Source organism: Paenibacillus sp. JNUCC 34, assembly GCF_058269055.1.
In genome coordinates this window covers 825,515-882,500 of sequence record NZ_CM177770.1, presented here as the reverse complement: position 1 = coordinate 882,500, position 56,986 = coordinate 825,515, and the positions used below count along the sequence as shown (strand labels likewise).

56 protein-coding genes, 2 pseudogenes and 1 riboswitch (2 of these 59 cut by a window edge) are annotated in these 56,986 nt (G+C 46.8%); of the genes and pseudogenes, 9 read left to right on the top strand and 49 right to left on the bottom strand.

Features of this window, described 5'->3' with window-relative positions; translation table 11 throughout:
* On the bottom strand, positions 1-318 hold the start of the coding sequence (locus tag AC2TF5_RS03920; protein ID WP_491300955.1) for a hypothetical protein. 561 nt of this gene lie to the left of the window's left edge; the window shows 318 of its 879 coding nt (coding positions 1-318); it begins with the start codon at positions 316-318; its stop codon lies off the left edge, out of view.
* Positions 319-438: 120 nt separating this feature from the next.
* Here AC2TF5_RS03920 and AC2TF5_RS03915 point away from each other — a divergent pair, with 120 nt between their 5' ends.
* Positions 439-873, top strand: a complete 435-nt coding sequence (locus AC2TF5_RS03915) for a YgzB family protein (protein WP_241930728.1) — start codon at positions 439-441, stop codon at positions 871-873.
* Between the two features lie 107 nt (positions 874-980).
* Here AC2TF5_RS03915 and AC2TF5_RS03910 read toward each other — a convergent pair whose 3' ends face one another.
* The 19 genes from AC2TF5_RS03910 to uptA all read right to left on the bottom strand — a co-directional run bounded on the left by AC2TF5_RS03910 (position 981) and on the right by uptA (position 16,191).
* A complete protein-coding gene (locus AC2TF5_RS03910) occupies positions 981-2,693 on the bottom strand; it encodes a glycosyl hydrolase family 18 protein (RefSeq protein WP_491300954.1) in 1,713 nt (570 codons plus the stop codon).
* A gap of 100 nt (positions 2,694-2,793) precedes the next feature.
* Positions 2,794-3,213: a peroxide-responsive transcriptional repressor PerR gene (perR, locus tag AC2TF5_RS03905; protein ID WP_491300953.1), complete on the bottom strand. Its 420-nt coding sequence runs from the start codon at positions 3,211-3,213 to the stop codon at positions 2,794-2,796.
* 84 nt (positions 3,214-3,297) lie between these two features.
* On the bottom strand, positions 3,298-5,187 hold the full coding sequence (locus AC2TF5_RS03900; RefSeq protein ID WP_491300952.1) for a DUF4097 family beta strand repeat-containing protein: 1,890 nt from the start codon (positions 5,185-5,187) through the stop codon (positions 3,298-3,300).
* 189 nt (positions 5,188-5,376) lie between these two features.
* The gene (locus AC2TF5_RS03895) at positions 5,377-6,090 is read right to left on the bottom strand and encodes an MgtC/SapB family protein (RefSeq protein ID WP_491300951.1); all 714 of its coding nucleotides are present in this window, start codon (positions 6,088-6,090) and stop codon (positions 5,377-5,379) included.
* A 52-nt stretch (positions 6,091-6,142) separates the two neighbouring features.
* A complete protein-coding gene (locus AC2TF5_RS03890; RefSeq protein WP_491300950.1) occupies positions 6,143-6,601 on the bottom strand; it encodes a GNAT family N-acetyltransferase in 459 nt (152 codons plus the stop codon).
* Between the two features lie 225 nt (positions 6,602-6,826).
* The gene (gatB, locus tag AC2TF5_RS03885) at positions 6,827-8,266 is read right to left on the bottom strand and encodes an Asp-tRNA(Asn)/Glu-tRNA(Gln) amidotransferase subunit GatB (RefSeq protein ID WP_491300949.1); all 1,440 of its coding nucleotides are present in this window, start codon (positions 8,264-8,266) and stop codon (positions 6,827-6,829) included.
* Positions 8,267-8,295: 29 nt separating this feature from the next.
* Positions 8,296-9,750 (bottom strand): Asp-tRNA(Asn)/Glu-tRNA(Gln) amidotransferase subunit GatA, encoded by a 1,455-nt coding sequence (gene gatA / locus AC2TF5_RS03880; protein ID WP_491300948.1) that lies wholly within the window; start codon positions 9,748-9,750, stop codon positions 8,296-8,298.
* A gap of 23 nt (positions 9,751-9,773) precedes the next feature.
* Entirely contained in the window at positions 9,774-10,061 is a 288-nt protein-coding gene (gatC, locus tag AC2TF5_RS03875) for an Asp-tRNA(Asn)/Glu-tRNA(Gln) amidotransferase subunit GatC (protein ID WP_491300947.1), read from the bottom strand.
* A 140-nt stretch (positions 10,062-10,201) separates the two neighbouring features.
* The gene (locus AC2TF5_RS03870) at positions 10,202-10,585 is read right to left on the bottom strand and encodes an ATPase (protein ID WP_491300946.1); all 384 of its coding nucleotides are present in this window, start codon (positions 10,583-10,585) and stop codon (positions 10,202-10,204) included.
* Positions 10,586-10,730: 145 nt separating this feature from the next.
* Positions 10,731-11,501 (bottom strand): ABC transporter permease, encoded by a 771-nt coding sequence (locus AC2TF5_RS03865; protein ID WP_491300945.1) that lies wholly within the window; start codon positions 11,499-11,501, stop codon positions 10,731-10,733.
* Positions 11,498-12,421 carry an ABC transporter ATP-binding protein gene (locus AC2TF5_RS03860; protein ID WP_241930737.1) on the bottom strand — a complete coding sequence of 308 codons (924 nt, stop codon included), beginning with the start codon at positions 12,419-12,421 and terminating at the stop codon, positions 11,498-11,500. The genes AC2TF5_RS03865 and AC2TF5_RS03860 overlap by 4 nt, the downstream gene beginning before the upstream one ends.
* Entirely contained in the window at positions 12,418-12,636 is a 219-nt protein-coding gene (locus AC2TF5_RS03855; RefSeq protein ID WP_491300944.1) for a PLDc N-terminal domain-containing protein, read from the bottom strand. The genes AC2TF5_RS03860 and AC2TF5_RS03855 overlap by 4 nt, the downstream gene beginning before the upstream one ends.
* A gap of 33 nt (positions 12,637-12,669) precedes the next feature.
* Positions 12,670-12,876, bottom strand: a complete 207-nt coding sequence (locus AC2TF5_RS03850) for a hypothetical protein (protein ID WP_491300943.1) — start codon at positions 12,874-12,876, stop codon at positions 12,670-12,672.
* Positions 12,869-13,201 carry a YxlC family protein gene (locus tag AC2TF5_RS03845; protein ID WP_208917780.1) on the bottom strand — a complete coding sequence of 111 codons (333 nt, stop codon included), beginning with the start codon at positions 13,199-13,201 and terminating at the stop codon, positions 12,869-12,871. The genes AC2TF5_RS03850 and AC2TF5_RS03845 overlap by 8 nt, the downstream gene beginning before the upstream one ends.
* The gene (gene sigY / locus AC2TF5_RS03840; protein ID WP_491300942.1) at positions 13,194-13,730 is read right to left on the bottom strand and encodes an RNA polymerase sigma factor SigY; all 537 of its coding nucleotides are present in this window, start codon (positions 13,728-13,730) and stop codon (positions 13,194-13,196) included. Before sigY ends, AC2TF5_RS03845 begins: the two co-directional genes overlap by 8 nt.
* Positions 13,731-13,999: 269 nt before the next feature.
* Positions 14,000-14,191, bottom strand: a complete 192-nt coding sequence (locus AC2TF5_RS03835; protein WP_491300941.1) for a hypothetical protein — start codon at positions 14,189-14,191, stop codon at positions 14,000-14,002.
* A 189-nt stretch (positions 14,192-14,380) separates the two neighbouring features.
* On the bottom strand, positions 14,381-15,007 hold the full coding sequence (locus tag AC2TF5_RS03830) for an MBL fold metallo-hydrolase (RefSeq protein WP_491300940.1): 627 nt from the start codon (positions 15,005-15,007) through the stop codon (positions 14,381-14,383).
* 6 nt (positions 15,008-15,013) lie between these two features.
* Positions 15,014-15,580 (bottom strand): thioredoxin family protein, encoded by a 567-nt coding sequence (locus AC2TF5_RS03825; protein WP_491300939.1) that lies wholly within the window; start codon positions 15,578-15,580, stop codon positions 15,014-15,016.
* Positions 15,581-15,582: 2 nt separating this feature from the next.
* Positions 15,583-16,191, bottom strand: a complete 609-nt coding sequence (gene uptA / locus AC2TF5_RS03820; RefSeq protein ID WP_491300938.1) for an undecaprenyl phosphate transporter UptA — start codon at positions 16,189-16,191, stop codon at positions 15,583-15,585.
* 150 nt (positions 16,192-16,341) lie between these two features.
* On the opposite strand from uptA, the gene AC2TF5_RS03815 reads away from it, so the two are divergent.
* Complete coding sequence (locus AC2TF5_RS03815; RefSeq protein WP_491300937.1) at positions 16,342-16,656, top strand: hypothetical protein; 315 nt, start codon at positions 16,342-16,344, stop codon at positions 16,654-16,656.
* Positions 16,657-16,669: 13 nt separating this feature from the next.
* Here the strand turns inward: AC2TF5_RS03815 and AC2TF5_RS03810 are convergent, their stop codons facing one another.
* From AC2TF5_RS03810 to yyaC, 5 genes are all read right to left on the bottom strand, one after another.
* Positions 16,670-19,009, bottom strand: coding sequence for an O-antigen ligase family protein (locus AC2TF5_RS03810; RefSeq protein ID WP_491300936.1), 2,340 nt, complete (start codon positions 19,007-19,009; stop codon positions 16,670-16,672).
* A gap of 391 nt (positions 19,010-19,400) precedes the next feature.
* Positions 19,401-20,576: a class I SAM-dependent methyltransferase gene (locus tag AC2TF5_RS03805; protein WP_491302800.1), complete on the bottom strand. Its 1,176-nt coding sequence runs from the start codon at positions 20,574-20,576 to the stop codon at positions 19,401-19,403.
* Between the two features lie 112 nt (positions 20,577-20,688).
* Positions 20,689-21,354, bottom strand: a complete 666-nt coding sequence (locus AC2TF5_RS03800) for a DUF6483 family protein (RefSeq protein ID WP_491300935.1) — start codon at positions 21,352-21,354, stop codon at positions 20,689-20,691.
* Positions 21,355-21,515: 161 nt separating this feature from the next.
* Positions 21,516-22,307 (bottom strand): alpha/beta fold hydrolase, encoded by a 792-nt coding sequence (locus tag AC2TF5_RS03795; protein ID WP_491300934.1) that lies wholly within the window; start codon positions 22,305-22,307, stop codon positions 21,516-21,518.
* Positions 22,308-22,364: 57 nt separating this feature from the next.
* Positions 22,365-22,904, bottom strand: a complete 540-nt coding sequence (gene yyaC / locus AC2TF5_RS03790) for a spore protease YyaC (protein WP_491300933.1) — start codon at positions 22,902-22,904, stop codon at positions 22,365-22,367.
* Positions 22,905-23,084: 180 nt separating this feature from the next.
* Here yyaC and AC2TF5_RS03785 point away from each other — a divergent pair, with 180 nt between their 5' ends.
* On the top strand, positions 23,085-23,309 hold the full coding sequence (locus AC2TF5_RS03785) for a DUF1128 domain-containing protein (protein ID WP_208917768.1): 225 nt from the start codon (positions 23,085-23,087) through the stop codon (positions 23,307-23,309).
* A gap of 122 nt (positions 23,310-23,431) precedes the next feature.
* Here the strand turns inward: AC2TF5_RS03785 and AC2TF5_RS03780 are convergent, their stop codons facing one another.
* The 8 genes and pseudogenes from AC2TF5_RS03780 to AC2TF5_RS03745 all read right to left on the bottom strand — a co-directional run bounded on the left by AC2TF5_RS03780 (position 23,432) and on the right by AC2TF5_RS03745 (position 30,650).
* On the bottom strand, positions 23,432-24,436 hold the full coding sequence (locus AC2TF5_RS03780; protein ID WP_491300932.1) for an asparaginase: 1,005 nt from the start codon (positions 24,434-24,436) through the stop codon (positions 23,432-23,434).
* A gap of 223 nt (positions 24,437-24,659) precedes the next feature.
* Entirely contained in the window at positions 24,660-25,430 is a 771-nt protein-coding gene (locus AC2TF5_RS03775) for a sigma-70 family RNA polymerase sigma factor (RefSeq protein ID WP_491300931.1), read from the bottom strand.
* Positions 25,427-25,879: an anti-sigma B factor RsbW gene (rsbW, locus tag AC2TF5_RS03770; protein WP_491300930.1), complete on the bottom strand. Its 453-nt coding sequence runs from the start codon at positions 25,877-25,879 to the stop codon at positions 25,427-25,429. The genes AC2TF5_RS03775 and rsbW overlap by 4 nt, the downstream gene beginning before the upstream one ends.
* A gap of 21 nt (positions 25,880-25,900) precedes the next feature.
* On the bottom strand, positions 25,901-26,239 hold the full coding sequence (locus tag AC2TF5_RS03765) for an STAS domain-containing protein (RefSeq protein WP_491300929.1): 339 nt from the start codon (positions 26,237-26,239) through the stop codon (positions 25,901-25,903).
* Between the two features lie 166 nt (positions 26,240-26,405).
* Positions 26,406-27,629: pseudogene (locus AC2TF5_RS03760) on the bottom strand (ATP-binding response regulator); the annotation flags it as partial.
* 186 nt (positions 27,630-27,815) lie between these two features.
* The gene (locus AC2TF5_RS03755) at positions 27,816-29,000 is read right to left on the bottom strand and encodes a PP2C family protein-serine/threonine phosphatase (protein ID WP_491300928.1); all 1,185 of its coding nucleotides are present in this window, start codon (positions 28,998-29,000) and stop codon (positions 27,816-27,818) included.
* A 397-nt stretch (positions 29,001-29,397) separates the two neighbouring features.
* Positions 29,398-29,508, bottom strand: a pseudogene (locus AC2TF5_RS03750) (DUF948 domain-containing protein); the annotation flags it as partial.
* A gap of 566 nt (positions 29,509-30,074) precedes the next feature.
* A complete protein-coding gene (locus AC2TF5_RS03745) occupies positions 30,075-30,650 on the bottom strand; it encodes a hypothetical protein (protein ID WP_491300927.1) in 576 nt (191 codons plus the stop codon).
* 233 nt (positions 30,651-30,883) lie between these two features.
* On the opposite strand from AC2TF5_RS03745, the gene AC2TF5_RS03740 reads away from it, so the two are divergent.
* Entirely contained in the window at positions 30,884-31,279 is a 396-nt protein-coding gene (locus tag AC2TF5_RS03740) for a hypothetical protein (protein WP_491300926.1), read from the top strand.
* Positions 31,280-31,334: 55 nt separating this feature from the next.
* Here the strand turns inward: AC2TF5_RS03740 and AC2TF5_RS03735 are convergent, their stop codons facing one another.
* The gene (locus AC2TF5_RS03735; RefSeq protein ID WP_491300925.1) at positions 31,335-32,204 is read right to left on the bottom strand and encodes a cation diffusion facilitator family transporter; all 870 of its coding nucleotides are present in this window, start codon (positions 32,202-32,204) and stop codon (positions 31,335-31,337) included.
* Positions 32,205-32,459: 255 nt separating this feature from the next.
* On the opposite strand from AC2TF5_RS03735, the gene AC2TF5_RS03730 reads away from it, so the two are divergent.
* A complete protein-coding gene (locus AC2TF5_RS03730) occupies positions 32,460-32,645 on the top strand; it encodes a hypothetical protein (protein ID WP_208917752.1) in 186 nt (61 codons plus the stop codon).
* A gap of 95 nt (positions 32,646-32,740) precedes the next feature.
* Here AC2TF5_RS03730 and AC2TF5_RS03725 read toward each other — a convergent pair whose 3' ends face one another.
* The 5 genes from AC2TF5_RS03725 to AC2TF5_RS03705 form a co-directional block, all read right to left on the bottom strand.
* Positions 32,741-34,366 (bottom strand): ABC-F family ATP-binding cassette domain-containing protein, encoded by a 1,626-nt coding sequence (locus AC2TF5_RS03725; protein WP_491300924.1) that lies wholly within the window; start codon positions 34,364-34,366, stop codon positions 32,741-32,743.
* Between the two features lie 207 nt (positions 34,367-34,573).
* Positions 34,574-35,581 carry an MBL fold metallo-hydrolase gene (locus tag AC2TF5_RS03720; protein ID WP_491300923.1) on the bottom strand — a complete coding sequence of 336 codons (1,008 nt, stop codon included), beginning with the start codon at positions 35,579-35,581 and terminating at the stop codon, positions 34,574-34,576.
* Between the two features lie 108 nt (positions 35,582-35,689).
* Positions 35,690-35,791 (bottom strand): cytochrome bd oxidase small subunit CydS family protein, encoded by a 102-nt coding sequence (cydS, locus tag AC2TF5_RS03715; protein ID WP_491300922.1) that lies wholly within the window; start codon positions 35,789-35,791, stop codon positions 35,690-35,692.
* 5 nt (positions 35,792-35,796) lie between these two features.
* Positions 35,797-36,828 (bottom strand): cytochrome d ubiquinol oxidase subunit II, encoded by a 1,032-nt coding sequence (locus tag AC2TF5_RS03710; RefSeq protein ID WP_491300921.1) that lies wholly within the window; start codon positions 36,826-36,828, stop codon positions 35,797-35,799.
* Positions 36,825-38,177, bottom strand: coding sequence for a cytochrome ubiquinol oxidase subunit I (locus tag AC2TF5_RS03705; RefSeq protein ID WP_491300920.1), 1,353 nt, complete (start codon positions 38,175-38,177; stop codon positions 36,825-36,827). Before AC2TF5_RS03705 ends, AC2TF5_RS03710 begins: the two co-directional genes overlap by 4 nt.
* A gap of 356 nt (positions 38,178-38,533) precedes the next feature.
* On the opposite strand from AC2TF5_RS03705, the gene AC2TF5_RS03700 reads away from it, so the two are divergent.
* Both AC2TF5_RS03700 and AC2TF5_RS03695 read left to right on the top strand, forming a co-directional pair.
* The gene (locus tag AC2TF5_RS03700; RefSeq protein WP_491300919.1) at positions 38,534-39,667 is read left to right on the top strand and encodes a virulence factor; all 1,134 of its coding nucleotides are present in this window, start codon (positions 38,534-38,536) and stop codon (positions 39,665-39,667) included.
* Between the two features lie 93 nt (positions 39,668-39,760).
* Positions 39,761-39,952, top strand: a riboswitch (Lysine riboswitch).
* 107 nt (positions 39,953-40,059) lie between these two features.
* Positions 40,060-41,508, top strand: coding sequence for an amino acid permease (locus tag AC2TF5_RS03695; protein ID WP_491300918.1), 1,449 nt, complete (start codon positions 40,060-40,062; stop codon positions 41,506-41,508).
* A 57-nt stretch (positions 41,509-41,565) separates the two neighbouring features.
* On the opposite strand, the gene AC2TF5_RS03690 is transcribed toward AC2TF5_RS03695, so the two are convergent.
* The 4 genes from AC2TF5_RS03690 to xylA all read right to left on the bottom strand — a co-directional run bounded on the left by AC2TF5_RS03690 (position 41,566) and on the right by xylA (position 48,429).
* Positions 41,566-42,708, bottom strand: coding sequence for a transglutaminase domain-containing protein (locus AC2TF5_RS03690; protein ID WP_491300917.1), 1,143 nt, complete (start codon positions 42,706-42,708; stop codon positions 41,566-41,568).
* Between the two features lie 143 nt (positions 42,709-42,851).
* Positions 42,852-45,194: a YcdB/YcdC domain-containing protein gene (locus tag AC2TF5_RS03685; RefSeq protein WP_491300916.1), complete on the bottom strand. Its 2,343-nt coding sequence runs from the start codon at positions 45,192-45,194 to the stop codon at positions 42,852-42,854.
* A gap of 296 nt (positions 45,195-45,490) precedes the next feature.
* Entirely contained in the window at positions 45,491-46,987 is a 1,497-nt protein-coding gene (gene xylB, locus AC2TF5_RS03680; protein ID WP_491302799.1) for a xylulokinase, read from the bottom strand.
* A gap of 125 nt (positions 46,988-47,112) precedes the next feature.
* Positions 47,113-48,429 carry a xylose isomerase gene (gene xylA, locus AC2TF5_RS03675; protein ID WP_491300915.1) on the bottom strand — a complete coding sequence of 439 codons (1,317 nt, stop codon included), beginning with the start codon at positions 48,427-48,429 and terminating at the stop codon, positions 47,113-47,115.
* Between the two features lie 240 nt (positions 48,430-48,669).
* On the opposite strand from xylA, the gene AC2TF5_RS03670 reads away from it, so the two are divergent.
* Together AC2TF5_RS03670 and AC2TF5_RS03665 are read left to right on the top strand one after the other, a co-directional pair.
* Positions 48,670-49,842: an ROK family protein gene (locus AC2TF5_RS03670; RefSeq protein ID WP_491300914.1), complete on the top strand. Its 1,173-nt coding sequence runs from the start codon at positions 48,670-48,672 to the stop codon at positions 49,840-49,842.
* A gap of 141 nt (positions 49,843-49,983) precedes the next feature.
* A complete protein-coding gene (locus AC2TF5_RS03665) occupies positions 49,984-50,181 on the top strand; it encodes a hypothetical protein (protein WP_491300913.1) in 198 nt (65 codons plus the stop codon).
* A 186-nt stretch (positions 50,182-50,367) separates the two neighbouring features.
* Here the strand turns inward: AC2TF5_RS03665 and AC2TF5_RS03660 are convergent, their stop codons facing one another.
* The 6 genes from AC2TF5_RS03660 to AC2TF5_RS03635 form a co-directional block, all read right to left on the bottom strand.
* Positions 50,368-50,610, bottom strand: coding sequence for a glutaredoxin family protein (locus AC2TF5_RS03660; protein ID WP_208917740.1), 243 nt, complete (start codon positions 50,608-50,610; stop codon positions 50,368-50,370).
* A gap of 56 nt (positions 50,611-50,666) precedes the next feature.
* A complete protein-coding gene (gene trxB, locus AC2TF5_RS03655) occupies positions 50,667-51,608 on the bottom strand; it encodes a thioredoxin-disulfide reductase (protein ID WP_491300912.1) in 942 nt (313 codons plus the stop codon).
* A 129-nt stretch (positions 51,609-51,737) separates the two neighbouring features.
* Positions 51,738-52,748, bottom strand: a complete 1,011-nt coding sequence (locus AC2TF5_RS03650; protein WP_491300911.1) for a leucine-rich repeat domain-containing protein — start codon at positions 52,746-52,748, stop codon at positions 51,738-51,740.
* A 139-nt stretch (positions 52,749-52,887) separates the two neighbouring features.
* Positions 52,888-54,912, bottom strand: coding sequence for a heavy metal translocating P-type ATPase (locus AC2TF5_RS03645; protein WP_491300910.1), 2,025 nt, complete (start codon positions 54,910-54,912; stop codon positions 52,888-52,890).
* 364 nt (positions 54,913-55,276) lie between these two features.
* Positions 55,277-56,401, bottom strand: coding sequence for a PEP-utilizing enzyme, TIM barrel domain protein (locus AC2TF5_RS03640; RefSeq protein WP_491300909.1), 1,125 nt, complete (start codon positions 56,399-56,401; stop codon positions 55,277-55,279).
* A 280-nt stretch (positions 56,402-56,681) separates the two neighbouring features.
* Positions 56,682-56,986, bottom strand: partial view of a homocysteine synthase gene (locus AC2TF5_RS03635; protein WP_491300908.1) — the end only. It continues 988 nt past the right edge of the window; the window shows 305 of its 1,293 coding nt (coding positions 989-1,293); its start codon lies off the right edge, out of view; it ends in the stop codon at positions 56,682-56,684.

Sequence of the window (56,986 nt, the reverse complement as noted above, 5' to 3'; positions counted from 1 at the left end):
AGCTAATCGCCCTTCGGTGTCGCTTATAATATCCCCATCCAAGAAACATTTTAATAACACATTATCTTGTCCGGATAAAAGACTCTGCTGCAATTCGTCGATTCCAACACTCAGCACCTGACAATGTACTCCGCGCAGAATAGTATGCTGAACCGCAGGTTTGTCGAACTCACCTTCATAAACAACAACAACATTGATATCAAAATCATGAACCAGCGAACCGTGAAACGTATTATCCAAGTTACGATAAGCGATTGCCCCCACTGCTTCCTCGTCAACCGAATTGCTATAATAAAAAGAAAAGTTGGTTAGTTCCACGATTCCCTCCATACATTCCTTGGCGAATTTAGGTCAATTCAGTTATAATGTAATTCTACATGTCCATGTAAGTTCCTTCTTTTATAGAATAACTATTTGAATGACAGGAGCACTTAATCCATGATCTTTAAAACCGCAAAGATTAACGCTTTTCGCACCTGGGGTCTGCTGCTGACTATGATCGGCATGGGACTGATGGTGCTAGGGACAGCCGGTATCGTCTTTTGGGGACAAGCCGGTAAAGTGGTAGCTGGTATAGGTCTTGTGCTAGGTCTGATTACGATGATGGGCAGCCTCGGCATTTACTTCTGGGCAGGCATGCTTTCTACAAGCGCTGTACAAATCCAGTGCCCAGATTGCGCGAAGCAGACGAAAATGCTAGGAAAAACCGACCGCTGTATGTTTTGTAGAACGATGCTCACGCTGGATCCTAACATAGCAAATGTAACAGCAGAGGAGCTTGAAGCTCAGCATGCTACAGCTAAATCGTCCGATGCATCCGAAACTACAGTGATTGGCACTGAATCTGGCAACGGCAGCACACAGAAAGTTTAAGAACAAAACACCTTGATGGCAACTAACAGTAATTCTGAAATAACAAAGAACCGACTCACCAAATGGTGGCCGGTTCTTTTTATATACACTTATAATGATTAATGAGTTCACTTATGAATTCCATTTAAAACTTCCCATGCTTCCGGAACAGCAAGATTTCGGTTCCAAGAGGCCAGCCCACCCAGTTGCAATGATTTTGCCAGTTCTACTCGGGCTTTGAGCGAGGTCTCATCCTCAATCCAAATCTTCTTTAATGTTTTTCCTACTTTATACTCTACATAATTCTGTCCCGTAGCCTCGTCGAACCGAGGTTTTAGCTTCTTCTCTTGAATTAAATTCCGGATCTTGTCCATACCGAAGGCTTTCGAGGATACCTTCCCCCCTCCGTTCTCGCCCTCTTCCGTCCATATTCGTGTATATAATGGAACAGCGAGAATCAGCTGGGAAGACGGTACATCATCTTCTTCAATTATTCGCTGTATTGTACCTTCTGACCAAGACAGTGAAGAAACCGATCCTGCTTTTGGACTGGAAGCCCAATGCTCGTCGTAAGACATCACAATCATATAATCCACAGCCTGAGCAAGCTCACGGCGATCTAGGAAGGCGGACCACATCTCACTACTGGACTTTGGAGTCACATCAATAGATATAATTAATCCTTTAGCATGTGCAAGAGGCTTCATTTCCCTCATAAACTGCACCAGATTTTCTTTATCTTTGGTATATACATTTTCAAAATCGATATTGATTCCGTCCAGCTTGTACTTCTCGGCATATTGCAGCATTTGATCGATAACACGGGATCGGCGGTCAAATGTGGCTAGAACCGATGTGGTGATATCTGGATCAAAGCTGTTGCTTAGGAGTCCCCAGACCTCCATGTTTTGTCCATGAGCCCATGTTACATAGTCCGGGTCCGCCTTCGACTCAACTTCCCCTTCCCCATCCACAATGCTGAACCAAGTGGGACTAACTACATTAATACCAGGAAGCTTACCTATCGCTTTCGGATCGGGTTTTCTTGAATAAACAGCTTCCCACACCAAATTAACCGGCTTCCCCTTCCAATCCGTATCCGCCCTTGAGGAAGGAACAGCTACATCTGCAATCTTTTTCTCACCATCCAGCTCGGTTTCGTCTATCTTCACATAACCCGTAAAACCATTATCCGTCTGTACATAATACCAACCCTGCTCTTGGCTCCACACACGGATCCGCTCTCCCTCAGGCATATCCATGAGAATCGGAGCTTTGATGGTAGGACTCTCCCGCAGAGCAACTGTTTCTCCGCTCTTGTCTGGCTGTGCTTTTGCAAGCGATATTTGGTCTCCGGCATTCATAAGAATAACCGCGCCTGTTTCCGCATCTTGATGTACAGCAATACCGTAAGCCTCTTTCAGAGGAGCGATCGGAACATAGACCACTCCATTGGTTTGTTCAGAAACTTCGGAAAAAGATACGGTTTTGCCATTCTTTTTCCCCTCCTTGCTGTCCATCTTCATTTGTACAACGGACGAAGCGGTCGTTATAATGACTGATTTCGTTGCTTTTTCGTACCGTATATGCGAATCAACTGTTTCTTGCAATACAGGCAGAGGCAGCTTCAAATCCTCTCCTGAACCTATGGCCGAATAATCCATCAGGTTGCCCTTTACAAATATAGGTTGATTTATGCCACGCCAGTCTGGCTCTGTATGGCTTGAGTTCGGAAGCAAATCTGTTACCACCCACCAAAGTCCAGCCGCGATCAGAATTACGCCAAAAAATAACGACTTCCTCCCGCTGCGGCGCCTTCTGGGTCTCCTTCTACCTGTCAATGAATGTTCCCTCCAATACTTTACCCAATACTTAGATACTACATTAAAAACAAAAACGTGTGGAATCTGTCATTCCGCACGTTTTATTGAGAACAGATATTTATTTACAGGACTTGCAGATCCCATACAGTTCCATTCGAAGTCCTTTAACCTGAAATCCCGTGCTCTTCTCAGCCTGATGTTCCACATCCGCTAAAGAAGGGTAACTGAAATCCTCTATTTTGCCGCATTTTTCGCATATCACATGATAATGGTCAGAAACATTGGCATCAAATCGACTGGAGTTATCACCGTAGGTAAGTTCACGTACCATGCCCGCTTCGATAAACATTTTTAAGTTGTTATATACTGTAGCTACACTCATACTTGGAAATTTCGGTTCCAGAGCGCGATATATATCATCAGCCGTCGGATGAGCCATCGATTCCACTAGGTAGGCTAAAATCGCATGACGTTGCGGTGTAATGCGGACACCAGTAGTTTTCAATTGTTCCAGTGCGTGCTGCACGGACGTTGCCATGTATGTCCACCGCCTTAAGTTAGATTCTCAAAAGAAAGCTGATACGCAGCTTTTTTTCATTGTACGGCTACCTTCTGAATTTTGTCAATGCGGAAGCGGAGTCAATCCCCGTTCAGTATGTCCTTTTTCCGCTGTGGGATAAGTCTTATAAATATTAAGATCACTATTCCCTTCAATTTTTATACTGTACTCACCGGTTCCCGCCGTACCTATAATCGACTTTTGCTCCACCCTGAGACTAGGTAGTTCCGTCTGAATGCTTCCGTAACTAATAACACCTTCCAGTTCATAGTCCCCTTCTTCAGGAATTCTTACATTCATCACACCGACGGCACTGTAAACACTCCAATCTCCGCCGATGGTTCCTGAACGCACATCAATACTTCCGTTGAGTGATTCGGCTGTTAGATTCTCTTCTGCACCATAAACCATAATATTTCCATTTCGGGTCTTTACATCGATCTCCTTAGCAAACCTCTTAACAATAATATTACCTACTTGCGTGGTTAGGGAGCCATTTCCTGAAACGTCATATGCCTTCACACCTCCACGATTGGTGGACAACTTAATGTTACCGGTAATCCCGCGCACATTAATATCACCGTTTAGCGTTTTTCCGGTAACGTCACCATAAACACGGCTTAAAGTTATTTGCCCATTTCCGCTCTCCATCGATATATTGTCAATTGCCTCTACATTCAGCAAGGACAAATCACCGTTCATCGTCCGGATCTCCAAGTTAAACCGCCGATCATCAGGGATTGCAATTTCCATGTTCATTTTTGGTTGTCTTTTTCCGGATTGACCATAGGCCTTTCCCTTAGCCCGAATAACAATGGTATTACCTTCGTCCGCTTCAACCGTTGACTGTTCTGCAATCGCTTCGGCCAGCCCTTTCTCCTCCTGATCTACCCAAACCTCTGTATTTACAACAATATGCTCGACATCGGACCGGTACATCGTTATATCTCCGTTCAAGTGATCCACAATAATCTTTCCGGTGTTGAGCGCTACCGGAATTTCCAACGTTTTTTTCTGAAACTTGTTGTCTGCCGCCTCACTATAATCCACTCCAGCGGCCGTCAAATTGAGACTAACCCGGTTCCAAAGATGCAGAAAGTGCTCCTGTTGTGATACAACGAAAACAGAGGCTACAAGACATACAGTTAGGATAACTCCCCGAAAATCAGGACGGAAACGAAAATTACCCTGGCGTCCTAGAGCACGGGATATTGTGTATCGAAGCAAATATTCGATTCCCCATATGATGAAAAGTAACGGCCACCATTTTAGCAGCAAAAAAATATGATCTGTCCCATTCCATTCATCTGCGAGCAAAAGGGCTCCTGTAAAGATGAGCAGCACGGTAGCTGTATATCGTCCGACTCTGATTTTGTGCTTCATCGCGATCACAATACCACATATCATGAGCAGCACAGCTGAAATCATTGTACCGTAATCACGAATTCCGATTTGCAGCCACTGTGGTTTTTGATGAAACAGAATAAGAAGCACCCCACCGCCAACGAGCATCAATCCAAATGAAAGTCCCCGTTCTCCATGAAACGGATTTCTTCCTCTCGTCACTTCAGCATCATGAATTGATAAGGTCCCGACTTCCCCACGGCGACGCCGGGACAGTATATAATCCGCTGCCTGAAGAACATCAAAAACATTATAGAAATATCCGAGAGGAATCAGCAGACCTAACAAAATAAGCAAAGGTACATTAATCTGCATACCAATGGAGGAGAAGTACAGCAAGGCCGATATATCAAGCATCAGCAGCATGATAAATGTAATACCCTTGCGATACAAACCAAGGTAGACATGTCCCATCCCCGGAAAGAGTGCGGCAAGCAGCAGAGCAGGGAATTTCCGCCTTCTTCGCAGAAGCCCAGGATGCCTTTCCACGGTCATCCTTCTGCCCGGCTTCTTTTTGTTCATTGGTGTTTGATGTTCTGGCACACTCATGAATCTTCTCCTTTCCGCTCATTGGCAAGCATTCTTTTCTTGATAGTACCCCATTCTGAATCATGAGTAACTGTAAAAAACTAGTTACTCTATACAAAACAAATCATTCAGTCCTATCAAAGTTCATTATTAGTTATGCCAAAAAACGCCACTGCCCTTGTTAATCAGGGGGTGGCGTTTCTCTGTGATCTATTCCGCGGTCACCATCGTCACTCCGCCCATATCACGGACCTGCTTCGTCAGTTCTACGGGATCGAAATTCCGGTCCGTCAGTACCTGAAGCGAAATTTCCACACCTAGAACAGCCGGCTGAATCTCGCCATAAGGGATTGCGCTTCTTTCGTTCACAATCAGTTTCTTAATAATGAAGCCCTCATTTTTAAGCATGGCTGATATACCATCAAGAAGTCCTGGGGCATTCGCTGCGTGTATCGTAATTAAGTGCAGTTTACTGCCCCGGATATAGCGCTGCTCCAATTTATTAAATACGATCAGATTAAGTAGAATAAGTAATGTGGAGACGATAGCCGCAAAATAAAAACCCGCTCCTATAGCCAGCCCAATAGCACCAACCACCCAAATAGACGCAGCCGTGGTAAGGCCGGTTATTGATTTACCGGTAAACAAAATCGTTCCCGCTCCGAGGAAACCAATTCCTGTAATAACAGCTGTAGCCAGACGCGCCGGGTCAATCCGAACATTCACTTCGTCTATAAAATCAGCAAAACCATAAATCGAGAGCAGCATAATGAGCGTTGAGCCCAGACATACTAAGATATGTGTCCGCAAACCCGCCGCATGATTGGAGCGTTCGCGTTCCCATCCAATCAATCCACCCATCAGCATGGAGAGCAGCAGACGCAGCAGGATGTTTAAATTATCAATAACCCAAGGATTACTCAAAAATAATGCCTCCTTTTCCCCGATGTAAACTCTCCTCTTCTGAACAGAAGCTTTACTTCAATAAAAGATGAAACTCCGTTAATTCTACCCCAGGCGCCACCTCAAAGGCGTCTTTTGGCTGAAATCCGAACCTCTCATACAAACGAACGGCTGGGGTGTTCTTCGTACCAGACGATACAATAAAGAGTGGGGCATCACAATACGTGTCCAGTACATGCTGAATAAGACCTCCGGCAATCCCTTTTCGGAAGTGGCCAGGGTGCACCATCATTCTTGAAATGGTTACCTGATCTTTTTCAAGTTCCACCGCGATAGCACCCATTAATTCTCCATCATCACTTACATTTCCATAAAAAACTTCTCCAGAGGAAGAAATGGTTTCGAATGTGTCCAGCAGCGGCGGCAGATCTGTAAATCCGATCAATTCTGCCTCTAATGGATAAGCCATATGCTGTAAAGCCCATATTTGCTGAACCGTGTCACGATGCTCCAGTGATAAAGTACGTATCATTTCCTCTCTCCTCCTGCAATCTGGACTCCTTTTGAAGTAGGGCAGTACTTAATATATAGTCCCGTTGAAGACAAATCATAACAACAAGCAGAATCGACATCGCCATCCAGTACAAGATAGCAGTCCTTCTCTAAGAATAAAAGGGCTTTAAAATCCGCAATCATCTTTGTTCAGAAAAAAGAACTCGCCTGATGACAGGCAAGCTCCTTTTTCACAATAAAATCATCAGCTGTTCAGCACATCAGCCAACAGCTTATTGACGAGTGCCGGATTCGCTTTACCTTTACTTTCTTTCATAACTTGACCGACCAGGAAGCCAATGGCTTTCTGCTTACCGGCTTTATAATCCTCTACCGACTGTGGATTAGATGACACCACCTGCTCAACAATGGTCTTGATGGCACCTTCATCACTGATCTGAACAAGTCCTTGTTCTTCCACGATCTGCCCAGGGAGTTTCCCCGTCTCGAGCATCGCTTTAAAGACAGTCTTCGCAATCTTGCTGCTGATTGTCCCTTTCTCAATCAGACCGATCATTTCGCCCAGACCCTGTCCGGTGATTTTCACCTGCGCCAGCTCAAGGTTGTTAGCATTGAGGTAACCCATCAGTTCACCCATGATCCAGTTGGATACGGCTTTTGCGTCCTGTGTGTAGTTCAAGCTATCCTCAAAAAAATCAGCCAAAGGTTTAGAAGAAGTAATAACTCCTGCATCATAATCAGGCAGCCCGTATTCCGATGTATACCGAGCCTTACGGGCATCCGGCAATTCCGGAATGGTCGCACGGATCTCTTCCTTCCACTCTTCGCTAATGTGTACAGTCACCAGATCCGGATCCGGGAAATAGCGGTAGTCATGGGCCTGCTCCTTGCCGCGCATCGACAGCGTTTTGCCCTGTGCTTCGTCCCAGCGGCGAGTTTCCTGAACGATGATTCCACCTTCGTCGAGAGTCTCGGCCTGACGATATTGTTCATATTCCAATCCGCGCTGAACGCCGCGGAATGAGTTCATATTCTTAAGCTCGGCCTTCGTCCCCAATTCTTTCTGTCCCCATGGACGCAGACTGATATTGGCGTCACAGCGCAGCGAGCCTTCCTCCATTTTGACATCAGATACGTCACAGTACTGCATAATCGCGCGTATCTTCTCAAGATAAGCTTTTGCTTCTTCCGGTGAAGTGATCTCCGGTTCAGATACGATCTCCACAAGCGGGGTTCCCACCCGGTTGAAATCGACAAGCGATGCATATCCTCCGTCGACATGCGTCAACTTGCCCGCATCTTCCTCCAAATGGAGGCGTGTGATGCCGATCCGTTTTGTTTTGCCGTCCACTTCGATATCAACCCAGCCGTTCAAGCCAATAGGCTGATCGTACTGCGAGATCTGGTAAGCTTTTGGTGAATCCGGATAAAAGTAGTTCTTACGGTCAAACTTGCTGATATCTCCGATCGTGCAGTTGAGTGCCATCGCCGCTTTCATGGCATATTCGACAGCCTGTCGGTTCAGTACCGGCAGTACACCGGGATGCCCCAGACAGATCGGACAAGTATGTGTGTTTGGCGGGGCGCCGAATTCCGTGGAGCAACCGCAAAAGATTTTGGAATTCGTATGCAGCTCAACGTGCACCTCCAGCCCAATCACCGTTTCATATTTAGATGTAGACATGTCTCGTTCCCTCCTTCTCTGCCGTCACTTTACAGCGCAGGCCGCTGTTTGTGGTGTTCTGTATTTTGTTCATAGGCGTGTGCAACACGCAGTACGGTGGACTCGTCAAAGGCTTTACCGATCACCTGCATTCCTACAGGCATTCCTCCTGCAAAACCACAAGGCACACTAATAGCCGGAACGCCGGCGAGACTGACCGGAATCGTCAAAATATCATTTAAATACATCGTCAACGGATCATCAACCTGCGCGCCAAGCTTAAAGGCCGTTGTAGGTGCTGTTGGTCCGATGATGACGTCATATTTCTCAAACACTTGGTCGAAATCCTGTTTAATCAGGGTACGAGCTTTTTGGGCCTTCAAATAATACGCATCGTAATAGCCTGAGCTGAGCGCATATGTTCCGAGCATAATCCGGCGCTTGACCTCATCACCAAAACCCTGACTGCGGGATTCATGGTACAGATCCAGTAAATTGCCCGTATCCGCACGCTGACCGTAACGAACTCCATCGAAACGGGCCAAGTTTGAAGAAGCTTCTGAAGAAGCGAGCAAATAATAGGTCGCTACAGCGTATTCTGTGTGAGGCAGGGATACCTCTTCCCAAACAGCGCCCATTTCTTCAAGGACCTTCAGTGCATTAAGCACGCTCTCTTTCACTTCAGCATCAACGCCTTCACCCAAGTACTCCTTAGGTACGGCAATCCGCAGGCCGGAGATATCTCCGGTCAGAGCGCTTGAATAATCCGGAATGTCGACTTTTGCAGAGGTTGAATCCATAGAGTCATACCCCGCAATTGCCTGAAGCACATAAGCGGAGTCTTCCACATTTTTAGTGATAGGTCCGATCTGATCAAGTGACGATGCAAAAGCGACCAAACCGAAACGCGATACAAGGCCATAGGTTGGTTTCAAACCAACAACACCGCAATAAGAAGCAGGCTGGCGGATCGATCCGCCGGTATCCGATCCCAACGTAAAGTAAGCTTCGCCCGCAGCAACCGCAGCTGCAGATCCGCCGCTTGAGCCTCCGGGCACCCGCTCTAGATTCCACGGGTTACGAACTGGATAAAAGCTCGAATTCTCGTTGGATCCGCCCATGGCGAATTCGTCCATGTTCAGCTTGCCGATCGTTACCGTATCAGCCGCACGTAACTTAGAAGTTACTGTTGCATCGTAAACCGGATTAAAGTTGGATAGGAACTGGCTTGCACACGTCGTGCGGATCCCCTCTGTCACAATGTTATCCTTAATGCCAACCGGCAGGCCGAACAGTGGACCGCGGGCTTCTCCCGAGGCCAGCTTGTCATCAAGCTGCTTGGCTGCAGAACGTGCTCCGTCCTCATTCAGGGTAATATAAGCTTTCACACGGTCTTCGCGTTCTTGTATATTTTGAAACGCCTGATCCACCAAATCGCTAACCGACAGTTCCTTCTCTTGCAGCTTGTTATGTATCTCCGATAATTTATAATCAAACAGACTCAAGTTGAGCATCCTCCCTTCAGGTTCTATTCCAATACCGCCGGTACTTTAAACTGTCCATCTTCCTCATCCGGCGCATTGAGAAGAACCTTCTCAATCGGGAGGCTTTCACGGACCTTGTCTTCACGCATCACATTGTTGAGATGCAGAACATGAGTTGTTGGCTCCACACCATCGGTGTCCAATTCATTTAACTTCTCTGCATATTGTAAAATCGCGTTCAGCTGACCGGTGAACATCTGCTCTTCCTCCGGCGTCAAATTCAGGCGGGCCAGCTTGGCCACATGCTGAACGTCTTTCGTTGTAATACTCATGAAATTCACTCCTCTTTCTTCCCCTTTCAAAGTAAAGGGATAAAGTCTGCGGATAACTTTTCTCATTATATTGTAGAAGCATGGACAATTCAATCATCAGGGGGGAGGTTCAAAAAAGAGCCGGCTCTAGGCCGACTCTCTTAAATCCAAGCTCGAAGATTTACTTGTTTGATAAAGTCTGCCTGTGACAGAGTTTCTTGGGTTTCTTCCTCTTCCTCTTCAGCTGATTCCAACTCGCCGTTCATCACTTGATAAAACAACTTTTCATTATATGTCGACAGAGCGAAATCGATGAGCGCTTCCCGCTCGATCCGCTCGGCTTCCTGCTTCAACACGACGGATTCCAGTTCGATATCCTCAGCTGGAACGAAAAAATTACGGTTGAGAAACGGAATCCTAATCACGTAATCGAACACGTTGTCCGGATTTCGGTCGTATGCAATTATATAAGCATGCTCACCGATCGGAAGATTCTGCTCAAAGGTGTCCTCGACGATTGTAATCTTTTCCCCTAAACGCAGCATCGTCTTACCTCCTGAGATGTCATTCTTTTATCTCAATAGTCTACTAAAAAGTGATAGAAAAGTCCATGTTGTTATAAAAGAATATACAACCCGAAAGACCCAGATGGTAAGACAGATCAGTCCCAAGTCTAAAAAATAAGCTTAACTATCCGGGAAGAGTGTTTCTTCTGAGCAGGAAAGCAGCTACAGCTATCGACAACAGCATAATCATAATGGAAAATGCTGCTGGCACATAAGCGGATCCCGCTCCTCCGATTAGCCACTCGGCCGCGATGCTGCTAAGACGTCCAGGACTCCATTTCATCTGAGATGGGAATAATCCGGAAAGGAGCGATAAAAGAGCTGCCACCGCCAAGCTGATAAACGCTGCTGCCGGTCCTTTCAAGACAGCGCCAAGCGGAAGAACGAGACTGAGTATCCCGCCAAGCCATAGTGTATACAGTCCGCCTGAAGCTGCGATGCGGCTCCATTCCAGCGGACCGATCAACTCGGCAGTATAATAAGCCGATCCGGCTATACCAAGTCCGAAGGAGATCACAAGCAATGTCATCAATGCTCCCCATTTGGCGGTAATCATAGCTGCTGGAGATATGGAACGGGCCAGCAGCAGCTCCCCGGTCCCAGAAATTCGTTCGCCGGCTACGGTATTCATACCAGCCAGTACAAGCACAAGCAGACCGATCAAGCTGTACTGACTGAGTGTCTGTACCACAACTTCACTTGGCGCTGGCATCTTAAACAAGGCCAAGGCTTCTTCCGGCATATTTGCCGACATCGACAGTATTTCGGGCATATAATAAGTAGAAACCGGCTGCATGATGCCGAGGAGCAGGAATACAACTGGAACCCAGATGAATTTATAACTGCGAATAATTTCGAGCATCTCTTTCTTATAACATATCCATAAACCTCTCACCCGCTCACCACCTTCATGAACATATCCTCTAGTGATGACGTTCCCGCTTCAAAACGCACAAGAGGGAGAGCCTTCGTTGAAATCTCTTCCATCAACGTACTTCTAGCAGCTGTTACATCATCCACAGTCAGTTTCGCCCAATCTCTACCGATCTCGGCATCTGTCACAAAGCTTCTTGTTGTAAGAGATTTCAGCCACTGTGTTCCATTACCTTCAGGCTCAATGGCGACATAAATAACCGGCTGACGGTATTTGGCACGCAACTCATTCAATGATCCCTGTTCCGCAATCATACCGTCAACCATGAACACCATCTCATCACAGATTTCTTCAGCATCATGCAGAACATGGGTGGAAAATAAGATGGTTATCTTGTCGCCACTCAGTTCACGGATCATATCCATCACTTCCCTGCGACCAAGCGGATCGAGAGCTGAGACCGGTTCATCGAGCAAAAGAAGTTCCGGCTCATGTACGAGAGCCTGTGCAAGTCCGAGCCGCTGCTTCATTCCACCGGAATAACCAGATATCCGCCGCTTGGCAGCATCTTTCAAACCTACTAGCGCAAGGACCTCATCCGTCCTCTCCGATGCCTTTCTTCCTCGGAGACCTGATATTTCCGCGCTGAAAATGATATACTCTCGTCCTGTCATCCATCCGTAAAATTTAGGATATTGCGGTAAATAACCGATCCGGTTCCGCCAGCTGTCCGTCTGCTGGTTTCCCGCATATTCTACCGATCCGCTGCTCGGCTCCATCAAACCAGCCAACATACGAAGCGTCGTCGTTTTACCAGCTCCATTCGGTCCAAGGAGTGCTGTGCATGAGCCCCGCTCAATTTGAAATGATATTCCCTTCACTGGCGAAATGCTTCCGAAATTCTTTTTCAAATTTCGTACTTTTAACAGACTGCCGTTCATGTATTCTTCCTCCCAGCAACAAAATACGCAACACTTCCGAAAATACTAATCAACAAAATAATAAACACCCACATCAGCTTGCTTCCCCTTATATCTTCCGGCTCCGCTTTGTACAATGATATTAATGCCGTCACCGCAAGAATGATCTGAAGTCCAATAAGAGGCCATATCAATCCCCAATTGATATCCATGTTAAATCCCCAGTTGATATCCATGTTAAATCCTCCTTTTTTCAGATCATGAGATCTCTATTTCTTTCGTCTTGGCCTAATGACAATGAACCAGTAAAGAATAAGCGGCAGCGGCATTGTCGTGGACCCCCATATTCCCCAGAACCAGGCCATTTTTCCCAGCCCACGTTTCCTTGCATCCGTAAAAAGGCATAGCCCCTGTGAAAGAACAAGGATTGTCATTCCAACCAGAACCCATACAGGTACCTCACTTACATCATTCATGAAAATCCCTGCTTCCTCTGGAAGTAAGCGATACCGTTAAGATCACAGCACCAATCAGCATACTACTTCCGTGGATCAACAACAGCACAACAGGATCCCACCATGCTGCAACAAAAATAGCGCTGACGATAAATAAAGCTACCAACAGAAAAATAAAAAACTCTTTTCTCCATCTCCGCTTCTGATTCGCCAGTGTATGGACAGCCAATTCATTAAAATCAGCTAACGAAGGTGTAGGCTCATCAAAAGCAGAGTCCATACGGTTCAGTTCTACCTTCAAGTTCGCAATAAATTGTTCATCTTCTTGATCCGGTATTTTAGACATCCGAGTTCATCTCCTTCCGCAATGATTTGATGCCGTAGGCTGTTCGTGATTTTATCGTTCCCGCGGGAACACCTAGCATATCCCCAATCTCCTCATAGCTGTAACCGTAATAATGCTTTAGTAAAATGGCTATCCGATGGTCATCAGATAAACGAGATAGTGACTCCATCAGATCGTTCCACTCTTCGTCGCGGTTTTTAAGCTGCCAGCGCATCCTTCGGATTCCCTGTTCCCGTTCATTCAGTAGCCACTTTTGTTCCCGCTTCCGCCGCCTAACTTTATCCACATAAATACGGGTAGCAATCGTAATCATCCATGAGGAAAAGGAAGATGAGCCATTGTAACGTCCTATATTTTCCATACAGCGGATAATCGTATCCTGTGCTGTATCCTCAGCAACGGACGGATTCATGGTGACTTTAAGCAAATATTTATATAAAAAGGAATAATGCTGCTGAAACAGCTGCGCCATAGCTGTGGTGTCGCCCTTTTTCGCCAGACGGATTACTTCCTCATCTTCACCTTTCATACGATCTTGATCACCTCTTTCGCATTCCTATGGTAATACGATTAGCTCCCTGAAATCGTTCAATACGTCCGTTGAAAAAATGATAACAGAGATCAAAATAAAATAGCAAAATGCTAAGCGCATATCCAACTAAGCTCACCAAGAGTACAAAAAGAAAGCAGGCTACCCGAGGATAAATCCCTTAGATGGCCTGCTTTTTCTGTTACTAGTAGCTGTTTCAACAATGTTCAAAAATCATATCTGGGACAATCCCGTTTGCTGTATGTATTTCACTTATTCTGACGAAACTTCTCCAATCTATCCTGCCATGGCTGAGACCCAGACTCATTCCCCCGGAATAATCTGTGCCATACCACAGATTTCGTCAACTGAATGTCAGGACTGTTTACAGCTGAGCTTTCATTTTCGACATGCCTTACAGCACTAATCTCCATAAGCTGCAGTAACCTATTATCCTTCATTCCTAATCCCCCTAATGGTAGACCTCACCCCAAAAATGGCCACAAAAATAAAAGAACGCAAACCGGGATTATAATTCCACAGTCTGCGTGCTTCGCAAAGGTAACATTTAGTTAACATTATTGTATCAATCTTGTCTTACCTTGTCCAGACAATTCTCTCGAATTTTGTCGTTTTCAGTTCATATAACATCAGTTGACGTATGGATTTTGTTGTTTCTCGAATCCTATCGTCGTGCGGGGGCCGTGGCCTGGATACACAATTACATCATCTGGAAATTTGTAGAGTGTATTCTGGATGGAATCCAGCAGATCTCGCTCTCTTCCACCAGGTAAGTCTGTACGCCCTACTCCCATACGGAACAGAACATCACCGGAAAACAGATGATTTCCATTTAGAAAGCTGACGCTTCCCGGCGAGTGTCCCGGTGTATGGTACACCGTAAAGGTGTGACCGATCAGGTTCAGCTTCTGTCCGGCAGCCAGATCATATTCTGCAGGATCTGTGGATAACGGTGGGCTTACTTGCGGCCACATTAATGAACCGTTCAGCTTCGGACTGCCCAGCCAGTCCCTTTCTAGATCGTGAAGATAAACCGGACAACCCTTCAGCTTCCGAATTTCCTCAACACCGGCCATGTGATCAAAATGAGCGTGGGTCAGCAAAATCGCTTCAATCTCGATATTCGCGATCCGTTTGAGCAGCGGTCCCGGATTCATACCTGGATCAATGATCACAGCTTTGCCTTCCTCCGAGCCAGTCAAAAGATATGCGTTCGTCTGCAGGGGTCCAAGGTTAAATGTTTCAATATTCAGCATATCTTCTTAAAACCCTGAAATCAGCTCGCGCAGTTCAGCTATGATAACCGCATGAGCTTCATTTCCTTCCCCATAAGCCTTAATCATATCTTGACGGACAGCCCCAAGCTTCTCTTGGTAGTCCGGAGCCTCACGATCACTGTTGTCCTTCTTGAATTCAATCATAAACCGCTGCACATGCTCAGGCCGGGGACCCCACTGACCAAGTACATGTCCTCCGGTATCCGCAAAAATGACAACGGGAACAGAACGTCCTCCCATAGTAAGAAACTGATCCATCACATCCAGATGCTGCTCCATAACGAGTACTTCCGTCTCCATCCCAGCCGTTTCAAGCGCCCGGAAAACAACCGGCACATTACGAACGACATCACCGCACCAATCGGCTGCAATAATGAGCACACGAAGATCATCCCTGAAATTCAGACTTTCAAAAAATTCCCGGTCCTCTTCAATGCTCCAGAAGAATTGATCATAGCCTGCTTGAAAATCTTCCTTGTTCTTCTCCATACCTTCCATAAACTGCTTTGGTGAAATGCCGGTACCGAATTTGTGAGCCAGATTAACTGCCATGCTTAAGACCTCCTTTTTTTTGATTTATACCACTTAATCACAAAATAAATTATAATTAATACCAAGGCGCCGAGCAGGAACTCACGTACAAACGGAGATGCTTTTTCGTTAATATTCTCCCATTGGTCACCCAGCACTAGCCCCAGGTATAAAAATAACGCTGTCCAAGGGATGACTGCAAGTGTTGTCAGTAACGTAAAGCGCCATACATTCATTTTGGAGATACCCGCTGGAATGGATATCGCATGCCGAACGACAGGAACAAAGCGCGCTGTAAATATAACACCTGTACCGTATTTCTTAAACCACTCTTCGGAATAATCGATATGTTTCTTCTTAATTAATATATACTTCCCGTATTTCTCCAAAACAGGCCTGCCGCCGTAGCGTCCGATCCAGTAAACAAACAGCTGTGCAACAACTCCCCCAACGGTACCGAATATCATAGCCCCGAAGAAGTTGATTTCTCCAATGGAAACCAGATATCCACCGTATGCGAGCACAATTTCGCTAGGGATGACTTCCATCATTAGACCAAGCATAATACCGAAGTAACCCAAGCTCTGGATCCAATCAAACAAACGGCCAACTATATCGTAAACAAAATCCACGATTTCCCCCTCTTCCTAAAGCACATTTATCCTTAATATTAGCCTATTCTAACATACCTCTGGACATGCGTTCTAGTCCGCCCAATTGATCTGAAGCATGTGACTTCCGCCCGGACTTTCACATATGGTGAAGTAAAAGGAGTGAGCAACATGCATTCATCGCACGCGAAGCAGGTTGGCGGCCGCCCTCCGACACCGAGAGGTATACGCCGTGCCTGCAGCAAGGAATTGTATCGTACAACAAAGCGACTGAAGCAATATATTTCGCCGGAGCTGCTGAAGCAGGGGGAAGATCTTTATTACCGAAAAGTGATAGGCAATCTGATCTGGATCCACGATAACTATAGTAATAAAAAGGTTCTATGTGACTGGTGGGAAAAAGAGGTGTGCGGTGAGCTTGCCGAGCTCTGGGAAATGCCTGAAAAACCGCTCGCCTCCGCCTTTAGGGATGCTTTTGGCGGATAACTAGCGGTCTTTATCATCTCGCATTGGGCGTGATAAGTACGAGAACGTCCTTCATGACGTTGACGTTTATTCGAAGATTGGATTCCGCAATCCGTTGCTTCAACTTCCTTCCTTCCTGTTCGGCTTGAATCGTCATTCTGAAATCCCTGTCATTTCTGACAAGAGGATTTCTTACCATCGCCTCGACCGATTGTCGATACAAATCGTAAATCTCCAAAGCGGAATAAGTTGTGCGTACAGCGGCTCTGTTGTTCCCGAAAGCCCACTGGTTCTGGGCCAATTGAGCCAGGGAAAGAATCGCCTGGGTCTGCTTCACCGTATGATAACGATCTCTCTCTATACTGATCTTATACCATACAGCGGCCTGTCTGGAATTTCCGCTCATCGCGTGTAATTCGGCCATCTGCCAAGTAAGTGCCGGATGTCCCGGTGAGCGGGCGAGACTTCGATTCAGCAGGTTAATCGCCTCCTCCGCAGGCAGCAGCTCGGCGAGCTGTGCAGCTGCTTCTGTTGAAGCAGGGTTCCAACGCATCGAAGTCTCCAGAAGCTGCTTGCGTTCTTCCCGATTAACTGTGTATAGCGCCTGTTCGTAATAGCGGTTTCCCATCCAATAGGATGAAGCAAGAGCCGTCCATGCCGTTAGACATACCATACCTGTTATACAGAGAACATGGTGCAAACGAAATTTTGGAATGAAGGAGATCAGATGGCAACGGGATGTGCGGAATACTTCCGTCGTGCGTTTCAAGACTGCTGCTTGTGAGGCATCTCTGCCGGTCTGCCCCGCTCCCATGGCTGCCAGCCAAAGTATAAGAAGCCACACCAGTCCAAAACTCCAATCAAAGTCAATGATACTGTGAATCATCAGAACGGAAAAAGGAGGCACCAGAGACGGACAAGTTGTTCTTAATCGAATTGCCGACATCAGCAATAAAATAAATACCATAAGTGAACCAATCACTCCGGTATTTAGCAGCAAATCGATGTATCCGCTGTGCACTTCAGCCCCGACGTAAGGCTGTGACTGAATGGAGCGGTATGAAAGTCGCCATGTGTCACCACCACGTCCAAGCCAAGGCGCTGATGAGAACAATCCCCATGCATCCTGGTACATCAATTGACGGGCACTCATCGTCTCTGCTCCGCCGAGGCGGGTCTTTACACGCGATAGAACCGTTGCAAAAGCGATGACATAAAGAGCGGATGACATGATTAATACAACCGGCTGACGATAGCCAGTGACAGATGCCGGGACGGAGACGATACTGGATGCAACGCTGAAGGGATGATTAAAGGACGTCCTGACGGTGGTGACTGGTGCAGTGCCCCGGGCGGTGTCGGTGGATGGACTATCGGCGGTGATAGGTGCCGGAACGGGGTCTGAGCCTTGGATGATGACAGCTGGCAGGCTAACAGCTTTGTCATGAGGCGGGCCGACGATGGTGTCGGGAGCAGAGGCTGGGCCGGGAGAGCTGCGCAGCCCCCGCCACAGCAGCAGGCCGGCAAGCACGCTGCCGGCCCAAAGCCCGGCCAGCCATAGCAGGCCGGGCAGCACTACCGGAGCCAGCTGGGCTTCAGCCAGCTGGCGGTAGAGCAGTGCCGCGCCTGCGACGGGCGCGGCACTTGCCGCCAAGAGCGGCGCTACCCAGCGCCGCTCTGCGGCCAGACCGGCCGCGCACGCTAGTAGCGCCGCAAGCCAGGCGCCGCGCGACTCCGTCAGGAGCAGCGCGGCGGTGTAGGGCGCGAGCGGCAGCAATGCTGCCGCGGCGCGAAGCGGGCTTGCCCGCCCCCCGAGCGCGGCGGGCAGTGCGAACAGCCGCTCGAGCAAAAATGCGGCCATCACCACCCCGAACGTGTTCGGGTATTGCAGCAGCCCCCCCAGCCTCGCGCCAGTAGCACTAGCCTCAAGATTAGCCGAACGAAAGAACGCGTGCGGCAAATCCAACAGTCCATATACGGCCAGCAGAGCGCTGCCGCATAGAATCATCCCCGTCATATGCCACACCAAACGCAGCATCCTCTTTCCTTCTCGGTCCCCGCCAATCATCCAGAGAGCAATCCCAACCGACCCGAACAGTCCCCAGCGTATGATCTCATTCCCTGTACCCTCTGCGGATATCAAACCGTTCATCCCATGCCATATATAGATGATTAGTATTCCACCAGCGCACACCAGAAGGGGAACGAGCAGACTATTGTGTTGAGTCGGGAAGTGGAGCTTATTACCGGCCAGCACATATCCAGCAGTCAGCACCATGCAGGCTATTCCCCACATGATACTTACTCCATATAAATCCTCATCAAAAAATAGACCTGCTCTCAGGCTGGCCATCCCCATCACTAGTATCAGCATTATTATTCCACAGCGTCGAACAAGGAGGTTCGTCATTACCCTTTCGCCCTTTCCGCGGGTTATTCGAATGAAGCAGATAAGAATTCTGTTCGGCTTCTTACCGTTTTCTGATCCCAAACACCCATTAAGGAAAGTGGGATACCTCTCCATTGTGGTCGAGCAGCAAACATTGTATTCCCTAAGCATCTATTTGTGCAAACCACCGTACTTGTCAGGCGAATCTACCAAAGGCGAGGTGTGGCGTTGCTTAACAGAGGGCGACTACAAAAAATAGGCCAGCCAGAAATCTCTGGCTAACCTGATCATACAAAAAAACGGCTCGCACCTTTGGAGCTTACACTCCAAGGCCGGACCGCTTAGCCTATCAGTATTGTACGTGAACTTATTCCTATCAAGACTTCGGTAGCAAATCCCGGCATGCATTTTCCAAATACGGCGAGGCATTAAGGAAGTCTCTAAACGCCGTATATTCCTGCCACAGTTTATTTTTGTCTCCGGCTGTTCCCTTGACCGCACGAATCAAAATGTTTTTCGGAGTATGCTCCAAATCAATGAACTCCAGCAGTTGAGTACGATACCCCATCAAATCAAGCAGCTTGGCACGGATACCATCTGTTGCGAGCGCCGAGAAGCGTTCCTTCAAAATTCCATGTGACAGGAGCGGCTCCATCACAGGACTGTCCACCTGGGAGAACAACTCATGCTGACAGCAAGGTACCGATAAAATAACAGATGCACCCCAGCGGACTGCTTTTTCCAAGGCGGCATCCGTTGCCGTGTCACAGGCATGAAGCGTTACTACCATATCAACCTGCTCTAATTCATCATAATCCGCAATGTCGCCGACAAGAAACCGCAGTTGCGAATAATTCAGCTTTTTCGCCAGCAAACTGCAGTGTTCGATAACGTCCGCCTTTAGATCCAATCCGACGATTTTCAGCGATCTTCGCGCGTTGACCGCCAAATAATGATAAAGTGCAAACGTAAGATACGATTTACCACAGCCAAAATCAACAATGGTGAGCGGCCGATCTTCAGGCAGATGAGGGAGCACATCTTCTACCATTTCTAGAAAACGATTGATCTGCTTAAACTTATCGTACTTCCGAGCAAAAACTTTACCCTCATCGTTCATTATACCGAGCTCCACCAAAAATGGGACAGGTGTTCCTTCTTCAAGCACATACGTTTTTTTACGATTGTGGGCCAAGTCACTTTGAGTTTTAGTTGGTGACTTGGTCAGAATGGATACCTTGTACTTTTTGGATATAAGCACTTGGTAGTCTGCTTCCGGTGTACAGATAATCGCTTGACGGAACGTCTCTTCCAAAAGCTTGATCAGAGCAGCCTCCGCTTCATCGGAGGGCAAGTTCTGATGTGTCACCTTGTTTCCAGAAAAATAGGCAAACTGATAATAAAGCTTGTTTTTCAATTCGACGGGTTTAACCGTCACCTTCGTATAAGAAACCCCTTCCCGCTTACGCAGCTGGCTGAGGGTGGCCGTAATCAATGATGTGTTATCAATGATTTGGTGAATAAGTTTACGCAGTGCATCCAAAAGGTACATCTCACTTTCATGTTGTATTTGCAGCCCGTTAAACCACATTATTTATGATAACATCTCCGGTCAATGCTGCCCAATCAGGTGGCTTGAATGCAGTGAACCATCAATAGGGGTTCTAGGACTTCGTCACATGAGAATAACGCAGTTTCAGTTCTTCAAGTCCTTCCTGAACTTCCGTTATAGGAAGCCTTCCTCGTTCCAACTCATCCTTATCTACGGCCAGAAGACGTTCATAAAAAAGCCTTCCCTCCCGATAATCTGCCGCTTCTCGTTGCAGAAGCCGGTATAGACTGTCCTCCGCTGCCGCATATTCACCTTCTCTTTCCGTATAAGTAAATAAAAGGCGTTCCGTCTCGTCAGGCAAACCATGGGGGCGTACACGTTCCAGAAGCTCATTGATCCTGCGCGGCATGTCCAGCAAATGTCGATCTCCACCATGCATAGAAGCGGACAAGTATAAATGAAGAGCCTTCACCAACAGAGTATTCCCATCCTCCAGTCGATCCATATCCAGATAAATATCAGCTTCTTCCTCCAACAGCCTTGCCGCACTTTGCAGCTTATCGGCCTCAACGACCTCACCGCTGCGGAACAGCTGAACGATATCTTCTGCTGACAATGATTTCAACAATTTGGAATTGAGACGGAATTGGCGGCTCAGCATTTCGTTAATTTCCAAAAGAGCCTCGTTATGCTTTTTCTGCTGCTTTAAGCCAAATACTTTGGATATCATCTGCGTCATTTCCTCCACAAGACGGAGGAGATAATCTTTCCGATACATTCCGCTTCCCCATTTCTTGACTAATCTGTTATTTCAATCTAGATAGATTGTAAAAGATCGCCCATCATATTACCAGTACCAGCAATTCCCCTTCATTGTCGTGAAAAAGCCGGAGGCTCTTCTCCTCCGGCTATAGCTCTTTAATCCGTGCTTATTGATGTTTAAGACGAATGAACATGATCTAAAAATGAATGAATGACTTTCCCTAGCTCCTCAGGTTCTTCCATCATACTCATGTGACCCGCTTCTTTAATTACACTCTGGGTTATGTTCGAGTGGTCTATTGTAAAGACACGCTCTGACGGTATGAGGCCGTCTTTCTCTCCTGCAACAAGCAGAACAGGAAGTGCTGTTGAAGAAAGTACATCCCTCCGGTCAGGCCGCACACGCATCGCAAGCGCTGCGCCGATAGCTCCTTGCGGTGGCGTTAAATATCCGATTTCTTTCGCTTTCTGAATACATTCCGGTTTTCTGTTCTCCATTCCAGGTGCAAACAAACCTGGAATGAGTCCGTCCACAAAGTTTGTAATTCCTTCTCCCTGAATGACGCTTACTGCCTTCACTCTTTTCTCCTTGGCTTCATCCGAATCCGGGTAACCTGTAGAGTGAATCAGGCCACACGCATTCAACCGCGAAGTGTATCGCTGAACAAATGACAACGTAATGTATCCACCAAGAGAATGTCCAAGCAATGTGGCCTTCTGAATATCCAGCTCATCCATCAGCAGCAGTACGTCATCAGCCATCTGTTCAATGGTATAAGGTCCCACAGGTGCGTCAGAGCGACCATGACCTCGAAGATCCGGTGCAATGACCCGGTAACCGTTCAGATATGGCAATACCTGTTCCCAGTAAGAAGAGCTTCCGCAATAACCATGAAGCAAAATAACCGGCTCTCCGCGTCCCTGTTCCAGATAGCATATCGTATTGCCGTTGCATTTTACTTTTTCCATTACGAAACCCTTCTTTCTATAGATAAGCACTTCGTTAACCCGGCTGAAACGCCTGCCTCAAGTACTAAGGCCAAAGGCGGATGCGGCCGCATGTGCGATCTTTTCAGCCATTGTCATAACCAGATGAAGAGAAGTAACCTGCAAAGTCCAGTAAGGCTTAGGTCCCTGTACATTAACAACCGCAGCTATACTGTAGTGACCAACCGAAGGAAGTGGTTTTCCCACAGACTGAGCTGGATGGAGCGGACCTGCAGATCCAAAGAAAAAGCTAACGGAGGAAGGCTGTCCCAAGCAAGCATCAATCGCGATTACAGTACTTCCTTCCGGAATGTCCTGCAGCCTTGTCTCTAGATTACAAGCGTCACAAGGGTCAGGAAGTGTACCGATAACGTGCGGAAATCCATATTCTAGCAGTCTGCTTCCTGTCAGTGGTCCTAGCGCATCACCTGTTGAACGATCTGTCCCGATACATAAAAATGTGACTTGGTCCATTGAATGCTGCTGAGATATGTCCGTAAAAAAACTTTGCAGCTGCTCTCCCGACAATTTGGTTTTCGTCACAGGCGGAGCCTGCTGAAAACCCACATAATCGCCCATTGCCTTCCCCCTTCACGGTATATGTATTTGCTGCGAATCTCACTATAATCTGTGAACCTATAGTTTCCCTGATTTTACCCTAACCGGAGCACGATGGCAAAAACATTGGTTCGTCTTGCAGCAACATGGTACAATACAGGGACGTAAACCCGTTATCAAGTGAGAGGAATGGTGCCAATCATGGATCTAAATGAGAAATCTCAGGAAAACATTGAGTATATGATCGAACAAATCAAATTAAAGCTACGCATGGCTTCAGCGGCCGCTATGCAGGCCTCGGCCTTCTCCAAGGATCAATATGAAGATATACGTGATTTGTATGATATGGTTATGAGCAAGAACACACTGAGCATATCCGAGGTTGAAGCGCTCGTATCCGAGTTGGGACGCCTGCGCGGAAATTGATCACGTCTTTGTACATTACTTAAAAGCCCCCATACGACTCTTCTACTACAGAGAGTCGTGTGGGGGCTTTTAGTATCATTTATTAAGGCATATCAATAACGTTAAATTCTGTTTCTCTTCGATTAAACGTAATTTAAAGTGAATGCTGTTTCCGCTCGGCCTACCTTTTTACCCCCATCATTGTACAGATCTTTCGTAAAAGCTTTTCTTAAAGAATCAATTGTGGCCCGGTTGTCGTAACCAAGTTGATCAAGGATAGACTCTACAATGTATCCCCATTCTTCTTCGGATCCATCCAATATTTTGAAGGTAATGCCGAGTCTCTCCTTTTTCAGGCCAAAACAGTAAACTCCTTTGAAGCCGCCTTTGGCAACGATATTTTGATCCTGAAGCAGCAGAGTATCCACTCTTCCGCTCCCCGCCACCATAAAGGGATGGGAATTCATCGTCTGTGCAATCTTTTCAACCGCGCGTCGAGTCGGTTCGTCCTCTATCCGGTCAGGACAAGCCAGTTTCATATAAGCAGTAGCCAATGCTTGCAAGGGTAATGCAAATACCGGAAGACCACAGCCGTCTGTACCGAGTATGATTTCATCTTTCGACAGACCGCACATATACGCTATGGTGCTCAGAATTTCCTGCTGTACAGGATGATTGGGGTCCTCGTACCCTGCAAGGGGAAGTCCCTTCATCTGACTGTAAGCAAGCAGACCCAAATGTTTTCCTGAACAGTTATGATAAAGCTTATTTTTATTTCCTCCACTGCGGATTAGAGAGTCTCTCGTTTCACCATCGAGCGGATAACTCGAGGCACATACAAGTCGGCTTTCTCCGATTCCCGTCTTGTCCATTAAAGAGATTAGCGTCTCCTGGTGTTCATGTTCACCCCGGTGAGATGCAGTCATAATGGCAATTTCCTGATCCGTTAGATGATAACGGTCTGCTAAATGCGCACGAATGGCCGGAATAGCCTGCAAGGGTTTCGCAGAAGAACGGGTGAATGTGACATAACGCGGGTCGCCGGCAAAAGCCTTAACCTTTCCCTCATCGTTTACGATACATATATGTCCACTGTGTGTGCACTCCATGACGTCTGCACGATATTCCTTAACCAGAACAGTTTCCATGATGTTTCTCTCCTTCTGTACTAATCCATATATTATTGCCTATAACATAAGACAAGATTTAAGTCTAAAACGTAGCTTAATAATTATAGTACAAAAAGGAGCACATATCAGCAGGCAATTATACTCTTATCTCCATTAAAAAAGCACGCATATCCTTCCCCCAGGAATAGCGTGCCCTTATGTAGACCAGTCCTCACACCCGATACAGAGAAGCTTGTCCATATCAATACGATGAATTAGACATGATTTGTTTCAATTTTTCCGTTGCTCTCTTCTGGATACGGGATACACTCATCTGTGAGACACCGAGCTTCTGCGCAATGGCACGCTGGGATTGTCCGTCCTGAAATGCCAAGAGCAGCACTTTCTGCTCCTGCTCCTTCAACTGACTTAATGCCTGCTGTAAATCCATTCGCTTCTCAACAGAATCAAAGTCGTTCACATCAGAACTGATCAGTTCACCGAGTGTAGCACCCGTTTCTTCTTGAGATAATGGAGAATCCAATGATACATAATGATAGCATTCACGGCCGGCAAGAACTTCTACCGTTTCCTCAACTGTCAGATCCAAGTAGTCCGCAATCTCTTTAATATCAGGCGATCGTTCCAGCTTCACCATCAATTCATCGATAGCTTGCTGAACAAGTGCGCCCTTTTCTTTAATCCGACGAGGAACCTGAATATACCAAGATTTATCGCGTAAAAAGTTCTTCATATGACCGATCATACTCTTCATGGCGTACGGCTCAAATGGAATTCCTAGACTGAGATCATACTGCTGAAGCAGCCGAATCAGAGCCATCTGCCCCACCTGATATAAATCTTCGTAAAGGTCCGGACGATTACGGGCAATTTTACCCGCAGCCATTTTAACCATCGGTTCATATTTTTGAATTAAGACGGTAGCGATTTCGTTATCCTTCGTCTGTTGATATTCCCTAATCAGACGAATCGCTTCATCCCTGGACTCTGGGGGAGTCACTTTTTCGTTCATACCGGCTCCTCACTTTTCGCAAGCCGTTTGGTAAGAATAACTTGTGTTCCCTTCCCTTTCTGGTTTGTGACACTCACTTCATCCATGAGCGCCTCCATCAAGTAAAAACCAAGGCCCCCAATCTGGATTTCACTGAGCTCCTTATCATGGAGGGTCTCACGACTGTCTAAATTACCATCACTTTCGAAACTCTCCCCTTCGTCTCTAACTGTGATGGATAAAGATTCACTAGTGACATCAAACACGACTTCCACCATTCCGCCATCTTGTCCGTAAGCATATAAAATCGAGTTATTGCAAGCTTCTGATACAGCTACCTTCATATCTTCAATCTCTTCATAAGTGAAGCCCATTTTCGAAGCTATTCCGTATAAGTTCAATCGAACGATATCAACATATTCCGCACTGGCAGGTAAATTAAGAGTTATTTTCTGTCCTTCAGCATTCATTCTTTTCTTTCCTTTCCTTTCCTATTCGGAATTCTCTTGGGGGGCAAAGAACTTCGCAATACCAGTCATGTCAAACAGCTTCTGGATTTGCTGAGGAACTTCCTCAACGGCAAAGCGGGCTTCCATACCATGTCTTGCTTTTAAAATAGACAACAGAATTCCGATACCCGTACTGTCTATATATGTCATTCCCTTCAAATTGACGATCAAATCCATTTGGGAATTGCTCACAAGAGGTTCCATCACCATTCGAAAATCAGGTGCAACGGACAAGTCAAGTTCGCCGCTTAAAAACACGGTGCATACACTGTCGTTCATGTGAGTCTTAGCATTAAACTTATCATTATTGTTTGTATTCATAGACACACTCTCTCCCAAAATTTGTTTTCCTTACAAATAACCCGTTATTCTATGTGTTGAAACAACTCAGCAAACCAGATTCATCAGTAATATTGGGACAATTGGGCATGGTGGATGTTCATTATCGACTTTTGCCTATGGGATAGGGATGGATCTCGAAAGGTAGCTTATCCCGACCTAGCAGCTGATCTTCCTCTTCATGCTTATGAACCTTAATGGTAAAGACAAACGTTGCTCCCATCTCTTCAGTGGATTCGACCCGGATTTCCCCTCCCATCATCTGCACCAGTGACCTACAGATGGCCAGGCCGAGCCCAGTCCCCCCATACTTACGGGTCATGGAAGAATCCAGCTGCGTGAATGGTTTAAAGAGCCTGTCCATCTTGTCCGCTGAAATGCCTATTCCTGAATCTTTTACGATAAATTCAAGAGTTAAGGTTTTGTCCTCTCGCTCAATCAGTGAAATAACCAAATATACCCCGCCTTGGTTAGTGAACTTAACCGCATTGGAAACAAGGTTCATCAGCACCTGACGCAGACGCCCTATATCGCCATAAACTATGCGCGGGATCTGATCTTCTATGAAATAGAGAAGCTCCAGATTTTTTTTGTTGGCCTCAGCCGAAAAGAGACCAACCACTTCCTGCACGCACAATCTCAGCTCAAACGGATGCTCTTCCAGCTCCATTTTTCCTGACTCCATTTTGGTAAAGTCCAATATATCGTTAATAATCGAGACCAACGCATCAGCGCTGTTGCGAATGATATCTGCATATTCCCTTTGTTCATCCTGAAGATCACTTTCCATCAACAGATCAATCATACCGATAACTCCATTCATAGGTGTACGAATCTCATGGCTCATCATCGCCAGAAACTCCGTCTTGGCTTGGGCCGCAATTTCTGCTGCTTCCTTGGCCTGTACCAGCTCATGATTGATTTTCTCCAGTTCCTGCGTCTTCTGGTGAAGCAGCATGGATTGGGTTTTCAGCCTTTTATTTGTCAGGAATATATCCACAAATCCCTCGATCTTAGATTTCAAAATTTGGGGGATGAAGGGCTTTACCATATAATCAATAGCTCCGGCAGAGTACCCTTTAAACAGATGTTCCACTTCCTTGCTGTTAGCCGAAATAAATATGATAGGAATATCTTTTGTCTTGTCTCTCGCCTTTATGAGCCGCGCCGTTTCAATTCCGTCCATGCCCGGCATCTGAACATCCAGTACAATCACGGCGAACTCATATTTCAAGAGACATTTTAACGCTGCTTCCGCGGAAGTTGCTTTGACAAGCGTATACTGTTCACTGCCGAGCACCGCTTCCAGTGCAAGCAAATTCTCAGGGCGATCATCTACAAGCAAAATATGAATCGGATCGTGAACCCCCATGGAATCCTCCTAAAAATACTATTTAATCTTTACCGACTTTCTCCCTTTAACATTTTTATATCCATTATTCATTACCCAAAAGTATCACTTACGAATACAGCCACACGCGCATACTTCCATGTTATAGCCTTCAAGCACACTTGAGAGGGCGAACACATTCCGATATCATCATCCACGAGCATAAATTTAAGCTTGATCCGTCCCCCCCACTCCTTCTTCTTTAAGTGTTACCCATACGAGGCATTTATCATCTTCACGCTCCCCGGCAGGATTATCTATAAAAAATTGCTCTTTCATTTCATCTTCTCTCCACTCGCTAGAGCCGCCTAGATGCTGCTTCAAATAATCAAGCTTATCCTCATGGCTGCCCTCAACTAGTTCCAGAATACCGTCGGTATACATCGCAAGATGAGCGTTACCTTCATAATAGAAGCTGCGCGGTTCCATGCCATCAATGCGGTCAAACAGTCCTACCGGGTAGCAGCCCTGATCCAGCGTCATCACCAAACCATCTTGCTGAAAGAATAGCGCCGGCGGATGGCCCGCATTAACGTAATCGACCCGTTTCATGCGTGTATCCACGACCAGATAAATTGCAGTAAAATAATATTGAATCAATTGATCACCAAGATGGAGCTGATTAAACCTGCGGTTTAATTCCTGTATAACCTTCTCAGGTTCCACATAAGTGGTAACTGTGTCTTTCAAAACCGAGGCAATGAACATACAGAAAAGAGACGAGGAAATTCCATGTCCCATCATATCAAGCAGTATAATGCCATATCGGCCGTCACCCAGTGGATACCACGCATACAAATCACCGGCCAACTCGGCTGATGGCTGGTACAGGGCGTGAACCTCAAAGAGCTCCTCTTCAATGGGAGAACTCAGCACAGCATTCTGAACCATGGCTGCCAGCTTTAATTCATCCTGGATTCGCTGTTCTCTCTCCTTATGCCAATCCTTCTCATGCTTCAAGCGAAGCGCCAAGCGAATTCTCGCCATAAGCTCCACTTTATTAATAGGCTTGGTTACATAGTCGACAGCTCCGGCATCAAGCGCTTCGGCCAACTTTTTGGAATCGCCGACGGCTGTCACCATAATGATCGGAATATCTTTTAAATGATCATACTGCTGTACGATCCGGCAGGCTTCAATTCCGTCCATCTCCGGCATCATCATATCGAGCAGTATTAAATCTATATCAACGCGCTTTGGACGAAGGTCCGTGGTACGTTCTCTGATGCCGAGGCCGTCCAGCATTTCCAGAGCTGAAGACGCCGTTACAATATCACGATATTGTTCTTTCTTTAAGATTTCTCGGATAATTATGACGTTAGTCGGATTGTCATCAACAATTAGTATTCTCATAACTCTCTCCTTAACGTTACTCTCAATGCGCAGAAATCCTTTTTTTAAACTATTATACTATACTCCACTCCATGAATATTTCACCTATTTAAAAACATAGATAAGGAATGAGGCGGTATTCGTCCCATTCCTTATCTATGTGTTAAGACCTATTTCCCGTCCCGGAAATCTTTCGAAGGGTTGTAGCTCTAGATTATTTAACCTTATTTCAAACAATTGAAACAGGTTATTCGCTGAAATCAAAAAACAAATCTACACCGATAATATCTCCGGAACTTCGATCTATAAAAACTTTAATGGCTTGATGATCCTATACGTACACATCTCCATCCTCGGCCTTGAAATCAGGCTCACCGAGAGAAGTTGAGATATGACCAGTTGTCGGGAATATGGACAGGATGTCCACAGTTATATTATTCGTGTTGCGGATCGTCTGCTTCACTTCAAAGCTTAATTCGTTGATGGGCTTTTGATTTTCCTGAAGCGTCTGAGTCATCTTATCCAAAGAATCTGTCCGGCACGAAACAAAGTACAGAATGATCGATTCGTTCCAGCTCTCCGCTTTAAAAAGGTTAGAATAAACAACTGGGCGCCCCAGTTATCCGTTATCTGTTATCCGTTATAAGTTGCCACATGTACGAATCGTCTTCATCCAACAGGCTTCAGTAAGTGTTGTATAAAGTGCAACTTTATTCCGAGATATAGCATCGAAGGAAGGGTTGTTGTATTCAATACAATAATAGGGATAGGGAATCATTTATTTACCCCATTCCAGAAAGGATTGTTGTAGAATCTACAACAATATCAGTAGGTTCGGGCATTCTGCTCATTCAATGTTGTATAACATACAACATTACTTATCCCATCATGTTTGATCATTGTAGCCGCCATTCAGACGTTAGACGTATCAATAAATTCATCAAAAGTGTTTACATGGGCTGACTTTCGCTTTCAAGAAGTACACTTAGACCATTAAAGCAAGTATGCCACCCAAGGATGAGTCCTCGGATGGCATACTTTGTTTTTGAGATAAATCTACTTTAAGAACATTTCTACTTTTAGAATTTTATACATTCACCATAACGACGGAATGGAGAGCCAATCGATCTTAAACGTCAGCTTCATGCCTTCTTCCAAAAAATCAACTTCCTTAACCGTAACAATGTCAGGCAGATCGTCCTTCAATGATACTTCAATGGGCTCCAACTTAAAGATGGACAACGGAATGTCCGCACTACGGATTTTCGTGAATTGATGCTCCAGTATAAGCTTGCTTCCGTTCGAAGTCATATGGAATTGCAAAGTGGCTCCAAAAGGCAATACGCCCCACTTCCCGTTCACTTCTGCCTTCATCATTTCGCCATTCATTTGGAAATCGGCACCTGTTATATCCACGCCGACATCATGTGTGCTCAAATATTTGATCAGGTTTTTCTTGCTCATCTGCGCTACTTCGTCTTTATTCAAAACCATCTGCGGTTGGCGCGTTTCCAACATGCTCATGATTTTGTCTTTCACATCGATTGAACGATAATTTAAATCCAAGCTTTTTGTCGGCGTCACATACCAGATCCCTGCTCCAACAACGACGATAATAAGCATTAATAGCCCAAGCAGGATCCGGCCGCCTTTCTTTTTGCGGCGACTCATTCGGCTTCCCTCCTCCGAGTATGTATCGCATGAATCGATCATGAATACTCGTCCAAAAGTATATCTGAATCCGTCCTCCTTGTCACGCAACTCACAAGCAACAGCTTATTTAAAATTTTACTATTATTGTTAATTTTAAAAATATTCCTTCTTAATTGGTTCATTTTACCTTTATAATGGTTATATCGTTAATGTCGTTACATATTACATCCAAATTCAGGAGGAGACAAACTATGAAAAAAATTCTAAGCGTTACAGCAGTACTCAGCCTTGCTCTATCAATGGCGGCGGTAGCAGCAGCCGATCCGGTTGAAACTGTAGAAACAACTCAATCTACCACTACGACTACAACGACTCTGGAAGTTGAGGTTACCGCAACAACTTCAACTTATTTTCAATTTAAAGAGCCCACCATTAAAGCGGAAGATTTTCCGCTAATTCCTATGAAGCTCATTCAGCTCACCAAGAAAACTTACTTCTATGATATGCCAAACGGAACCATCCAAGGTGTTCTGGCACCTCAAATAATCGATTCAACTAGGACCAGCACGCAAGTGGTTGCGGACGGTGAGTGGGTTGAAGTTTACACCTGGATCGGTAAATATTGGATCTTCATGGGCGATAATTAATCCCAATAAGGGGCTGCAATCACTGCAGTCCTTTTTTTATTTGTACGATAAGGCCCTATAGGTCCTTCGGCTCCACATGAACATGAACGTTCATAATGTTATGAAATTTCACCATTCGCTCTTCAATGGTGTCGCTGATTTGGTGTCCCTCAATAACGCTTAATTGCGGGTCAACCTCAACGACAACATCGACCAGCACATGATTACCATGAATTCTGGCTTTCACATCTTTGATTCCTTCAACACCGGGAGTGCGTGCTATGGTCCTCCGGAGATCCAATAGCCGCTGCTCATCAAATCCATCTGTCAGGCTATGCGTACAATCACGGAAGATTCCCCACGCGGTTTTGCAGATCAGCAATCCAACTCCGAGTGCCGCAACCGTATCCAGCCAAGGAAGCCCGAATTGGGCTCCAATAATACCTACAGCCGCGCCTATACTGACCATTGCATCTGAAAGGTTGTCCTTCGCCGCAGCCATCAGAGCTTGGCTGTTAATCTGAGTTGCCAGTCTGACATTATATTTGTAAACGATAAACATAGCGACAGCACACACCCCTGCCACACCGGCTGCCCATAGGTTTGGTGTATCCTTACTTCCCTCAAAAAAGGAACCGATCGCTTCAACCAGCACTTGTATTCCGACCACAGCCATAATGAATGAGGCGATTAGTGCCGCTACCGTCTCGGCTCTGAAATGCCCATAGGCATGATCCGAATCAGGAGGCTTCCGTGATATTTTCAGACCGATCAGTACAGCAACCGAGGCCACAATGTCCGTTAGGTTGTTAAAACCGTCAGCTAACAATGCACTCGAAGCGAATAGATAACCGCTGATTAATTTGAACGCAGATAGTATCAGGTAAGCCGCAATGCTGATCCACGCTCCGCGCTCTCCCTTTTTTATATCCTCATATACATTCACCGTGCATGTCTCTCCTTCGCTGCTTCTCCTTCTTACTAAGGGCCGCTTCAAAACTTCCTTAACTATCCTAGCAAAGGCATACCATGTGGGTCTAGAGAAACCTTGTGAGACTAGAGAAACCTTGTAAGACGGGAGAAACAGAGTTGCTTAAGGTAAAAAGCAGGCTCATAACCGAATATATTTATTGTTACCCTTGCCGTTCGTTTTAAAAACGAATAAAATGAGGACAACTCATAATCCGAGGAGGAAGCCATCATGTCGGAAAATAACGATTCACGCAAGGTGAGTCTGGCCGATGCGATCCGTCAGAAGCTGGAACAGAAGAAACAGCAAAATTCATCTGGCAAACAGGGTTCATATCAGCCCGGTACTACGCAAAAAATGAAGAGCCAAAACAACAAAAAGCCGAACAACCAGCGCCGTCGTACCGGCGGATCGTAACAACACCGCTTAACGCAAAAAAAGCTGCCCCTTCAAACGAAGGGTGCAGCTTTTTTCAAAATCTAAGAAAGTATTACTTCTTGTATGCAAATATATTAGGCTTCAGCAGGATACATGCTCTCACGAAGGGCTTTGATCTCTTCGCTCTCCAGATATTCATCATAACTCATCGCACGGTCGATAACTCCGTTCGGTGTAATCTCAATAATCCGGTTCGCAATGGTCTGAATGAACTGATGGTCATGCGATGTAAATAGGATCGTACCGTCGAAATCGATCAATCCGTTATTCAGCGCCGTGATAGACTCGAGGTCCAAGTGGTTCGTAGGCTCATCAAAAATAAGCACATTCGCACCGTTCAGCATCATTTTGGCCAGCATGCAGCGGACCTTCTCACCACCGGACAGAACACTCGCCTTCTTCAGCGCTTCCTCACCAGAGAACAGCATACGTCCGAGGAAACCGCGCAGGAACGTTTCATCCTGATCGTTGGAGTACTGGCGCAACCAATCTACCAGGTTCATGTCCACACCGTCAAAATAAACGGAGTTGTCTTTCGGAAAGTACGCCTGAGTCGTTGTTACGCCCCAGCTGAATTCCCCGGCTTCTACTTCCGTTTCACCGGTAACAACCTGGAACAACGTTGTCTTCGGCAGACTGTTCGGTCCGACAAAAGCAATCTTGTCACCTTTGTTTACGACAAAGTTGACGTTATCCAGTACTTTCTCGTCTTCCATCGTCTTCGTAATGCCATCTACCGTCAGAAGCTGTTTACCTGCTTCACGTTCCGGCTTGAAGTTAAGGAACGGATATTTACGGTTCGACGGACGAAGGTCATCCAGCGTAATCTTATCAAGCTGCTTCTTACGGGATGTCGCCTGCTTCGATTTCGAAGCATTTGCCGAGAAACGTTGGATAAAGGCTTGGAGTTCCTTGATCTTCTCTTCTTTTTTCTTGTTTGACTCACGTTGAAGCTGAAGCGCCAGCTGACTAGACTCATACCAGAAGTCATAGTTACCGACATACAGCTGGATTTTGCCGAAATCGATATCCGCAATGTGCGTACACACCTTATTCAGGAAGTGACGGTCATGGGATACAACGATAACGGTGCCTTCATAATCCATTAGGAAGTTCTCGAGCCATTGAATAGACTCCAGATCCAAGTGGTTGGTAGGCTCATCAAGCAGCAGGTTGTTCGGGCGGCCGAACAGGGCTTGTGCCAAAAGGACACGAACCTTTTCGTTACCGCTGAGTTCTGCCATTTTCTTGTCATGAAGTTCACGTGGAATACCAAGACCGATCAGGAGTGCAGCCGCATCCGGCTCAGCGTCCCAACCGTTCAACTCTGCGAATTCACCCTCCAGCTCACCGGCACGCATGCCATCCTCTTCGGAAAAATCAGCTTTAGCGTAAAGGGCATCCTTCTCCTTCATGATCTTGTAAAGGCGTGAGTGACCCATGATAACGGTCTCCAGAACCGCATATTCATCATACTCATAATGGTTCTGTTTGAGGACAGCCATCCGTTCGTTCGGTGTCATATGAACTTCGCCTTGGTTCGGTTCGATTTCACCGGACAGGATCTTCAAGAAAGTGGACTTGCCCGCACCGTTGGCTCCAATCAAGCCATAACAGTTGCCAGGAGTGAATTTTATATTTACATCTTCAAATAGTGCTCGTTTGCCATAGCGGAGCGTAATCCCGCTTGTACTGATCATTAAGCATTACCATCCTTTTATACTATTGGTTTCCCAGCACATTATAGCATAAGAAACCCTTTTAACGAAGCCTTACCGCTCAAATACGTCATTATGACGCATTCCGAGTAATAAAGGCCCATATAAAAGGAAAAAACCTCCTGAGATGACCTGCCCGACTGACAGGCATCAGAAGGTTTCTGAAGCTTGCTAAAACTTACTTACATGTCATGAGGATTCTACTTTCCTCCGCTCCGGCTGCACCTTAAAGGTCTCGCCATGCTTTAGAATACGAATCTGCTCTTCTCCAATTCCCAGACGCTTACGCTCGAGTTCCATCCGCTCCAACGCTTCCTGCGCCGTATCATCTGCGAGTCGGAACGTACCATAATGCATCGGAATCATCGTCTCGGCCTTCACGTCCAAAAACGCCTGTAATGCTTCCTCCGGAGTAACATGCTGCGAGGTCATAAACCATTCAGGTTCATAGGCTCCGATTGGCATAAGCGCTATATGAATATTAAATCGGTTACCGATTTCTTTAAATCCTGGAAAATAGCCGCTGTCTCCGGCAAAATACAAATTCGGCGGAAGAACACGAGAGGTATCCTGCGAATCCGCCTCCTCATTACGTGTCTCCTTCTGCTGAAGCTCCGGTTCCAACACAAAGCCTCCCCAATGGGAAGTGTTCGTATCAAACGGTGTGCGCCGTGTCCAATGCTGAGTTGGAACAAATGTTATGGTAACGCCGCCAATCGTCGTCGATTCCCACCATTTTAGCTCAATCACACGTCTGAAACCTTTGCTGAGCATTTTACGCCGCAGACCAACGGGAACAACAATGGTCGTCTCAGTCCGATACAGCTTACGTATCGAGGCGATATGCATATGGTCATAGTGGGAATGCGATATGAGAATAATGTCCAGTGTCGGAATTTCGGCGATCGGAAGCCCTGGCTCTCCCAGGCGTTTCGTGAACGCCATCCTGCGTGCCCATATCGGATCAGTTACGATATTTAAGCCCTCATATTGGATGAAAAATGTCGCATGCCCAACCCAAGTAACGGAGGTTTCATGCCGGTTTCCGTGTAAATATTCGAGATCGGGTGCCAGATTCGGTATGACGTACGAATAATCTTTTTTCTTGTTACGCCGTTCGTCACGCCATTGCCTGAACTGTTTTAATGTTTTATCTGTACTGACATTATCGATATTGTTATAGCGGAATTTTGGCATTCTGCCTCCTCCTTCCATTACTTTTTATTTTACCCCATTTTTTCACGAGTGCTCAACTGAGCTCACAATTTCATCCCCCATTTTTCATACGGTGGTACTGTGTTCATACTATTCTGACGGATCTTTATATTTCATTGCGTACACCACCATGAAAGCTACAGAGACCAACACCGTCAGCATGGGCGCGATAAAAATAGCGAAATCATCCATTTCTCTCACCCCTTTTTGCCGGATTTGCCAAGAATGTAGTTCGCATCAAACAAAAATAGACGCATCAGCAAGATCAGTGATGGAATCAGCACGAGCAGACCGAGGACAAATGCCGTGATCAAGGTAATAGCCATCGTATCGTTCGTAACGCTCTCATGGATATTGATATATTTATACAGCACGTACGGCAAATGTGAACGGCCATATCCGTACCAGGCAAAAGCAAACTGCAGTATTACCATAAAAAAAGACAGGCCTAGCCATTTCCGTTTCCAAACGGCATAAACAGCAAATAGGAAGCAAAGGAAGGATGCGACAAACATCCATGACATATCGAGCATGGCCCGAAAGTGCTCGGGGTTTTGCCTGTTTAACGTTAAAAAGGCAAAAAATGAAAACAAGATCGTCGGTCCGCTCCAGATTAATGCATACCCCCGGACAACACCAAATGCGACCTCATCTCCAGCTCTCTTCGCATAGTAAGACAAGAACATCGCAGATATATACAGGACACTTACTAGAGCCAGCAGAATTACAGACCATGTATACGGGTTCATGAAAAAGCTTAACCAATCCATCTGCACCTTGCCGTCTGCCATGTATATGATTCCGCCCTCTGAGACGGCCAAAATCGTGGATAGTGCAGCCGGAATCAACAGCCCCGTTGCTCCGTATAGGGCCATGTAGATTTTGTTATTCTCTTTGCTGCTACCGTAGGTGTTGTAAGCGTAATAGGCTCCCCGGATGGCGAGCAGCACAGTAGCCAGACTGCCGGGAACGAGCAGCGCTGTACCGTAATAGAACGCCGCATCCGGAAAAAATCCGACCAGTCCAACAACGAAAAAAATCAGAAACACGTTCGTAACTTCCCATACAGGTGATAAGTATCTTTGAATAATATTGTGTATCTTAGTCTCATGCCCCGTCATCACACTGTAAAAGCTAAAAAATCCAGCCCCGAAATCAATAGACGCTACAATTAAATAACCGAATAGAAACGTCCAAAGAATTGAGATAGCCACCAATCCGTAGCTCATTGTCCGCTGCCTCCCTTGCTATTCAGTCCAAGCATCGCAAGCTCTTCCTCCGCAGTTTTGTTGCGATACAGCTTGCTAAGTACCCGGATGGCAGACACCGACAGCACCAAATACAGTAGAATGAATAGCAGCAGCATCCAACCCACATTCGATGAGGTTGTCGCCGCATCCGCCACCTTCATATACCCTCGCAAAATCCATGGCTGGCGGCCGATTTCAGCCAAAAACCAGCCAAGCCAAATGGCTACCAAGGCCATTGGACCAAGCGCCAAAATGCATACGAGCAACCAATTCGGGTAAGCTTTCTTACCTGGAAGCCATTTGCGGAACATATACAGAAGCGGAATCGCGACAAGCAAAACGCCGTTCGTTACTTTTAAATCGAAGAAATAATGAATCATGAGCGGCGGCTGTTCGTCTTCCGGAAATTCATTCAGGCCGATAACCTCGATATCCGGATGGTTTCCTGCCAAGATACTTAACGCATACGGAATTTTCAGCGCATATTTAATGTCCCGGTTCTCGTCCAATACACCGCCATAAATGAGCGGGGCCTGTTTCATAGTCTCAAAGTGCCATTCCATTGCCGCCAGCTTTTCAGGCTGGTACTTCGCCAGAAATTTTCCGGAGAAATCACCGATCATTACCGTTGCTACGGCAAAAACAAACGTGGAAATGACCGTCAGCTTTAAAGCCTTTTTAAAGTAATCGTGCTTGTTTCCCCGCAATAAACTATAAGCGGCAATACTCGCCAAAGCGGCAGCACTGGTCGTATAGGCAGAAGCCAGCACATGACTTACCTTTGTTGGCGTAGCCGGATTGAACATAGCAACAAACGGGTTTATATTCGTGAACACCCCGTCTACCAGATCAAAGCCTTGCGGCTGATTCATAAATGCATTCATGCTCGTAATGAAAATTGCGGATGCGGAAGCGCCGATGGCTACAGGAATGAGCAGCAGTAAATGCGTATATTTACTTTTGAACCGGTCCCAGGTGTATAGATAGATTCCTAGAAAAATGGCCTCCACAAAAAAAGCGAACGTCTCCAAAAATAGCGGGAGCGCAATCGCTTTGCCCGCCACGCGCATAAATGTTGGCCACAGCAGGCTGAGCTGAAGCCCGATTGCTGTGCCCGTCACGACACCGACCGCTACGGTGATGACATACCCCCTCGCCCACCTACGGGCAAGCAGCGTATAATGCCCATCACCTGTATGTATGCCTCGCCATTCCGCTAGAGCAAGCATCACAGGAATACCTACTCCGATTGTGGCTAGTATGATATGAACGAACAATGTTAAGCCAGTTAATATCCGGCTCATCAAAACAGGATCAAGGGAAGACATCAGGTTCACTCCTTGTTGTTATTCATCTTTTGAGAGAGAAAAACTATCCGAAATAACGCATATAGCGTATAAAAGCCTTTACCGTGGCGTACAGCATAACCGCAGCGGCTACAAAACAGACGACAGCCAATTTTTTATCCTGTTTCACATTCATGCTGCAAAGCCTCCTTCGATTAGAAACCTTAAAAAAAGAGTTCTCGACATATACAGTTTGACAATCCCTTCCTCTTTTTATCCGGGATTGTTGAAAATCATCATTTTCGAGGAATATTCATGATGAAGATAAGACGGGTTATGTTTTTTCCTGTCCGTAAAAGAGGTACAATAGGTTAGATGAAAAGGAGGTAGCTAATGAAATGAAAATTACGTTTATCGAACCTACTCCGAGTCCGAACTCCATGAAACTTCATCTAGATGAGTCTCTGGAACCCGGAATTCGCAAGACATATACCACGGATAACGAACGTTCTGCACCGGCGTGGATCCGTGAGCTGCTTCATATTCCCGGTGTAAAAAGCATTTTTCACACACTTGACTTTATTGCGCTCGACCGTAAAGGAAATGCTGATTGGCCCTCGATTTTGGGAGAAGTGCAGGAAAAGTTTGGCCAAGAAGGATTGAAAACAGGCCTCGAGGAGAATGAAAACGACGGTACGGGATTTGGGGAAGCCCAGGTGTTTGTCCAGCTGTTTCGAGGCATTCCGATGCAAATCCGCGTAAAGGGTGAAGGTCGTGAAGAACGCATCGCTCTTTCCTCCCGCTTCACTCATGCGGTAACGGAAGTAGCTTCCACTACCTTGATCAAGGAACGGAAACTTAAAGATTACGGCGTGCGCTATGGTGAGCTTGAGGATATTGCACGTGAGGTTGAGCAAGAACTGGAAGCCGCATATCCTCAAGATCGGCTGGATAAAGTCGTTGCCCAAGCCATTGCCCATGGCGCGGACGAGGAAGAATTTGTGGAGCAGCGCCGCAAGCTGACCGAAGAGGAGATGGTGTCAGCTATGGAGGACCCGGACTGGCGTGTACGGTATGCTGCCTTTGATGTGCTGGAGCCGACGGAGGCACACCTTCCTATGATTAGTACCGCACTGGAAGATCCCAAAATGCAGATTCGCCGTCTGGCAGTGGTCTATCTTGGAGATTTGCGTACGCCGGAGGCGATGGAACTTTTATATGCAGCGATGTCTGACGATACGCCGGCCGTACGGCGGACTGCCGGGGACACTCTATCCGATATCGGGGACCCTGCAGCAACTCCGGTCATGATGAATTCCCTTAATGACAGCAGCAAACTTGTGCGTTGGCGTGCAGCCCGCTTCCTGTATGAAGTTGGAACCGAGGAAGCCCGCCCTGCACTGGAAGAAGCCGCACTGGATCCAGAATTCGAAGTAAGTCTGCAAGCCCGCATGGCGCTGGAGCGAATCGAATCCGGCGAACAGGCCGCCGGTACCGTATGGCAGCAGATGGCCAAACGTTCACGGGATTAACATGTAATGTTATAAATATCCATTGCTTGTATCGTGAAGAATGCTATATACTTAGACTCGCTTAAACAAAATAAAGATAACCTCATCATTCCTAGATGAGGTAGAGGTTGCGAATGTGATTAGTAAACGTGCCGAGGTGAAGAGTCACCTATGACGCACGCTGAAAGGTACATTCGCCGAAGTGGACGGCTGTGCTCTTACACCGTCTGCTGGGTCCGATCCCGAAAGGGACGGAACTGTCACGGGAGCCAATCCTTACGCTTCCCGTGTTGTGCTATCTTCATGGAGGTATGATGCGGTTATATTCAGGGCCGCAGTGTACACTGCGGTCCTTTTGCATTTATCCATGAACCTTGTTTATAGATCATTTTTGAAAAAAGGAGTGTTACATCATGAGACGCAAGAAAGCACCTGCGACCTCACTCAAACCTAGTTTTAAAGCCCGTCACATGACCATGATCGCGCTAGGCGGTTCCATCGGAACCGGCCTGTTCCTCGCCAGCGGCGGCGCAATTGCTGCCGCCGGACCGGGTGGCGCATTACTCGCTTATTCCGCTGTCGGGCTAATGGTTTATTTCCTGATGACCAGTCTCGGCGAACTGGCCACCTATCTTCCCGATTCCGGGTCCTTCAGTACGTATGCGACCCGTTTTGTCAGCCCGGCGTTCGGTTTTGCGGTCGGCTGGAATTTCTGGTACAACTGGGCAGTCACCATAGCCGCAGAGCTTGCTGCCGCAACGGTAATTATTAAGTTCTGGTTCCCGGACAGCCCCTCTTTTCTGTGGAGCTTGTTATTCCTCGGCATCATGTTCGGTCTGAATGCGTTGTCGGCTAAAGGTTACGGCGAATCGGAATATTGGTTTTCTATTATCAAAGTTGTCACCGTCATTATCTTCCTGATCGTCGGCGTCATGATGATTTTCGGAATTCTCGGCGGAGAGGCAGTCGGATTTTCCAACTTCAATATGGACGGTGGCTCGATGCACGGTGGCTTCTTTGCCCTCGTCGGCGTCTTCATGGCCGCAGGATTCTCTTTTCAGGGCACCGAGCTCATCGGTGTTGCCGCCGGAGAAAGCGAAAACCCGCGACAAAACGTGCCGCGTGCCATCCGTCAAGTATTCTGGCGCATTTTGATCTTTTACATTTTTGCTATTCTCGTCATTGGCTTGCTTATACCGTACACGCATCCAAGCTTGCTGCAATCGGGCGTGGGTGATATCGGTGTCAGTCCGTTTACGCTCGTGTTTGAAAAAGCCGGTCTGGCCTTTGCCGCTTCCGTGATGAACGCTGTTATCTTGAGTTCCGTTCTATCCGCAGGAAACTCCGGCATGTATGCCTCTACCCGTGTGCTCTATGCGATGGCAAAACAGGGAATGGCGCCAAAATGGCTGAGCCGTCTGAACAGCCGCGGCGTTCCCATAGCAGCTCTTATTGTTACCTCATCTGTCGGTATACTCGCCTTCCTCGCTTCCTTTTTCGGTGATGGCGTCGTGTACATCTGGCTGCTGAACGCCTCTGGTATGTGCGGCTTCATTAACTGGCTTGCCATTGCGGTCAGCCATTACCGCTTCCGGAAAGCTTATGAGGCGCAGGGCCGGGATCTCAAGGATTTGCCTTTCCGTGCCCGCTGGTTCCCGTTCGGGCCGATCTTCGCCTTCCTACTCTGTCTTGTGGCCATCATCGGCCAGGGGAACTTCGGTGGCGAAACAGACTGGTATACGATTATTGCAACCTATTTCAGCATTCCGCTGTTCCTTGCGATCTGGTTCGGCTACCGTCTGGTAAAGAAAAGCAAAATCGTTCCGCTGCAGGATTGCGACTTCAGCACGAATACCCAATAAGCATTTGTAATAAGCAAAAAACAGCTTCTTCCTCAAGGGGAAGAAGCTGTTTTTGATTTACCATGAAATGTGAACCTTCAAATCATTCGTATCTTCAAAAAGATTATGGTAATAACGTATAGCCCCGACACCCGCTTTACGCTGCAAATCCTGAAGTACCTTTAGTAGATCATTTTCCTTGCCGTCAAATCGGAACACAAGCTCTGTCTTTCCAGACTGCTTCGCGGCTTTTACTTTGGGGTTCAAGTCAAGGTATGTACGCACAACCGCGTTACTCTCGTACAAATGGTATTCCAGCTCATTCATCAGCGTCCGGTAAACACTGGATTTTGCTGACTTTTGAGCGGCTAGCGTTTTGAGGGTGCTGCGGTAAGTCGTACTCGCCGCCGGGTAAGATTTCGTCCATGTATGGTCTTTTCTCATCTGGGCATCATTCCGGAGGTAGTAGGTATAGGATACGACACCGTCCCGATCAGGTACCGGATCGTTCCACGTCGTGTCCAAGTGATACCATTTACCATCTAGAAGAATCAGATTCCACGCATGTAGTTGGCCCTGCGGATTCCCTTCAGGATAAGCGGTTCCTTCTACGATTTTATTCTGGATCCCCGCCTCTTTCAGCAGCTTATATGTTAATAGCGAGTATCCCTGACAAACCGTGCTTCCTGTACTTAGTCCGTCATAAGCCGTGTACTTTTGAAGTGTCGTGTCATACTTCAGATTCAGTACGACCCAGTCGTTAATGGCCTTGACCTTCTCGTGATCATTCATACCGGACTTCATGATGGAACCTAGTACATTCTTGACCCGTTTGTTGACATACTCGGTTTGACTTCCGGTTTCCCGGTAAGTAAGCCGTACTGTCACATCGGCCGAGCTTGAAGTCCCCCGGTAATCATAGCTATAGCTGGCTATCGTATAGTGAATATAAGGATCGCTATCCATCGCTTGGTCCAGCGCTTCCTTAAGTTGTGTCTTGAGCGACTTAGTCTGGCCCTGATACACAAAACGAACGGTTGACTCCCTGTCGTTCATTGCTGAAAGCAGCTTCTGCTGGATCTCGCTAACGGACTTTACAACCGCTTTATCAGAATTGGCATATACATTGCTGATTTCGACCGGTTCAGGAACGGCAGCTACGGTTACCGCCAAAGTCCCAACCAACAGCAGTTTCACAAATGCCGACCGGTTTCGTTTCATGGATACACCCGCCCTTCGTCTTCCACATTCGTTTGCATATTTATTGTATCATAATAACCCAGGGCCTGAGGCTACTAGTTTTGTCGACCAAGCACGAAATACGATAGCGATGGTGGTTGCAACTACCCTACTAGCCGCTTTTTTTACCACATCATATATTCATTCAAAAACGAGTCGCTTTTACCAACCATTTCGGATAAACGCAAAAGTACTTCAGCCGCCTCTGCACGTGTTACTATCCGCCCCGGCATAAACTTTCCATCCACAGCTTGAAGCAAGCCTAATTTCATCGAGATGATTGCAGCTCCCCGGTTCATAACCGAAGATGAATCGCTGACTCCCGGAATTTCGTCACCCTCGGTAAAGGAAAGCCCTAACTTCTCATACTTCAACATTTGGGTAAGCATTAAAGCCAGTTCATCTCGGGTTAATTTCCGATCCACACTAAAGTTATCTGCCGGTTCATATGGAAGCCAACTCTGGGAAACCAGAGTCTGTATTGCCTTGTAGTAAGGACTTTCTGGTAGTAGACTGCCGTATGGTTCCGTATTGCCTCCGTAATAATGATCAAGTGATGAATTCAGGGCTCTAGCGACGAACAGGTACCATTCTCCAGTCGATATTTCCTGATCTGGCAGAACCTTACCATCTGCATTAGGGATCATCACACGATACTGCACCAACTTATCAAGCGCAGCCTGAGACTTATGACCTTGTGTATCCTTAGCCGGGATAACTTCCTTGCCGTTATACTCAGTAGACATCGTCTCACGCCACTTCCCTGTTAGTGCATCCAATGGCATCGCAATTCCATAGAGTTGGTTATTATTATCTTTCCGAACTGGAGAATATACTAGCTTTGCAATTAATTGAACCGATTCGTTACCTGACATATAACCACCATATTGGGAAAACTTAAGCTTCAATTCCGTTTCCTTTAAAAACTCTGCCTTTGCTAGTTCTACCGAGACAACCGGTTTACTGTTTAACGGGAGTTCAGAGAAGTCCGCGATAGAGTAGTTACTGAAGTGGCTAAGCTGGCCCTCTGTTCCGATAGAAATTGAAAGAGATTCGTCCGAGATCGATATGCCGCCTGCATAGCGTGTAAATGAGAATTGATAATTCTGAAATGGTTCATTCTTCCCTGGCTCGGTAACACTCGTGAGCTTCCACTCCTGTGCCGCATCCGGGGCCAGCTTCGAGATTATGTTAAATGCCATTTGTTCTGCTTCCTTCTTCGAAATGCTCGTGGAAGGTTTATCCTGCTTAACTTCCATTCCCATACGGAATGGATAATGGCTGTATGAGTAAATCTTGCCTGTTGTTGCATCGACCTCCGCCATGATCTGGTCCCCGCCATAAAGAGAGTCGGAGCCTTTCCAGCTGATATTCCAGACTTTGACCTCCTTATTATCCCATAGATGACTGAGTCTTTTGGAATCGGCCTTGTAGCCATTCGGGATGTTAATATGGGATTCCACCCACTTCGCTGCGTCATTTCCATTGGACAAAGGCTTGGGTGAAGGTTTGAACACATCGAGCCCTGCCGGAATGTCAATGGGCTTGAATTGATCCGGTTTAGGCGGTTCTCCTAAATAGTCCAGTTTGCTGCCAGTATTGGCATCGATAGCAAGGCTGGACTCAGTCTTCGGTACATACCCTAAAAAATAAGGACCTTTACGCGCACCATTCACCGAGGTAGGGATGTATGAAAGCTCTACTGTGAATGATTCCTCATATAGCTTTCGTGCCTCTTCCGCTGATATTTTGGCTTTAGCAGATGGTATTTTCGCTGTGAACTGTTGTCTGTTGAAAGAAGTCACTCGCCCCTGTTGATCTACACTCATGCTGATCTGATCCGCATCAGACGGTATGCCGTCAATAGACATATTGTAATAAAAATCGTATGTTGTCGGGCTAAACAATGATTTCGTCATGCCTAAGTAGAGCGAATTTTCAGTTAAGTCGTTTACATTAACACTTTTTATATTTTGTTTGATCCATTCCAGTGCTTTTTGGGAAGCCTCTTCCCGGCTCAGCTCCGGCCCTGTCTCTCCCCCTGCCATCAACAGCAAATTACGTGGAAGATAGACAGATACAATATCGCCCGTTTCTGCATTTACTGAAGCACTGAAACCGGAGCTCGTATTCCCTCTTTGATAAGAAAACTGAATATCCCATACTTTCATGCCGGAGTTTACATTGTTCTGCTCGCTGAATTCGGCATATGTCACATTCGCTTTTTTCAACAGCGGGAACAATTTCTTTATGCTCTCTTCCGCTTGTTTGGAAGATATTTTGGCTCCATCCGGAACATCTGAATTCGTTACCTGCGCCATGTTTTCTAAATCTCCTGCGGCTTGAGCTCGGGTAACGCTCACGACGTTGCTTGCATCCCCCCATACAGGCTGAGCAAGACAGAGCATGGCTGTAACGGCACATACGGCAGACTTGGTTTGAACTAACTTTTTGGACTTGTTTTTCAATCCTTTCGCTCCCTTCACTTGGTTGGATCCATACCTTACTCTTACATGAGTGGTGTGTACGACTTGAAAAGAAAGATCAGTGTAGCAAGGACATACAGGTCCCTAAAGTAGAAACGTTTATTATGGCAATCTGGTTATGCCCCGTTACCATGATAATTTTTCAACATAAAAGAGTCACATAGGATGTCACTCTATTCCTTATGTCTCCCGCCTTAAAAAGATGACCTATCCTGTCCAAAAATCACTCTATCATCACAAAAAAAGCCAACCAAGGATTCATTCTTGGTTGGCTTACTTTAACCGCGATACTCTGCTAATTGACCGCTCAGCTGACGGGTTGCCCCGTACACACTTTGATACAACGGAAACAGCTTCTCGTAACTCGCGGCAGTTTCCGGGTTCGGTACGTATTTCTGCGCTGGACGCAAAAAAGCTGATGCACAAGCCTGCAGACTAGGGAACCAGCCGCAGCCGTAAGCCGCCAACATCGCAGCACCCATTGCAGGCCCCTGTTCACTTTCCAGCTTCACAATCTCAGCGTCCAAAATATCCGCCTGCATTTGGAGCCAGTTCTCGTTCTTCGCTCCTCCGCCGATCGAGATGACAGTGTCAATCTTTTTGCCGGATGCCCTCAGAATGTCAATTGACTCCCGTAAGGAGAACGTAATCCCTTCAAGGACGGCCCGAGCAAAATGTGGAAGCTTGTGTCCCGCGTCCATGCCGATAAAGCTGCCGCGGATGTTAGCATCCGGGTGCGGAGTGCGTTCGCCCACGATATACGGCGTGAACAGCAGACCGCCGCTTCCCGCGGGAATGTCGCTGATACCTTCCAGCAGTTCATCAAAGGAAACACTAGGAGCAAACGTCTTCTTGAACCACTCCAAGCTGTATCCGGCTGCAAGCGTAACGCCCATAATGTAGAAAGCATCTTTCTCACTGTGGTTAAAAAAGTGAACCTTTCCTTCAAAATCCACCTCTTTACGTTCCTCGTAGGAAAGCACCACGCCGGAAGTGCCTATGCTGCACATTGTCTGGCCTTCTGCAAGGATGCCTGCACCAATCGCTCCACAAGCATTGTCAGCACCGCCTGCAAACACCTTCGTTTCCGGCAGTAAGCCGGACTGTTCTGCAATTTCAGGCAGAAGCGTACCACACAAGTCATACGATTCAACCAGCGGCGGACAAATGTAGTGTGGCAGCTGGAATGCATCCAATATTTCGCTGCTCCAAGCTTTGCCTGTCACATCCAACAGCAGCGTGCCTGCCGCATCTGAATAATCCATGGCATATTTCCCGGTTAGCTGGTAGCGTACATAATCCTTCGGCAGCAGGAACAGCGAAGCTTGATCCAGTAGTTCCTGCTCAAACTCCTGAACCCACAGAATTTTCGGCAGAGTAAAGCCTTCCAATGCCCGGTTGCGGGCGATGCCAAGCAGTTTATCCTGCAATGTCTCCTCTATCCGTCGGCATTGGGCTGTCGTCCGGGTGTCATTCCACAGAATCGCCGGACGAAGTACAGTCCCCTCTCCATCAATCAGCACCAAGCCGTGCATTTGGCCGGAAAAGCTCAATCCCTCAATCTCCGACGGCTCGATAGCGATCTCTTCCATTAACCGCTTCAAGGACAACAAGGTCTTCTCGACCCAATCCTCGGGCCGCTGCTCACTATATCCCGGCTTGGGCTGGCTCAGCGGATATGACTCCGAATGCTCAGCCACCACTTTGCCTCTGCGGTCTACAAGTACAGTCTTTACCGCACTTGTACCAAGATCGACTCCGATCACATAACTCATCATTATTCCTCCTCAAGGTTGGCCGCAGCAGGAGCAAATCATGGCTCTGCTGAAACCTTAGGGTGAAACAACTTCACCGGCCACCCTTCCGGGAGCCGGTGAAGTTGTTAATTATCCGTTATTACTTAGTCAGCAAGAATGTACTGGTTGAGCAAGCCTTTAAGCATTTCTTGACGTCCAGATTCATTCTTTCGTGGATTCTCGTTGTTCAGCGCATACTCGGCCAAGGAAGCCAAAGTGGCTTTACCGGATACAACATCTGCTCCAATGCCTTCAGTGAAGCTGCTGTAGCGTTTCGCGATGAAGTCTTCGAACACATGATCCTCGATCAGCTTGGCAGCCACTTTGAGGCCTTTAGCGTAAGTGTCCATACCTGCGATATGTGCCAGGAACAGATCCTCAGGCTCGAAGGAAGGACGGCGTACTTTAGCGTCAAAGTTAACACCACCGCGGCCGAGACCGTCATTCATGAGCACTTCATACAGTGTCAGTGTTGCATCATAAATGTTAACCGGGAACTCGTCGGTATCCCAGCCGATTAGCATGTCGCCTTGGTTCGCATCCAGCGAGCCAAGCATACCGTTCAGGCGGGCAACACGAAGCTCATGCTCGAATGTGTGTCCGGCCAAGGTTGCATGGTTTGCCTCAAGATTCAGTTTGAAATGTTTGTCGAGGCCGTATTTTTGCAGGAACGAAATCGTAGTAGCCGCATCAAAATCGTATTGGTGCTTCGTAGGCTCTTTCGGTTTAGGCTCGATCAGGAATTGGGCGTCAAAACCGATTTCCTTCGCATAGTCGATTGCCATATTAAACAGACGTGCGAGGTTGTCCAGCTCAAGACCCATATCAGTGTTCAGCAGTGTCTCGTAGCCTTCACGGCCTCCCCAGAATACATAGTTCTCTGCTCCAAGGCGTTTGCCCACTTCCAGACCTTTCTTCACCTGTGCTGCAGCATGTGCGTACACATCAGCATTACAGGTTGTGCCTGCACCGTGCATGTAGCGCGGGTTCGTGAACATATTAGCTGTGTTCCACAGCAGCTTCTTGCCGCTGGATTTCATGTTCTCCTCAATCATGTCCACAATCGTGTCGATGTTACTGTAAAACTCACGCAGATTGTTCCCTTCCGGTGCAATATCTACATCATGGAAGCAGAAGAAAGGCATATTCAGTTTGTCCATAAATTCAAATCCGGCCTCAACGCGAGCTTTAGCGAGGTCCATACCGGAAAACTTGCCCCAAGGACGAACAGCCGTGTCAGCGCCGAACGGATCAGAACCACCCGCAGTTAATGTATGCCAATAAGCCATGGCGAAACGGAGATGCTCTTCCATTGTTTTGCCGGCCACAACTTCATTCGGATTATAAAATTTAAACGCATATGGATTCGTTGATTTGCTACCTTCAAATTCGATCTTGTTAATGTTGTTAAAATAGGCCATGAGATAAATCCTCCCTATTCCTGATTAATATGTGTTTACCGCTTACAACGCTATACTAGCATACGACTATAACTTTGTCTATTGGTTAAACTAAGTGAATTGGACAGGTTCTTATTAGATCCTTCATCAACCGCTTCTTATCTGCAAGAGCCATTCTTGACGTGTTGACAATCTCTATTTTTTCCGCCTAGACTATGAGCATATCTTACAATTGATTTCACTTCTGAAGGATGGGTTACCATGACAAATATCACCGGTGATCAAGCACTGGTTAAAAAAATAAATACGTCTATTATACTGAATACAATCATCCGCTTTGCCCCCCTCTCCCGCGCAAAGGTTTCGGAGCTAACCGGACTGAATAAAGCAACCGTATCCAATCTGGTGCTGGAGCTGTGCGACAATCATCTTGTACAGGAGATCGGACCCGGTGAATCAAGCGGCGGACGAAAACCGCGAATGCTGCTATTTAACGGAGAAGCCGGTTATGCTGTTGGTGTGGAAATTCGTCTCAAGCAGATGATGGCGGTACTAACAGATCTTGAGGGTCGGATTATTGCAGAAGAAGAATGTATGCTAGAACAGCACGATGTCTCATCTGTGCTAGATATGATGGTTCACATGATTAATGGATTGATGAAGCTTGCCCCTATTTCCCATTACGGTATCGTTGGTGTCGGAGTAGGTGTGCCGGGTATGGTGGACGGTGACGGCATGGTTCTTTTTGCGCCTAACCTCGGATGGGAAATGGTTCCGCTTCAGCAGCTCCTTGAGGATGAAATCGGCGTACCGGTCACCATCGACAATGAGGCCAATGCCGGAGCCCAAGGAGAACTTCGCTTCGGAGCTGGACGTGATGCAAGGCATCTGCTGTATATCAGTGCCGGAAGCGGTATCGGTTCAGGCATCATCATCAATGGGGAATTGTATAAAGGAGCTCGGGGATATGCCGGGGAAACCGGACATATGACAATCGAAGCAGACGGGAAGGAATGCTCATGCGGAAACCGGGGCTGCTGGGAGCTGTACGCCTCGGAGAAAGCCTATGATCTAACAAGGTCTACTCTGCCTTCACGCCGGACTACCGAATTGGTCAAGCTTGCTGAGCAAGGCCATGCAAAAACGATTGACCATTTTTCCGAAATGGGACGCTATCTTGGCGTGGGTATTACGAATCTGGTCAACGGGTTCAACCCACAATCGGTCGTAATCGGCGGCCCTCTGTCAGATGCACGTGACTGGATTGGAGACACCATGCAGAAGGTTGTCTCCGAGCGAACACTGCCCTACCACCGTGAAGAAATGGAGATTCGTTTTGCCGAGCTTGGCAGCCGTTCTACGGTCATCGGAGCCGCTTACTCTGCTGTTTCACAGTTTCTCGGACCTGTACGTGTGTCAATGCCTGTAAATTGACGTAATTTCGCCTCATTTTTTAAGAAGTGACTAAGGTAAAAACCGCCAGTTTACTATATAATGAATTTCATATATGTGATATATGTCACCATGAAATGCGAAATGCATACAGGGAAGATACAGATAGGAGAGGAACGTTTCATGACTTATGTTGATACATCGGATATTTCGGCGCAGATGTTTGTAACCGTGCTGCTGTTTCTCTTGGTCATTGCGCCATTATTCAGTCTGGCTATTCTGCGCCTCTTTCAGGGTAAGAAAAAAGCAGGTCTACTGCTGATCGTTTCGGGAATCGCCGTATATGCAATTTTTCAGCTCATCATGATGATCTTTTTCTAACGGGAAAGAAACTACGAAAATATGATAACGGAATCAAGAGACATCAACTTTCAGGAATAGGCCAGGTTACGGTCCTCTCCTAGTGATACTCGGTCGCTGCGAGAAACATAAGCTTGATACAAAAGGGCTCTTCCCTCTCACTTGGGAAGAGCCCTTACTATGTTTAAGCGAAAAGCTTACCGCCTATTATGCTTCGGTCTGCGGTGCCAGCGCTTTGTTAAACTGCAGCTTGTTCATACCCATAATGCGATGCTCGCCAATGATCGTCAATGGAACAGCACGTATCCCCATATCCCATACTTGCTGTGCAAACTCGTCGTTTGTTTCGATGTTTCGTTCTTCATACGCAATCCCTTGCTCGGACAGGAAGCTCTTTACTTGCTTGCAGTGAGGACAGTTGTTTGATGTGTAGACAATAACGTTTTCCATGAATGACATCACCTCTGATAGTATTTTTACTGATAATGCAGCCTATATCAACCAGTTTACATCACGATCGCGCTGTGTTCCAAACTCTCAATGTACTTTTCTGTGTCCATTGCCGCCATACAGCCGCTGCCTGCTGCTGTAATCGCTTGTCTGTAGCGGGTATCCTGCACGTCACCGCAAGCAAAGACACCTGGAATATTCGTCTCGGATGTTCCTGGTGTAGTAACGATATAACCGTTTGGATCAGTTGTAATGGCACCGCCGAGGAAGCTGGTGTTAGGATGATGGCCGATTGCCACAAATACGCCGCTGGCTTCAATAACTTCTTCTTTACCTGTTTCGTTATTCTGTACCTTGATGCCTTTCACGCCCTGCTCATCCGCAATGACTTCAAGCGGTGTGCGGTTAAGCGCCCAATCGATTTTTTCGTTGGCACGAGCGCGGTCCTGCATGATTTTGGAGGCGCGCAGCTCATCACGGCGATGAACCAGCGTTACTTTGGAAGCAAAACGGGTCAGGAAGTTTGCTTCTTCCAGCGCAGAATCCCCTCCGCCGACCACAACGATCTCTTTGTTTCGGAAAAAGAAACCGTCACATGTGGCGCATGTGCTTACACCACGGCCCACGTTATCCTGCTCTCCAGGAATACCCAAATATTTTGCAGTAGCACCCGTCGAAAGAATCAGTGTTTCGGTAACAACTTCACCCATGCCTTCAACGTTCAGTTTAAAAGGACGCTCTCCGAATTCCACGCTGTTGACCCAACCCGTACGGAATTCCGCACCGAAGCGTTCTGCTTGCTTACGCATATTATCCATCAGCTCAGGGCCTTGAATACCGTCTACAAACCCAGGAAAGTTCTCCACCTCTGTTGTGGTGGTCAGCTGTCCACCAGGCTGTGGTCCTTCAATAACTAGTGGGCTGAGGTTGGCGCGGGCCAAATAAATAGCAGCCGTGAGGCCGGCAGGTCCTGTACCAATAATAACGGATTTGTACATCTATGATCTCCTCCTATATGTAATATAGCATCTTATTTATAATAATTATAAATTAATATTAATTATGATTATTTCAAGGGAACCTGTCAATACGTATTGCCACATATGTATGAAAATTGTGAAAATATTTTAGTTATCGCAAAAAGGATTATTGTCCAGATTAACTTGCTGAAGCTTTGTCATTCGCTGTAGAAATGATGGTTCTTTCAACAGACCATTATTGTTCATATATAAAGATTTTAAATTACCCAAAAACTCTATCTCTTGCGGCAGCTCTGTAATGGCTGTATAGCTAATATGCAAATGTTCCAGATTGGTCAGCTTTCCGATTTCCGGTGGAAGCTGTGTAAGGGAAGTTTCCCCTTTCGGAATAATCGTGAATTGATCTGTTTTAGAATGATAGCTTCCACAACATATCGTTAAACTCTTCAAATTAATAAGTCTGCCGATATCGGCTGGAACACCCTCCAGATCTGCTGTATAAATGGTAAGACTATCCAGTTCCGTCAGGTCAAACAGAGCAGGCGGCAACCTGCGCACCTCCTGTTCAAAAATTGTCAGCTCTTGCAAACTTTGAAGTTCTGAAATACGGTCCGGAATTTCTTCGATACCGTACATCTCAATGGCCAGCTTAGAGGGCTGGTGGTATATAGCATCCTCCAAAAAAAGATCAAAATCATTCTTGTATTTTGGTAAACGGAAAAAGAGCCCTGGTATTGACTCAGCTAGAGCAACCGCCTCTCCTTCATCCAGATTCATTCCGGCCAGTTCCTCATGTGCAACAACATATAAATAATCATTCTCCCGCTCATCCCAAAAGCATAAATCCTCGGGTAGGTGCGGATGCATCCACGCAAAGAGGCTATCCGCTGTTTCCTTCAATATCTTCCCCGCTTCTGGGCAGCAGTTATATACATAGAAGGTCCCTTTACTGTAAGCTATAGCGTTGTCAGGATACATTTCACCCATATTCCGTGTCTCGATCAAAAAAGGCTTTAACATGGTTAAAGTTTTTTGGCCACTTTCCGAAAGATACAGGTTGTGGCGGCTCGCCAGCACAAAAAACTTGGATTTTTCCACAGCATAATCTATCAAACGCCTATAAGCCTCTCCCTTAACATCACAATAAAACGGTAACATTAGCTTTTCACCTTTTCCGGAATAAACAATCGTCTTTGATGATACATAGCTATCCTTTGAGTTGCAAACATCTTAATTTTCACTTCCAAATAAAAAAAGAGGCAGCTCCACCTTTTTCAGTAAAGTGCCTCTTTATCCATTATTTTGTGCGAAGCAGTCGAAGTCCGTTCAGGATGACCAAAATCGTACTGCCTTCATGGCCAACCACGCCCAGCGGAAGCGCAACACCTGCCACAAAATTCGTTACAATCAGTGTCAGGATAACCGTAACCGCAAACATCATATTTTGCTTCACGATTCGCTGTGCCTTGCGGGCCACCTTGACGGTTCCGGCAATTTCCTCGATATTGTCATTCATCAATACCGCATCAGCCACTTCCAACGCAGTTCCGCTGCCGGTTACGCCCATACCGATGCCGACCGTGGCTGTTGCCAGCGCTGGAGCATCATTCACTCCGTCACCAACCATGACGACATGACCATGCTCTTCACGCAAGTTCTTCACATGCTCCACTTTATCTTCCGGCAGCAGATCCGAGAATACCATGTCGACGCCTGTTTGTTTAGCGATTACCTGAGCGGTTGCCTTCCGGTCGCCCGTTAGCATGGCTACCTTAATACCCAGCTGTTGCAGACGTTTCACCGCTGCAACTGCCTGCGGACGTACCGCGTCCTGCAGAGCGATCATTCCGACTACAGCATCACCCTCCAGAACGACAGATACCGTCTTACCTTCCGACTCTAATTTTGAACGGATAGCTAACCAGTCCGGGGCATTTCCGGGGGCCTCAGTAACGGATACTGCACTCATTCCAGCTCCCGAGACACCGTCAACCACTTCATGATGTTCGCGATCCAACACATCACTTTTTCCGATCTTCCACAGCTTGCCTTCAACTTCGGCCTGCATCCCCCATCCAGTTAAAGACTGGGCGTTCTCAGCGACGTGAAGCTCAATGCCTTCCTCTACAGCTTTGCGAACAATAGCTACAGCCAGAGGGTGCTTGGACATGCTCTCCACGGATGCGCAAATCGCAAGCAACTCTTCCCGTGTAAACCCATCACCCGTAATGAAATCGGTAACCTCTGGGGAGCCGAGCGTCAATGTTCCTGTCTTATCGAACGCAACTACTGCGGTGCGTGCCATATTCTCGATATGGGCGCCACCCTTAAACAGCACCCCTTTGCGGGCACGATTCGAAATGGCGGACAGCATAGCCGGCATGATGGACGACACCAGTGCACACGGAGAGGCTACAACGAGAAATACCATCGCTTTATAAAACGAAGTGTCCCAATCCCATCCGAGAATTGGTGTGGTCAGTCCGATCAATGCTACGGTAACAAATACTACCACACGGGCATAAATCGATTCAAAACGTTTAATGAACCGCTCAGATTCAGGAACCTCGCTTTCGGCTTCCTCTACCAATTTAATAATTTTGGCAAAAAGAGTCTCTCCTGCCGCCTGAGTTACTTCAATATAAAGAACACCTTCTCCGTTCAACGTACCGGCAAACACATCATCACCTACGGCTTTATCCACCGGAACAGACTCTCCGGTAATCGATGACTGATTGACGGAAGATCCGCCACGGTATACCTTGCCATCTGCCGGAATCAGTTCACCTGGCTTTACGAGGATCAGATCACCGATTTCCAATTTAGAGATAGATACCGACACCATCTCTCCTCCTTCAATACGGAGAGCTGTCTCCGGCTGAAGCTCCATGAGAGAGGAAATGTCCTTCCGGCTCCGTTCCATGGTGTAACTCTCTAGTGCACCGCTTAGTGCAAAGATAAAAATCAGCATCGCGCCTTCGTTCCAGTAGCCGATTGAAGCTGCACCAAGAGCTGCAGCAATCATCAGCAAATTCACATCCAGGTCCCGCTCTTTAATAAGGGTTTCTACACCTTCCCTCGCCTTGATCCAACCACCAATCGTATAAGATACCACATATAAAGTAACAGACAGCCATTCCGACCATTGACCTACGATCCATGCGATAAACATCAGAAGTCCACTGCCAAGCGCAGCAAGCACCTCCGGATTAGACAGCAGGCTGCGAAGGTCCCATTTACCCGAATGACGCGGTTCCCGAGGGCCATCCCCCTTCTCTACAGACGATACCAATCCGGCCGGCCCATTGTGTAACCATTCCATATCTAATCACCTTCCTAATTGAGAATGAAATCCATTATTACTACCCTTAAAACGGCACATGCTGCCCCGGCTAAGCCGGAGCAGCATGCTAATTGAGAATGAGAATCGTTTTTGTCCTAGTACAATTTATTTTCCTTAGAGCAACTTTATACTTTTATCATACCCATAACCTGCCTATTTGTAAATATACTTTCGCCTAATTTTTTGCATCACGTTGTCATCAAGCAAGAACGCGCTTAATCGTTTTCGGCTTGTCCCGCCTGTCCATATCAAAAAGTCCGGGGATCTGAAGGGACCACCCGAACCAGCTTGCTCTTATTAATGGGAATAGATACTCTCTAGGGAAATATCTGCTCTTATTTCCTTAAGCTTCCTCCGCAGCAGGTAAACGGTTCAGCATCCATTCCAATCGAACGCCCGCAAGACGAACAGCTGCCATCGAGGTTGGTGCACAGCATACCCCTGTCAGACCCAAGCGGTATACCGTTCTCAGGTCGGATACGTTTACTTCCCCACCCGCCCTAATTCCAATATGCGGTTTCACACGCCGTATTCGCTGAATCGTTTCTTCCAGATTATTTTGCAGCAAGGCTGGACTAGCCCATTCCGTAATTGGCTCTTTCAGCCCCACTCCTCTCCATGCTCCTTCTAAGGAACCCTTCCCATCCATTAAATGCAGTTTCGGGACACTTTCCGTATCCATAACGATAACGTCCGCGAAGCGGGCAATGTCCGCTGCATCCGATGGTGATATATCCGGGTGAAGCAGCGCTCCGATCTTTATATCAACTGAGGGCTTTAGATGACACAGCGTCTGGCTTCCGACCTCTTCAATGAAATCAAGCGCTTCCGTAAAATCCGCTGAATCCAGCGGCCAAATTGCCAACAGCTCCAGCTGGCAATCCAGTCCTTCTTCCTGGCAACGCGCGACCGCACGATACACCGATTCCAGTTGGATATCCTGAAGTTCCAGCCTTTCTTGAGAACTGCATTCTGCCCCAGTATCCCATGCAAGGCTAACTGCACACGTGTAACCTCGGGCTGCTTGGAGAACACAGACCCATTCCTCCGTCCATAACGAAATCAGACGGAGTCGGTAATGCTGTTTCTCACTTTCTCCCCGACTTTCCATCCAGTCACGGTATACTTCACTCAACGGCCCACCTGAATGAAGCGCAGCTTCCCCTCTCATAAGGCCGATTCCCTGTGCACCGCGTTCCATGCCGGCAGAAGCCTGTACCAAGCTGGCCGCACGGGATAGCACTTTCAGCCTCCTCTTCTCATCGCTCCAGCCGAGCAGACGCTGAAGAGAAGACTGATCTTTGCCTGAGGCTTCCTTTTTTCGTACCGCTTCCTCTATGTCTTCGGGAGCAGCCAGCAACAGCAAGGCTTCTTCGTGGGTAATCCCGCCAGTCATCGCCAAATCACTCAACAAATCCACATCAGTGATATTTCCAGCCGGACGCTCCCGGTCACCTCTGTTGAACATGTCATAAAAGCGCTTCCCCAATTCAGTGCCATTTCCTCGTTTCCCCTCGGTCATGATTATCGTTCTACCCCTTTTCACTTGAATTGGTGGTTCTTTCGCCTTCCCTAAAGATTATTATGAAGGATCAGGAAATATACAAACGGGCTTCGTTTTGAGGTCTATAAATAACTTTACTCCGAAATCTTTACTTTCTTATATTCTTAAAAATAGGCACCCTCCTCAGTTAGTCTGAGAAAGATGCCCCTGTATGTCGATGGTATAAAATTATTGTATAGCGCTTCTACTGCTGGCTTGCAGCCAAAGCCTGTTCCAGATCATACAAAATATCGTCAATAGACTCTGTTCCGACGGATATGCGAAGAAGCTCCGGATTTACACCTGCAGCAACCTGTTCTTCCTCTGTGAGCTGCTGGTGTGTTGTGCTGGCTGGATGAATAATGAGTGATTTGGAATCTCCAACGTTGGCGAGGTGGGAGAACAGCTTCACGTTCTCGATCACTTTACGTCCCGCTTCGGTTCCGCCTTTAATACCAAATGTCAAAATAGCCCCCTGCCCTTTCGGCAGATACTTCTGTGCCAGCTCAT

Bases quoted from the DNA above. Each gene is read 5' to 3' on its own strand.
- AC2TF5_RS03870 (WP_491300946.1), bottom strand. From the start codon at position 10,585: ATGCTGCGTTTAGGGGAAAAGATTACAATCGTCGAGGACACCTTTGAG.
- AC2TF5_RS03845 (WP_208917780.1), bottom strand. From the start codon at position 13,201: ATGTCTAAAATACCGGATCAAGAAGATGAACAATTTATTGCGAACTTG.
- AC2TF5_RS03660 (WP_208917740.1), bottom strand. From the start codon at position 50,610: ATGGAAAACGTTATTGTCTACACATCAAACAACTGTCCTCACTGCAAG.
- trxB (WP_491300912.1), bottom strand. From the start codon at position 51,608: ATGTACAAATCCGTTATTATTGGTACAGGACCTGCCGGCCTCACGGCT.
- AC2TF5_RS03765 (WP_491300929.1), bottom strand. From the start codon at position 26,239: ATGAATACAAACAATAATGATAAGTTTAATGCTAAGACTCACATGAAC.
- cydS (WP_491300922.1), bottom strand. From the start codon at position 35,791: ATGGATGATTTCGCTATTTTTATCGCGCCCATGCTGACGGTGTTGGTC.
- AC2TF5_RS03835 (WP_491300941.1), bottom strand. From the start codon at position 14,191: ATGAAGGATAATAGGTTACTGCAGCTTATGGAGATTAGTGCTGTAAGG.
- AC2TF5_RS03700 (WP_491300919.1), top strand. From the start codon at position 38,534: ATGAAAATTACGTTTATCGAACCTACTCCGAGTCCGAACTCCATGAAA.
- yyaC (WP_491300933.1), bottom strand. From the start codon at position 22,904: ATGGGCGATTATGTGGGTTTTCAGCAGGCTCCGCCTGTGACGAAAACC.
- AC2TF5_RS03755 (WP_491300928.1), bottom strand. From the start codon at position 29,000: ATGAGAATACTAATTGTTGATGACAATCCGACTAACGTCATAATTATC.
- AC2TF5_RS03650 (WP_491300911.1), bottom strand. From the start codon at position 52,748: ATGTTACCGTTTTATTGTGATGTTAAGGGAGAGGCTTATAGGCGTTTG.
- AC2TF5_RS03710 (WP_491300921.1), bottom strand. From the start codon at position 36,828: ATGAGCTACGGATTGGTGGCTATCTCAATTCTTTGGACGTTTCTATTC.
- sigY (WP_491300942.1), bottom strand. From the start codon at position 13,730: ATGAAAGGTGAAGATGAGGAAGTAATCCGTCTGGCGAAAAAGGGCGAC.
- AC2TF5_RS03810 (WP_491300936.1), bottom strand. From the start codon at position 19,009: ATGCTGATACTAGTGATGGGGATGGCCAGCCTGAGAGCAGGTCTATTT.
- AC2TF5_RS03705 (WP_491300920.1), bottom strand. From the start codon at position 38,177: ATGTCTTCCCTTGATCCTGTTTTGATGAGCCGGATATTAACTGGCTTA.
- AC2TF5_RS03830 (WP_491300940.1), bottom strand. From the start codon at position 15,007: ATGCTGAATATTGAAACATTTAACCTTGGACCCCTGCAGACGAACGCA.
- AC2TF5_RS03795 (WP_491300934.1), bottom strand. From the start codon at position 22,307: ATGGAAAAAGTAAAATGCAACGGCAATACGATATGCTATCTGGAACAG.
- AC2TF5_RS03890 (WP_491300950.1), bottom strand. From the start codon at position 6,601: ATGATACGTACTTTATCACTGGAGCATCGTGACACGGTTCAGCAAATA.
- gatC (WP_491300947.1), bottom strand. From the start codon at position 10,061: ATGAGTATTACAACGAAAGACGTTCAGCATGTGGCCAAGCTGGCCCGC.
- AC2TF5_RS03825 (WP_491300939.1), bottom strand. From the start codon at position 15,580: ATGGCAGTTAATCTGGCTCACAAATTCGGTACCGGCATTTCACCAAAG.
- AC2TF5_RS03815 (WP_491300937.1), top strand. From the start codon at position 16,342: ATGCATTCATCGCACGCGAAGCAGGTTGGCGGCCGCCCTCCGACACCG.
- xylA (WP_491300915.1), bottom strand. From the start codon at position 48,429: ATGGCCTATTTTAACAACATTAACAAGATCGAATTTGAAGGTAGCAAA.
- gatB (WP_491300949.1), bottom strand. From the start codon at position 8,266: ATGTCTACATCTAAATATGAAACGGTGATTGGGCTGGAGGTGCACGTT.
- rsbW (WP_491300930.1), bottom strand. From the start codon at position 25,879: ATGAATGCTGAAGGACAGAAAATAACTCTTAATTTACCTGCCAGTGCG.
- AC2TF5_RS03800 (WP_491300935.1), bottom strand. From the start codon at position 21,354: ATGTATCGGAAAGATTATCTCCTCCGTCTTGTGGAGGAAATGACGCAG.
- xylB (WP_491302799.1), bottom strand. From the start codon at position 46,987: ATGAGTTATGTGATCGGAGTCGATCTTGGTACAAGTGCGGTAAAGACT.
- AC2TF5_RS03745 (WP_491300927.1), bottom strand. From the start codon at position 30,650: ATGAGTCGCCGCAAAAAGAAAGGCGGCCGGATCCTGCTTGGGCTATTA.
- AC2TF5_RS03850 (WP_491300943.1), bottom strand. From the start codon at position 12,876: ATGAATGATGTAAGTGAGGTACCTGTATGGGTTCTGGTTGGAATGACA.
- AC2TF5_RS03640 (WP_491300909.1), bottom strand. From the start codon at position 56,401: ATGTTCAACAGAGGTGACCGGGAGCGTCCGGCTGGAAATATCACTGAT.
- AC2TF5_RS03690 (WP_491300917.1), bottom strand. From the start codon at position 42,708: ATGAAACGAAACCGGTCGGCATTTGTGAAACTGCTGTTGGTTGGGACT.
- AC2TF5_RS03740 (WP_491300926.1), top strand. From the start codon at position 30,884: ATGAAAAAAATTCTAAGCGTTACAGCAGTACTCAGCCTTGCTCTATCA.
- AC2TF5_RS03670 (WP_491300914.1), top strand. From the start codon at position 48,670: ATGACAAATATCACCGGTGATCAAGCACTGGTTAAAAAAATAAATACG.
- AC2TF5_RS03915 (WP_241930728.1), top strand. From the start codon at position 439: ATGATCTTTAAAACCGCAAAGATTAACGCTTTTCGCACCTGGGGTCTG.
- AC2TF5_RS03900 (WP_491300952.1), bottom strand. From the start codon at position 5,187: ATGAGTGTGCCAGAACATCAAACACCAATGAACAAAAAGAAGCCGGGC.
- AC2TF5_RS03730 (WP_208917752.1), top strand. From the start codon at position 32,460: ATGTCGGAAAATAACGATTCACGCAAGGTGAGTCTGGCCGATGCGATC.
- AC2TF5_RS03860 (WP_241930737.1), bottom strand. From the start codon at position 12,421: ATGAACGGCAGTCTGTTAAAAGTACGAAATTTGAAAAAGAATTTCGGA.
- AC2TF5_RS03805 (WP_491302800.1), bottom strand. From the start codon at position 20,576: ATGTACCTTTTGGATGCACTGCGTAAACTTATTCACCAAATCATTGAT.
- AC2TF5_RS03855 (WP_491300944.1), bottom strand. From the start codon at position 12,636: ATGGATATCAACTGGGGATTTAACATGGATATCAATTGGGGATTGATA.
- AC2TF5_RS03785 (WP_208917768.1), top strand. From the start codon at position 23,085: ATGGATCTAAATGAGAAATCTCAGGAAAACATTGAGTATATGATCGAA.
- AC2TF5_RS03665 (WP_491300913.1), top strand. From the start codon at position 49,984: ATGACTTATGTTGATACATCGGATATTTCGGCGCAGATGTTTGTAACC.
- AC2TF5_RS03775 (WP_491300931.1), bottom strand. From the start codon at position 25,430: ATGAACGAAAAAGTGACTCCCCCAGAGTCCAGGGATGAAGCGATTCGT.
- AC2TF5_RS03725 (WP_491300924.1), bottom strand. From the start codon at position 34,366: ATGATCAGTACAAGCGGGATTACGCTCCGCTATGGCAAACGAGCACTA.
- AC2TF5_RS03780 (WP_491300932.1), bottom strand. From the start codon at position 24,436: ATGGAAACTGTTCTGGTTAAGGAATATCGTGCAGACGTCATGGAGTGC.
- AC2TF5_RS03720 (WP_491300923.1), bottom strand. From the start codon at position 35,581: ATGCCAAAATTCCGCTATAACAATATCGATAATGTCAGTACAGATAAA.
- perR (WP_491300953.1), bottom strand. From the start codon at position 3,213: ATGGCAACGTCCGTGCAGCACGCACTGGAACAATTGAAAACTACTGGT.
- AC2TF5_RS03645 (WP_491300910.1), bottom strand. From the start codon at position 54,912: ATGGAATGGTTACACAATGGGCCGGCCGGATTGGTATCGTCTGTAGAG.
- AC2TF5_RS03695 (WP_491300918.1), top strand. From the start codon at position 40,060: ATGAGACGCAAGAAAGCACCTGCGACCTCACTCAAACCTAGTTTTAAA.